This is a genomic window from Pseudomonas fluorescens (assembly GCF_902497625.1).
Taxonomy (GTDB): domain Bacteria; phylum Pseudomonadota; class Gammaproteobacteria; order Pseudomonadales; family Pseudomonadaceae; genus Aquipseudomonas; species Aquipseudomonas fluorescens_BQ.
This window is the reverse complement of record NZ_CABVGX010000041.1, coordinates 1-50,290: the sequence shown is the minus strand read 5'-3', so window position 1 is coordinate 50,290 and position 50,290 is coordinate 1. Positions and strand designations below refer to the sequence as shown.

41 protein-coding genes are annotated in these 50,290 nt (G+C 58.3%); 21 read left to right on the top strand and 20 right to left on the bottom strand.

What is annotated here, in order from left to right:
- Positions 1-8 precede the first annotated feature (8 nt).
- The 3 genes from F8N12_RS21420 to F8N12_RS21410 are packed head-to-tail and all read left to right on the top strand — an operon-like array spanning position 9 to position 1,803.
- Positions 9-317: a septal ring lytic transglycosylase RlpA family protein gene (locus F8N12_RS21420; RefSeq protein WP_224787736.1), complete on the top strand. Its 309-nt coding sequence runs from the start codon at positions 9-11 to the stop codon at positions 315-317.
- A 50-nt stretch (positions 318-367) separates the two neighbouring features.
- Positions 368-1,426 carry a calcium/sodium antiporter gene (locus F8N12_RS21415; protein WP_150582181.1) on the top strand — a complete coding sequence of 353 codons (1,059 nt, stop codon included), beginning with the start codon at positions 368-370 and terminating at the stop codon, positions 1,424-1,426.
- Positions 1,423-1,803, top strand: a complete 381-nt coding sequence (locus F8N12_RS21410; protein WP_150582180.1) for a carboxymuconolactone decarboxylase family protein — start codon at positions 1,423-1,425, stop codon at positions 1,801-1,803. Before F8N12_RS21415 ends, F8N12_RS21410 begins: the two co-directional genes overlap by 4 nt.
- Positions 1,804-1,878: 75 nt before the next feature.
- On the opposite strand, the gene F8N12_RS21405 is transcribed toward F8N12_RS21410, so the two are convergent.
- The 5 genes from F8N12_RS21405 to kdgD form a co-directional block, all read right to left on the bottom strand.
- Positions 1,879-2,820: an AEC family transporter gene (locus tag F8N12_RS21405; protein ID WP_150582179.1), complete on the bottom strand. Its 942-nt coding sequence runs from the start codon at positions 2,818-2,820 to the stop codon at positions 1,879-1,881.
- A 185-nt stretch (positions 2,821-3,005) separates the two neighbouring features.
- Positions 3,006-4,559 (bottom strand): galactarate dehydratase, encoded by a 1,554-nt coding sequence (gene garD, locus F8N12_RS21400; protein WP_150582178.1) that lies wholly within the window; start codon positions 4,557-4,559, stop codon positions 3,006-3,008.
- An 11-nt stretch (positions 4,560-4,570) separates the two neighbouring features.
- Complete coding sequence (locus tag F8N12_RS21395; protein WP_150582177.1) at positions 4,571-5,938, bottom strand: MFS transporter; 1,368 nt, start codon at positions 5,936-5,938, stop codon at positions 4,571-4,573.
- A gap of 183 nt (positions 5,939-6,121) precedes the next feature.
- Entirely contained in the window at positions 6,122-7,567 is a 1,446-nt protein-coding gene (locus F8N12_RS21390) for an aldehyde dehydrogenase family protein (RefSeq protein WP_150582176.1), read from the bottom strand.
- Positions 7,568-7,626: 59 nt separating this feature from the next.
- Positions 7,627-8,538: a 5-dehydro-4-deoxyglucarate dehydratase gene (gene kdgD / locus F8N12_RS21385; RefSeq protein WP_150582175.1), complete on the bottom strand. Its 912-nt coding sequence runs from the start codon at positions 8,536-8,538 to the stop codon at positions 7,627-7,629.
- 299 nt (positions 8,539-8,837) lie between these two features.
- Here kdgD and F8N12_RS21380 point away from each other — a divergent pair, with 299 nt between their 5' ends.
- A complete protein-coding gene (locus tag F8N12_RS21380; protein WP_150582174.1) occupies positions 8,838-9,215 on the top strand; it encodes a hypothetical protein in 378 nt (125 codons plus the stop codon).
- Between the two features lie 61 nt (positions 9,216-9,276).
- On the opposite strand, the gene F8N12_RS21375 is transcribed toward F8N12_RS21380, so the two are convergent.
- The 4 genes from F8N12_RS21375 to F8N12_RS21360 form a co-directional block, all read right to left on the bottom strand.
- Positions 9,277-10,026, bottom strand: a complete 750-nt coding sequence (locus tag F8N12_RS21375) for a FadR/GntR family transcriptional regulator (RefSeq protein WP_028623926.1) — start codon at positions 10,024-10,026, stop codon at positions 9,277-9,279.
- 380 nt (positions 10,027-10,406) lie between these two features.
- Positions 10,407-12,134: an ABC transporter ATP-binding protein/permease gene (locus F8N12_RS21370; protein WP_150582173.1), complete on the bottom strand. Its 1,728-nt coding sequence runs from the start codon at positions 12,132-12,134 to the stop codon at positions 10,407-10,409.
- A 97-nt stretch (positions 12,135-12,231) separates the two neighbouring features.
- Positions 12,232-12,792: a response regulator transcription factor gene (locus F8N12_RS21365; protein WP_150582172.1), complete on the bottom strand. Its 561-nt coding sequence runs from the start codon at positions 12,790-12,792 to the stop codon at positions 12,232-12,234.
- On the bottom strand, positions 12,785-14,047 hold the full coding sequence (locus F8N12_RS21360; RefSeq protein ID WP_150582171.1) for an ATP-binding protein: 1,263 nt from the start codon (positions 14,045-14,047) through the stop codon (positions 12,785-12,787). The genes F8N12_RS21365 and F8N12_RS21360 overlap by 8 nt, the downstream gene beginning before the upstream one ends.
- 358 nt (positions 14,048-14,405) lie before the next feature.
- Here F8N12_RS21360 and F8N12_RS21355 point away from each other — a divergent pair, with 358 nt between their 5' ends.
- The 9 genes from F8N12_RS21355 to F8N12_RS21315 all read left to right on the top strand — a co-directional run bounded on the left by F8N12_RS21355 (position 14,406) and on the right by F8N12_RS21315 (position 26,449).
- Entirely contained in the window at positions 14,406-15,122 is a 717-nt protein-coding gene (locus F8N12_RS21355; protein ID WP_150582170.1) for an SIMPL domain-containing protein, read from the top strand.
- A 543-nt stretch (positions 15,123-15,665) separates the two neighbouring features.
- Entirely contained in the window at positions 15,666-17,291 is a 1,626-nt protein-coding gene (locus F8N12_RS21350; RefSeq protein ID WP_150582169.1) for an ABC transporter substrate-binding protein, read from the top strand.
- Positions 17,292-17,592: 301 nt separating this feature from the next.
- Positions 17,593-19,194 carry an ABC transporter substrate-binding protein gene (locus F8N12_RS21345; RefSeq protein ID WP_150582168.1) on the top strand — a complete coding sequence of 534 codons (1,602 nt, stop codon included), beginning with the start codon at positions 17,593-17,595 and terminating at the stop codon, positions 19,192-19,194.
- Between the two features lie 167 nt (positions 19,195-19,361).
- A complete protein-coding gene (locus tag F8N12_RS21340) occupies positions 19,362-20,795 on the top strand; it encodes an OprD family porin (protein ID WP_150582167.1) in 1,434 nt (477 codons plus the stop codon).
- Between the two features lie 78 nt (positions 20,796-20,873).
- A complete protein-coding gene (locus F8N12_RS21335; protein WP_150582166.1) occupies positions 20,874-22,469 on the top strand; it encodes an ABC transporter substrate-binding protein in 1,596 nt (531 codons plus the stop codon).
- 74 nt (positions 22,470-22,543) lie between these two features.
- On the top strand, positions 22,544-23,554 hold the full coding sequence (locus F8N12_RS21330; RefSeq protein ID WP_150582165.1) for an ABC transporter permease subunit: 1,011 nt from the start codon (positions 22,544-22,546) through the stop codon (positions 23,552-23,554).
- 4 nt (positions 23,555-23,558) lie between these two features.
- Entirely contained in the window at positions 23,559-24,488 is a 930-nt protein-coding gene (locus tag F8N12_RS21325; RefSeq protein ID WP_412072159.1) for an ABC transporter permease subunit, read from the top strand.
- Positions 24,489-24,500: 12 nt separating this feature from the next.
- Complete coding sequence (locus F8N12_RS21320; RefSeq protein WP_150582163.1) at positions 24,501-25,469, top strand: ABC transporter ATP-binding protein; 969 nt, start codon at positions 24,501-24,503, stop codon at positions 25,467-25,469.
- Positions 25,469-26,449 carry a peptide ABC transporter ATP-binding protein gene (locus F8N12_RS21315; protein ID WP_150582162.1) on the top strand — a complete coding sequence of 327 codons (981 nt, stop codon included), beginning with the start codon at positions 25,469-25,471 and terminating at the stop codon, positions 26,447-26,449. Before F8N12_RS21320 ends, F8N12_RS21315 begins: the two co-directional genes overlap by 1 nt.
- Positions 26,450-26,648: 199 nt before the next feature.
- Here the strand turns inward: F8N12_RS21315 and F8N12_RS21310 are convergent, their stop codons facing one another.
- The 3 genes from F8N12_RS21310 to F8N12_RS21300 form a co-directional block, all read right to left on the bottom strand.
- Positions 26,649-26,867 (bottom strand): hypothetical protein, encoded by a 219-nt coding sequence (locus tag F8N12_RS21310; protein ID WP_150582161.1) that lies wholly within the window; start codon positions 26,865-26,867, stop codon positions 26,649-26,651.
- Between the two features lie 156 nt (positions 26,868-27,023).
- Positions 27,024-28,226, bottom strand: coding sequence for an MFS transporter (locus tag F8N12_RS21305; protein WP_150582160.1), 1,203 nt, complete (start codon positions 28,224-28,226; stop codon positions 27,024-27,026).
- 356 nt (positions 28,227-28,582) lie between these two features.
- Positions 28,583-30,166, bottom strand: coding sequence for a peptide chain release factor 3 (locus F8N12_RS21300; RefSeq protein WP_028624144.1), 1,584 nt, complete (start codon positions 30,164-30,166; stop codon positions 28,583-28,585).
- Between the two features lie 422 nt (positions 30,167-30,588).
- On the opposite strand from F8N12_RS21300, the gene F8N12_RS21295 reads away from it, so the two are divergent.
- The 6 genes from F8N12_RS21295 (at position 30,589) to F8N12_RS21270 (ending at position 36,266) form a co-directional block, all read left to right on the top strand.
- Positions 30,589-31,305, top strand: a complete 717-nt coding sequence (locus F8N12_RS21295) for an ABC transporter permease (RefSeq protein ID WP_150582159.1) — start codon at positions 30,589-30,591, stop codon at positions 31,303-31,305.
- A 20-nt stretch (positions 31,306-31,325) separates the two neighbouring features.
- Positions 31,326-32,219, top strand: a complete 894-nt coding sequence (locus F8N12_RS21290; RefSeq protein WP_150582158.1) for a glycine betaine ABC transporter substrate-binding protein — start codon at positions 31,326-31,328, stop codon at positions 32,217-32,219.
- 12 nt (positions 32,220-32,231) lie between these two features.
- A complete protein-coding gene (locus F8N12_RS21285) occupies positions 32,232-32,885 on the top strand; it encodes an ABC transporter permease (protein WP_150582157.1) in 654 nt (217 codons plus the stop codon).
- Entirely contained in the window at positions 32,882-34,039 is a 1,158-nt protein-coding gene (locus tag F8N12_RS21280) for a betaine/proline/choline family ABC transporter ATP-binding protein (RefSeq protein ID WP_150582156.1), read from the top strand. The genes F8N12_RS21285 and F8N12_RS21280 overlap by 4 nt, the downstream gene beginning before the upstream one ends.
- A gap of 270 nt (positions 34,040-34,309) precedes the next feature.
- Positions 34,310-34,684, top strand: a complete 375-nt coding sequence (locus tag F8N12_RS21275; RefSeq protein WP_150582155.1) for a hypothetical protein — start codon at positions 34,310-34,312, stop codon at positions 34,682-34,684.
- Positions 34,685-35,102: 418 nt separating this feature from the next.
- The gene (locus tag F8N12_RS21270) at positions 35,103-36,266 is read left to right on the top strand and encodes a type III PLP-dependent enzyme (protein WP_150582154.1); all 1,164 of its coding nucleotides are present in this window, start codon (positions 35,103-35,105) and stop codon (positions 36,264-36,266) included.
- A gap of 48 nt (positions 36,267-36,314) precedes the next feature.
- Here F8N12_RS21270 and F8N12_RS21265 read toward each other — a convergent pair whose 3' ends face one another.
- From F8N12_RS21265 to F8N12_RS21250, 5 genes are all read right to left on the bottom strand, one after another.
- Complete coding sequence (locus F8N12_RS21265; RefSeq protein ID WP_150582153.1) at positions 36,315-37,208, bottom strand: hypothetical protein; 894 nt, start codon at positions 37,206-37,208, stop codon at positions 36,315-36,317.
- A gap of 111 nt (positions 37,209-37,319) precedes the next feature.
- Complete coding sequence (locus tag F8N12_RS27940) at positions 37,320-38,330, bottom strand: alpha-xenorhabdolysin family binary toxin subunit B (protein ID WP_224787735.1); 1,011 nt, start codon at positions 38,328-38,330, stop codon at positions 37,320-37,322.
- A complete protein-coding gene (locus F8N12_RS27935; protein ID WP_224787734.1) occupies positions 38,327-39,583 on the bottom strand; it encodes an alpha-xenorhabdolysin family binary toxin subunit A in 1,257 nt (418 codons plus the stop codon). The genes F8N12_RS27940 and F8N12_RS27935 overlap by 4 nt, the downstream gene beginning before the upstream one ends.
- Before the next feature lie 198 nt (positions 39,584-39,781).
- Positions 39,782-40,534 (bottom strand): tetratricopeptide repeat protein, encoded by a 753-nt coding sequence (locus F8N12_RS21255; RefSeq protein WP_150582152.1) that lies wholly within the window; start codon positions 40,532-40,534, stop codon positions 39,782-39,784.
- On the bottom strand, positions 40,531-41,211 hold the full coding sequence (locus tag F8N12_RS21250; RefSeq protein WP_150582151.1) for a Fe2+-dependent dioxygenase: 681 nt from the start codon (positions 41,209-41,211) through the stop codon (positions 40,531-40,533). The genes F8N12_RS21255 and F8N12_RS21250 overlap by 4 nt, the downstream gene beginning before the upstream one ends.
- A 207-nt stretch (positions 41,212-41,418) precedes the next feature.
- Between F8N12_RS21250 and F8N12_RS21245 the strand changes: the two genes are divergently transcribed.
- Together F8N12_RS21245 and F8N12_RS21240 are read left to right on the top strand one after the other, a co-directional pair.
- Positions 41,419-43,734: a TonB-dependent receptor gene (locus tag F8N12_RS21245; protein ID WP_150582150.1), complete on the top strand. Its 2,316-nt coding sequence runs from the start codon at positions 41,419-41,421 to the stop codon at positions 43,732-43,734.
- 162 nt (positions 43,735-43,896) lie between these two features.
- On the top strand, positions 43,897-46,425 hold the full coding sequence (locus F8N12_RS21240; protein ID WP_150582149.1) for a PepSY domain-containing protein: 2,529 nt from the start codon (positions 43,897-43,899) through the stop codon (positions 46,423-46,425).
- A 108-nt stretch (positions 46,426-46,533) separates the two neighbouring features.
- On the opposite strand, the gene F8N12_RS21235 is transcribed toward F8N12_RS21240, so the two are convergent.
- From F8N12_RS21235 to ptsP, 3 genes are all read right to left on the bottom strand, one after another.
- Entirely contained in the window at positions 46,534-48,273 is a 1,740-nt protein-coding gene (locus tag F8N12_RS21235; protein ID WP_150582148.1) for a PTS fructose-like transporter subunit IIB, read from the bottom strand.
- A gap of 11 nt (positions 48,274-48,284) precedes the next feature.
- Positions 48,285-49,226, bottom strand: a complete 942-nt coding sequence (gene pfkB, locus F8N12_RS21230; RefSeq protein WP_150582147.1) for a 1-phosphofructokinase — start codon at positions 49,224-49,226, stop codon at positions 48,285-48,287.
- On the bottom strand, positions 49,226-50,290 hold a 1,065-nt coding region (ptsP, locus tag F8N12_RS21225), incomplete at its 5' end, for a phosphoenolpyruvate--protein phosphotransferase (RefSeq protein ID WP_150582146.1). The genes ptsP and pfkB, both read right to left, overlap by 1 nt.

Sequence of the window (50,290 nt, the reverse complement as noted above, 5' to 3'; positions counted from 1 at the left end):
GCACGGACATCATCGACCCCCACGGTTACAACAAGACCGGCACCGCCTCCTATTACGGCGCCAAACACCATGGCAAACGCACGGCCAGTGGCGAGCGTTTCAACAAGAATGCCTTGACCGCCGCCCACCGCCAGTTGCCATTCGGCACCCGGGTGAAGGTCACCAATCTGAATAACGACAGGTCCTGCGTGGTGCGCATCAACGACCGCGGGCCGCATACTCGCGGACGGCTGATCGATGTTTCCCACGAAGCCGCCGAACAACTGGGTATGCTCAGAAGCGGCACCGCACGGGTTCGCGTGCAAGCCCTCGATTAACCCATGGAGCCCCGACTATTTTCGGACTTGCCGATTTACCCCTGATCAGCGTGATCGAGTTGCTCGGCGGCTTGCTGTTACTGATTGCCGGCGCCGAACTGATGGTACGCGGCGCTGTGCGCCTGGCCGCGCGCCTGCACGTGCGGCCGCTGATCATCGGTCTGACGATTGTCGCCTTGGGCAGCAGCGCGCCGCAGATGGCGGTCAGTCTGCAAGCCACACTGGCCCATAACGCGGACATCGCGGTCGGCAGCGTGATCGGCAGCAGCATTTTCAACATCCTCGTCACGCTGGGGCTCTCGGCGTTGATCATCCCGCTGCGGGTGTCGCGAGAATTGGTGCGACTGGATATCCCGCTGATGATCGGCGCCAGCCTGTTGGTGTTCGTGCTGGCCTGGAATGAGGAGCTGACGCGCACCGACGGCATGCTGTTACTGACAGCGCTGGTGTTGTATCTCGGTTTACTCCTGCGCCAGTCGCAGCACTCGTCGCGGCCGCCGTCTCACGATGAAAAGCGGCAAATACCGTGGTTGCGCAGCCTGTTGACGATCGTTGTGGGGCTGGCGATGCTGGTATACGCCGGGCATTTGCTGCTGGGTGCGGCGGTGTCGGTCGCCTCCGATCTGGGTCTTTCGGAGCGGATCATCGGCCTGACAATCGTGGCGGTCAGTACCTCGTTGCCGGTACTGGCCACCTCGTTGATCGCGGCGTTGCGCGGGCAGCGGGATATCGCCGTGGGCAACGTGATCGGCAGCAATCTGTTCAACCTGCTGGGGGTGCTAGGGCTGACTGCACTGGTCGCGCCGTCACCGCTGTCGGTCTCGCCGAACGCGCTGGATTTCGACCTGCCCGTCATGCTCGGTGTCGCGGTATTGTGCCTGCCGGTGTTCTATTCCGGTTATCGGGTCACGCGCGCCGAAGGCTTACTGTTTCTGGGTCTGTATCTGGCGTATGGGCTGCACGTGGTGTCGTTCACCACCGGCATGCCGCTGGCGGGCAAGCTTGAACATTTGATGCTGTTTTTCGTCCTGCCGGCGCTGGTGGCCTTTCTGCTGTTTACATCGCTGCGCGCCTGGCGTCGCCAACACCACAAAAGAGAATCGCCATGACCGACAATAAAAAACCCGGGGTTGAAGTCCGTCGCCAAGTGATGGGCGATGCTTTTGTCGATCGCGCCTTGGGCAATGCCACCGAATTCACACAGCCATTGCAGGATTGGGTAAACGAGCACGCGTGGGGCAGCGTATGGAATCGCGAAGGCCTGGAGCTGAAAACCCGCAGCCTGATCACCCTCGCCGCGCTGACCGCGTTGAAGTGCCCTCAGGAACTGAAAGGCCACGTGCGCGGCGCATTGAATAACGGTTGCACAGTTGAAGAGATTCGCGAAACGCTGCTGCATTGCGCAGTGTATGCAGGCGCGCCCGCGGCGATCGATGCGTTTCGCGCGGCGCAGGAAGTGATCGATAGTTATCAGAAGCCGGAGTAACTCGCCGGCTTATTGGGTAACCGTCAGACCGGCATTCCGACGATGAGGCCCGAAAGAACACTACAAATTCTGACGCTATATCCACCCACCCCATTGCAACAAAAAGATCCCGATATTGGTCGTGATCGCCGCCATCAACGTGGTGATCACGATAATCGCTGCCGCCAGCTCATGATTGCCATTCGCTGCCCGGGCCATGACGAAACTCGCGGCCGCCGTCGGGCTGCCGAAATACAGAAACAAAATGCCCAGCTCCGCCCCGCGAAACCCCCAGAGCCACGCACCCAGCGTCGCCAGCACCGGCAAACCGATCATCTTCACCAGGCTTGAACTGAGCGCCATCGAGCCACTCTTGCGCATCGCCGCCAGTGACAACGTGCCGCCGATGCAGATCAGCGCCAAGGGCAGCGTGGTTTGCGCCAGGTATTGCCCGGACGTCTCCAGCCAACCCGGTAAACCAATCTTGAAATAAGCAAACGGCGCCGCCGCCAGAACGCTGATGATCAGCGGGTTGATCATCACGCTTTTGAAGATGCTCCACGGGTCTGACTTGATCACCGGGCTGTACACCGCCAGGACGATGGTCGAGAGCGTGTTGTAGAACAGGATGACCAACGCCGCGAGGATCGCGCCGAGGGAAATGCCGTAATCGCCATACATGCTCGCCGCGAGGGCCAGGCCGATGACACCGTTGTTGCCGCGAAAGGCGCCTTGGGTGTAAATCCCGCGATCCTCGCGAGGGCACTTCCAGATCGCCCAGCCCCAGGCAATGGCGAATGACACCAGCGTGGCGAGCGAGAAATAGATCAGCAGCGACGGTTGCAATGCTGCGTGCAGGTCGGCATGCAGGATGCCCAGAAACAACAACGCCGGCATGGTGACGTTGAACACCAGGGACGACGCGGTGTGGATGAAGTTGTCGTTGATCCAGTTGATGCGCTTGAGCAGCACACCCAAAAACAGCATGGCAAACACCGGCGCGGTGATGTTCAGGGTTTCGAGGAAAATAGCCAGCATGCCGGGGATCACCTTGGGTGAGCGTCGTTAGGGGGCTAATGATATGCCACTCAGCCCTTCGGCGTCTGTTAGACCGCTTTCGCGAGCAGGCTCGCTCCCACATTTGTCCTGCGTAAAACACACAATCTGCGCACGACGAAAATTCCTGTGGGAGCGAGCCTGCTCGCGAAGCAGGCGACTCAGTGTCAGGTGATCGGCGCCGGATTGAACAACGTAATGTCGTTATACAGCTTATGCTGCTCAGCCCATGTTTGCTTCTTGCCGCTCGCTACCTCCAGATAGTAGTGGAACAACTCCCAGCCCAGATCCTCGATCGACGCCCGCCCGGTGGCAATCCGACCGGCGTCGATGTCGATCAGGTCCGGCCAGCGCTGCGCCAGTTCGGTGCGGGTCGAGACCTTTACCACCGGCGCCATCGCCAAGCCATAAGGCGTACCGCGCCCGGTGGTGAACACATGCAGGTTCATCCCGGCCGCCAGTTGCAAGGTCCCGCAGACAAAATCACTGGCCGGCGTCGCACAGAAAATCAGCCCTTTGCGCTTGAACCGTTCACCAGGGCCAAGCACCCCGTTGATCGCGCTGCTGCCGGATTTGACGATCGAACCCAACGACTTCTCGACAATGTTCGACAACCCGCCCTTCTTGTTACCCGGCGTAGTGTTGGCGCTGCGATCCGCTTCACCCTTGGCCAGGTAACGGTCGTACCAGTCCATTTCGCGCACCAGCTCCTGCGCGACTTCCTCGGTTTCGGCCCGCGACGTCAGCAAGTAGATCGCATCGCGCACTTCGGTCACTTCGGAAAACATCACCGTCGCGCCGGCCCGCAGCAACAGGTCCGAGGCGTAGCCCAGCGCCGGGTTGGCGGTGATGCCGGAAAACGCATCGCTGCCGCCGCATTGCATGCCAAGAATCAGCTCGGACGCCGGCACGGTTTCCCGGCGACGCTGATCGAGTTTCTTCAAACGGGTTTCGGCCAGCTGCATGATCTGTTCGATCATTTCGGTGAAGCCGTGACTGGAATCCTGCAGGCGATACAGCCACGGATCACTGAGGTCTACCGAGCTGTCCCCTTCGTGCATGACCTGCCCGGCCTGCAATTTCTCGCAGCCCAGGCTGATCACCAGCGCTTCGCCACCCAGATTCGGGTTGCGCGCCAGGTTGCGCACGGTGCGGATCGGGATGTACGCATCGGTGGCGGTGATCGCCACGCCACAACCGTAGCTGTGGGTCAGGGCCACCACGTCATCGACATTAGGGTATAGCGGCAGCAATTCATCCTTGATCCGCTTGACGGCATGATCGAGCACGCCGGTGACGCACTGAACGGTCGTAGTGATGCCAAGAATATTGCGCGTACCGACGGTGCCGTCGGCGTTGCGGAAACCCTCGAACGTGAAACCTTCGAGCGGAGCTTGCGCCGCCGGCACTTCGGTGGACAGCGGCAAGCTGTCCAGCGGCGGCGCGGTCGGCATGCGCAGTTGATCTTCCTTGACCCAGCTGCCGCGTGGAATCGGCTGCAACGCATAGCCGATGGTCTGGCCGTAACGAATCACCTGGCCGCCTTCGGGAATATCTTCCAGCGTGACTTTATGGCTCTGCGGCACGAAATCCACGGTCACAAGGCCGTCTGGGAATTCAGTGCCGGCCGGCACGCCCTGGTCGTTGACCACAATCACTACGTTGTCCCGCTCGTGCAGGCGGATGTAGCGCGGCGAGTCAGAATGTTCAATCAACTGCATGACGCCGCTCCTCAGGAATGTGCTTCAGATAATTTGCTCAGTTCGGGGCCGGCGCTTGGCGGCTCTTTGAGCACGACACGTTTGATCGGGCCGACGATCACCAGGTAGCTGAACACCGCGACCAGCGCGTTGCAACCGACGAATACCAGCGCCCATTTGAACGAACCGGTGGAGCTGATGATGTAGCCAATGACAATCGGCGTGGTGATCGACGCGATGTTGCCGAAGGTGTTGAACAGGCCGCCACTGAGGCCGGCGATCTGTTTTGGCGAAGTGTCGGACACCACCGCCCAACCCAGTGCGCCTACGCCTTTGCCGAAGAAGGCCAGTGCCATGAAGCCCACCACCATCCACTCAACGTCCACGTAGTTGCAGGCGACGATGCTACTGGAGACCAGCAAACCGGCAATGATCGGCGCCTTGCGGGCGAAGGTCAGGGAATGGCCTTTGCGCAGCAGGTAGTCGGAAATGACCCCGCCGAGCACACCGCCGATGAAGCCGCAGATCGCCGGCAATGAGGCGATGAAACCGGCCTTGAGGATGGTCATGCCGCGTTCCTGCACGAGGTACACCGGGAACCAGGTCAGGAAGAAATAGGTGATGCCGTTGATGCAGTACTGGCCCAGGTAAACGCCCAGCATCATGCGGTTGGTCAGCAACTGGCGAATGTAGTCCCACTTCGGACCGTCGGCCTTGGCACCTTTGCCTTTGTCCTGGTCCATGTCGACCATGCCGCCGTTGTCGGCGATGTGCTTGAACTCGGCTTCGTTGATCATCGGGTGCTGGCGCGGGCTGTAGATCACTTTCAGCCAGATGCCCGAGAAGATGATGCCGATCACGCCCATGACGATGAACACGTGCTGCCAGCCATAGCTGTAGACGATCCAGCCCATAAGCGGTGCGAACAACACGGTGGCAAAGTATTGCGCCGAGTTGAAAATCGCTGACGCTGTGCCGCGTTCGGCGGTGGGGAACCAGGCGGCGACGATGCGTGCGTTACCGGGGAACGATGGCGCTTCGGCCAGACCCACCAGGAAGCGCAGCATGAACAGCGCAACCACCGCGGTGGACATGCCGAACTCGCCGACATAACCCTGCAGCACGGTGAACAGTGACCAGGTGAAGATGCTGAGCGCGTAGATTTTTTTCGAACCGAAACGGTCAAGCAGCCAGCCGCCGGGAATTTGCCCGGCCACGTAAGCCCAACCGAATGCAGAGAAGATATAGCCGAGAGTGACCGCGTCAATGCCGAGGTCTTTTTGCAGGCTGGAACCGGCGATGGCGATAGTCGCCCGGTCGGCATAATTGATCGTGGTCACCAGAAAAAGCATGAGCAGGATCAAATAGCGGACGTGAGTCGGCTTTTGGGTGGATTGCATGTAAATGTACTCCCACAAATTATTTTTATGCGCGGGTGAAACAGGTCCATCCTCCGTAGGAGCTGTCGAGTGTAACGAGGCTGCGAGCTTTTAAGATCAAGGGATCGCAGCCTCGTTTCACTCGACAGCTCCTACAGGGATTTGCGGTGTTTGGCGATATGCCCGACACCGCGGTGCAGCGGGTTACGAGCCGATGTAGGAGGTTTTTACAACCGTGTAGAACTCTTGCGCGTAGCGACCTTGCTCGCGGGATCCATAAGAGGAACCTTTACGCCCACCGAACGGCACGTGGTAATCCACGCCCGCCGTCGGCAGGTTGACCATCACCATCCCGGCCTGGGAGTGGCGTTTGAAGTGGTTGGCGTACTTCAGCGAGGTGGTGGCGATGCCCGCCGACAGACCGAATTCAGTGTCGTTGGCTATGGCCAGTGCCGCATCGTAATCCGCCACGCGAACCACGTTGGCCACCGGGCCGAAGATCTCTTCACGGCTGATGCGCATCGCCGCTTCACTGTCGGCAAACAGCGTTGGCGCCAGGTAGTAGCCTTCGGTATCGCAGGTCACCAGACCACCGCCACTGACCAGACGTGCACCTTCGGACTGGCCGATGTCGATGTATTTCATGTCCTGATCAAGCTGCGCCTGTGAGACGACCGGGCCGATATCGGTGCCGGCTTTCAGCGCGTGGCCAACCTTGATCGACTTCATGCGCTCGGCCATGGCTTCGACGAATTTGTCGTGAATCCCGGCGGTGACGATAAAGCGGCTGGAAGCGGTGCAACGCTGGCCGGTGGAGTAGAACGCGCTCTGAACCGACAGCTCGACCGCTTGCTTGAGGTCGGCGTCGTCAAGAATGATCTGCGGGTTTTTGCCGCCCATCTCCAGCTGAACCTTGGCCTGACGCGATACACAGCTGACGGCGATCTGGCGACCAACGCCCACGGAACCGGTGAAGCTGATGCCGTCGACTTTCGGGCTCTGCACCAACGCATCGCCAACCACGCGACCGCTGCCCATTACCAGGTTGAACACGCCGGCAGGGAAGCCTGCGCGGGAGATAATTTCCGCCAGCGCCCAGGCGCAACCGGGGACCAGATCGGCGGGCTTGAGCACAACACAGTTGCCGTAGGCCAGGGCCGGGGCAATTTTCCATGCCGGGATCGCGATCGGGAAGTTCCACGGGGTGATCAGGCCAACCACGCCCAATGCTTCGCGGGTCACTTCAACGTTTACACCTGGGCGCACCGACGGCAAATAGTCGCCGGAAAGGCGCAGGGTTTCACCAGCGAAGAATTTGAAAATGTTACCGGCGCGGGTCACTTCACCGATGGCCTCAGGCAGGGTCTTGCCCTCTTCCCGGGCCAGCAAGGTGCCAAGTTCTTCGCGGCGGGCGAGGATTTCCGTACCGACTTTATCCAGTGCATCGTGACGCGCCTGAATACCCGAAGTGGACCAGGCCGGGAACGCAGCGCGGGCGGCGTCGATGGCCGCGTGGACCTGAGTCAGGTCAGCCTTGGCGTAGTCGCCGATGGTGTCGCTCAATTCGGACGGGTTGATGTTGGCGCAATAATCACTGCCCGCAACCCATTCGCCGTTGATGTAGTTATCGAAACGCTTTGTATCAGCCACAACAATCTCCTTACGCAAAAGGCCGCTGATCACTCAGCGGCCTTGTTTAATCGGGTGTGTTACTGCGCACCTTGCTTGTCGATCAGCGCGGCGAGCATTTCATACTCTTCGCCAGTCAGATCGGTCAGCGGTGCGCGCACAGGACCGGCGTCATAGCCGGAGATTTTTGCCCCGGCCTTGACGATGCTCACCGCGTAGCCCGACTTGCGGTTACGGATGTCCAGGTAAGGCAGGAAGAAGTCGTCGATGATCTTGCCGACGGTAGCGTGATCTTCGCGGGCAATGGCGTGGTAAAAATCCATTGCGGTTTTCGGGATGAAGTTGAACACCGCCGAGGAGTACACCGGCACGCCCAGCGCCTTATAGGCAGCGGCGTAGACTTCAGCGGTCGGCAAACCACCGAGGTAGCTGAAGCGATCGCCGAGGCGACGACGGATCGACACCATCAATTCGATATCGCCCAGACCGTCCTTGTAGCCGATCAGGTTCGGGCAGCGTTCGGCCAGGCGCTCCAGCAGCGGCGCGGTCAGGCGGCAGACGTTACGGTTGTAAACCACCACACCGATTTTTACCGATTTGCACACGGCCTCAACGTGAGCGGCAACGCCGTCCTGACTGGCTTCAGTCAGGTAATGCGGGAGCAGCAACAGGCCTTTGGCGCCCAGGCGCTCGGCTTCCTGTGCGTATTCGATGGCCTGGCGGGTCGAGCCACCAACGCCAGCCAGAATCGGCACGCTGGTGGCGCAAGTGTCGACCGCAGTCTTGATGATTTCCGAATATTCGCTGGCCGCCAGGGAGAAGAACTCACCGGTGCCGCCAGCGGCGAACAGAGCCGAGGCGCCGTATGGGGCCAGCCATTCGAGACGCTTGATGTAGCCTGCGCGATGGAAATCGCCCTGAGCATCGAAATCGGTAACCGGGAAAGACAGCAGACCGGAAGAGAGGATGGACTTCAGTTCTTGTGGATTCATTATTCGAACACCCTGAGTAGCTACGTTGTTGTTTGTGTGTGGTAGATAAACCATCAGCCTGCGCCGAAGTTGTAGGTCATCGTACAACTTAAAAAAAAACCGTCAACTGCATTTCATCGCTGGGGGTGAAATTTGCATCGTTCACTATGATTTTTTCGCGTGAATTCCGGGTTCGGCTGCGGCGATGCGCTCCAGAAATGCCTGGTCAAACTCCATTTCGGCAAACCCTGAAATCGCCCCGTAAAGTTGAGGCCCCCGCCACGAATGGATCGTGGAACTTCGCACGGAGTGTATTGAAGATGGATTTCCTGTCACCGACCCTCACCGGATTCACCATTGATGAACTCGACCAGTCGGCCGTTATCAGCTTATCGATGCTGGAGGATGACTTGATCCTCGAGGTGCCGGATCACAAGGACATCGCGCCTAATTGGGATGTGTACCCAATCCTCGGAATGGATCCAGACGACCCTGACTGGACGGGTACCGAGGAGCCTGCGGGGTATTGGAACGACCGAATTGATGACGCGGTGAAACTCACAGGCATCGAGCTGAAAATCCCGAAAGCGGTGCTGGAGGATTACCGCAATATGGAAATCGAATTACGTTACAAATTCGCTGACGCGTCGAGCCTGGAACCGTACTCGGCGCCTGTGCTGCTGCATATCAGAGCTTGATGGAAGCGTTGCACAATGATCGTTCCCACGTTCTGCGTGAGAGCGATCACTGCTACTCCCTTTAGCCCCGCTGCGCCTCGGCCTCTTCATGCGCATGACGCAGACGTTCGCGACTGTTGGTCAGGTGCAAGCGCATTGCCGCGCGGGCGGCATCGGAATCCTGGCGGGCAATCGCGTCGTAGATTTCCTCGTGCTCACGGCTCAGGCGACCCATGTAGTGTTGCTGGTCGTCATGGGCCAGACGCGCGGAGTTGAGGCGCGTACGCGGAATGATGCTGGTCCCGAGGTGAGTCATGATGTCGGTGAAGTAGCGGTTGCCGGTCGACAGGGCAATCTGCAGGTGAAACTGGAAGTCCGAAGCCACCGCGTCGCTCGCATGGGCCGCGCTTTCGTTCAAAGCATCCAGCGCCGCGCGCATCAGAGCCAACTGCTCGGGGCTGCGGCGTTGCGCGGCGAGCCCGGCGGATTCCACTTCAAGGCTGATGCGCAGTTCCAGAATCGCCAGCACGTCACGCAAGGTGACCACCGTGGCCGGGTCGATACGGAAACCACTCGGGCTCGGCGTATCCAGCACAAAGGTACCAATGCCATGGCGGGTTTCCACCTGCCCTGCCGCCTGCAAACGGGAAATCGCTTCGCGCACCACGGTGCGGCTGACGCCGTGGGCATCCATGATCGCCGACTCGGTGGGCAACTTGTCGCCACGCTTGAGTTGGCCGTCGCGAATCTGCTCGGACAGCACCGTCACCAATTCCTGTGCGAGACTGCGGCGCTTGCGAGGGAGGCGTGGCACGTCGATCGGGTTTTCCATGGTGAACGTCTGTCTCGAGAATTCGGCTGAAAGTGCATCATAGCTCAACGCGGTTGTACGATCACCCGCCTCCTGCAGCGCAGATTTATGTGGCGAGGGGGCTTGCCCCCGTCGGGTGGCGGAGGGGCGCCAGATCTCGCACGTTTACAAGACCTTGCCAGTGCTGCGCACTGGAACGGGGGCAAGCCCCCTCGCCACGCACACCCCTTGCCACACACACCCCCTGCCACACCCCTTGCCACACCCCCTTGCCACACACACCCCTTGCCACACCCCCTTGCCACACATGCCGCCACGCCACACATGCCCCTTGCGACACGAGCCCCTTTGCCGCACGAGCCCCTTGCCACAACAGTTCTACCAGACAGAACTGCGGTGATTCAGGCGATTATGGTCTGGTCAATCAAGTGACCGTTTTCAATGCGCACGTGCCGCGGATGGAATCGTTTCAAACTGCTTCGATGGCCGACACTGACAATGCTCAGCCCCGGTATTTCATCGATCAACGCTTGATACAAGCTTGCTTCATCTTCTTCATCCATCGCCGAAGTGGCTTCGTCCATGTACAGCCACTGCGGGGCAAACAGCAGCGCCCGGGCGAAAGCCAGACGTTGTTGCTCACCGGGCGACAACATCCGTTGCCAGTGGTTGGCCTCATCCAGACGCGGCAGCAAGTGCGGCAGGCGACAGGTTTCCAAAACGTGGAGGTAACGCTCGTCCGGGTAAGTATCGCCAGCCTGTGGATAACTCAATGCTTCGCGCAACGTGCCAATGGGCAGATAAGGCTTTTGCGGCAGGAACAGATACCGCGCTGCCGGCAGACGGATGCTGCCATGGCCCGCCGGCCATAAATGCCCCATAGCGCGCAGCAGGGTTGACTTGCCGCTGCCGGAACGACCGCTGAGCATCACTCGCTCGCCCTCCTCTACGGTCATGTCTGCGTGGGTGAGCAGATGACGGCCATCGGCCAGGTCCAGCCCCAGGTTCTGAACCTGCAACGTAGCACCGGCATTCTGCACATCGATCGCCGGTGCACGCTCTTCGTTATCAGTCATCGCCTGGCGGAAACTCAGCAAACGATCACAAGTGGCGCGCCATTCGGCGAGGTCTTGATACGCGCTGATAAACCAGCTGAAATTCTCCTGCACGTTACCGAAAGCCGAGTTGATCTGCATGAGCTCGCCCAGCTCGATTTTACCGGTAAAATAGCGCGGCGCGGCCACCATGAAGGGGAAGATGATCGCGATCTGGCCATAGCCGGACGTAAAGAAAGTCAGACGCTTGGACACGCGCATGATGTCCCAGAAGTTGTGCCAGACCAGGCCGAAACGATGGCTCAGTCGACGGTTTTCGTTGGGTTCGCCGTTGTACAGCGCGATGCTTTCGGCATTCTCGCGAATTCGCACCATGGAGAACCGCAGGTCCGCTTCGAAGCGTTGTTGATTGTTGGTCAGCCCGATGAGGCGACGACCGATCAAGTGCGTCAGCCAACTGCCGACCGCGGCGTAGATCAGCGCACACCAGAACATGTAACCGGGAATGGTGAAGCCGAACACTTCGATGCTGCCAGACACGCCCCACAAAATAATCGAGAACGACACCAGGCTCACGCAATTGCGGATCAATCCCAGGCCCAGACCCAGGGTATTGGCGGTAAACTTGTTGAGGTCTTCGGAAATCCGCTGGTCCGGGTTATCGGTATAACCGCCTTGCTCCAACTGGTAATAATTCTTGTGGCCCAGCCAGCGGGCAAAGTGCTTTTCGGTCAGCCAGGCCCGCCAGCGGATGGTCAGCATCTGGGTCAGGTATAGCCGGTACACCGCCCCTAGAATCGCCACGGTGGCAATGCCGCAAAAATACAGAATCAACTGCCAGAACGCGCTTTCATCCTTGTTCTGCAAAGCATTGTAAAAGTCCTTGTACCAGCTGTTGACCCACACCGAGATGGCCACGCTGAACAACGACAGCGCGATCACCGCGATCAGCAACGTCCATGCCTTGCCCTTCTCTTCGCTGCGCCAGTAAGGCGTGGTCATGGCCCAGACTTTGCGAAAAAAATCCCCGCGCACGCGATCGTTGACCGCAGAATACTCAGCGTTCTGATTCATGGAAAGAGCTCGATAAGGATGGGATCACACACGAACCGATCATAGATGATCGGTTCGGATTGTCGCGAGACGTGAGCGGCATTCGTTCAGCGCAGGTTCAGCGTCGGACCGGGCGCTTCTGCAGTTTGCGCTGCAATGTACGGCGGTGCATGCCGAGGGCACGGGCAGTGGCGGAAATATTGCCCTCGTGCTCGGTCAGAACGCGTTGAATGTGCTCCCACTGCAGGCGGTCCACCGACATCGGGTTTTCCGGCACCAGCGTGTCGAGGTCAGCATGCTCGGAAAGCAATGCGGCCAGCACATCATCGGCATCGGCCGGTTTGCACAGATAATTGCAGGCGCCACGTTTGATCGCTTCGACGGCGGTCGCGATGCTCGAATAACCGGTGAGGATCACCACGCGCATTTCCGGATCAAGTTCGAGCAGTTTCGGCAACAGCACCAGACCCGAATCGCCATCCATTTTCAGGTCGAGGGCGGCGTAATCGGGGATGTCAGCCTGGGCGATGGTCAGGCCTTCTTCGGCGGAACCAGCGGTGCTGACGCGAAAACCACGGCGAGCCATGGCGCGGGCCATCACCCGGGTGAACGTGGCGTCGTCATCTACCAGCAGCAAATGCGGCAGTTCTTCACCTTCGGTCTGGATCTCGTCACTCATGTTCGTCTCCTCGGGCGACACGGGGCAGGCGCAGCTCGGTGAGCGTGCCGCCTTCCTCATGACTGTAGAGTTTCACTGAGCCGCCGGCGCGTGTCACGCTGGCTTTGCTCAAAAACAGGCCCAGGCCGAAACCTTTGCCCTTGGTGGTAAAAAACGGTTTGCCGATCTGTTCGGCAATGGCCAATGGCACGCCGGCGCCGTGATCGCGAATGCTGATGGTCAAGTCTTCGGCATTCCAGTCAAGCGTTACCTGCAACCCGTCGGGGCAGGCGTCGGCGGCGTTGTTCAGCAGATTCAACAGTGCCTGGGTCAGGTCCGGCGGCGGCGCCATGCGCGGCAGGGTCCCCTGACCGAGGCATTGAAAGCGGTAGCTGGCCTCCGGACGCATCAGGTGCCAGCGGTTCAGCGCTTCGTCAAGCCAGTCGGTGACGTCTTGCATTTCCACGGCCAGACGACGATTGGCCTCGGCCGCGCGCACTAATTGTTGCAAGGTTTCCTTGCACAGTTTGACCTGATCCTGCAGCACGCTCAGGTCGTCCTGCAACAACGGGTCGTGGTGGTCCTGACGCATCTCTTTGAGCAGCACACTCATGGTCGCCAGCGGCGTGCCCAACTCATGGGCGGCGCCTGCGGCCTGGGTCGCGACGGCGAGCAATTGCTGGTCGCGCAGCCCCTCTTCGCGACGAATGGCGCGCAGCTCTTCCTGACGTCGCAACTCCTCAGCCATGCGGGCAGCAAAAAAAGTGATAACGGCGGCAGCCAGTGCGAAGCTCAACCACATCCCGTAGACCTGCAGGTTTTCGCGGGCGATCGGAAAAGTCTGCAGCGGGTAGAAGCGCGCCAGCAGCAAGGTGTACATCGTCAGCGCGATGCCCGAGAGGATCACCGAATAACGCCAAGGCAGCGTTACTGCAGCGATCGTCAGCGGCACCAGATAATAAGAGACGAACGGGTTGGTCGATCCACCGGAGAAATACAGCAGCGCGCTGTGGATAAACAGATCACAGGCCAGTTGCACAGCGTATTCAAGCTCGGTGACCGGCCAACTGGTGCGCAGGCGAATCGCGGTGAACGCGCACAGCAACATCGAACAGCCCAGGGTCGCGGCCAGTTGAAACCAGGGCAGCGGCAGCAAATCGAGCCAGTAAGCCAGCCCCACTGAACCGGCCTGAGCGGCCAGCACCAAGGTGCGGATGAAGGTCAGCCGCCAGAGGTTCTGGCGAGTCGCGGAAGTGATTTGAATGGGGGCGAGCATGAGCTCTCCTGATGAGCGCTCCAGGCGGATCGCAGGGAGTATAACCAAGCGCGGGGGTTGGCAGGCAAAAGTGCGGCAAACGGCCACAGCCCTCCGGCAACACAGTCCTCTGTAGCAGCTGCCGAAGGCTGCGTCCGAGCGCGCAGCGGTCGCCATGGCGTCGTGTGTTTTGCAGAACTGAGCAGTGTTCAGGATTACGACCGCTGCGCGCTCGGACGCAGCCTTCGGCAGCTGCTACAGGGGTCATGAGAGTTTGTATGGAAGTTGTAACTGGGCGAACCGGATCAATAAGGCTAGAGTCTGATGGTTTTTGACGCAGGTTCGGACCTTACCCCTGCGCAATGTCCAAGGAGTTTTCATGCACAGTTTCCGCCGCAGCGCCGCCCTTCTTGCACTCAGCGCTGGCACCGTCGCCAGCCTCCCGGCCCTGGCCGTCGATGAGCTTCATTACAACCAGATTTCCCTGCGCGCCGAAGTCAGCCAGGAAGTCGCGCGCGACCTGATGATCGTGACGCTTTACACCGAAGAGCAAAATACCGACCCAGCCAAGCTCGCTGCCGACGTCAGCACCACCATGAACAAAGCCTTGGCCCAGGCCAAGCAAGTCAAAGACATCACCCTGCGACAGGGCAGCCGCAACAGCTACCCGATCTACGACACAAAGGGCCAGAAAATCACCGGCTGGCGCGAGCGCTCCGAACTGCGCCTGGAAAGCTCCGACTTCGCCGCCCTGTCGAAACTGACCGGCGAACTGCTCACCGACCTGAAAATGGGCGGCATGGACTTCGCCATCGCCACGCCAACCCGCAAAGCCAGCGAAGACACACTGCTCAAAGAAGCGGTCAGCGCCTTCAAGGCCCGCGCGCAACTGGCCACCGATGCACTCGGCGGCAAGAGCTACAAAATCGTCAACCTGAACTTGAACAGCAACGGTTATCCACAACCTTATATGCGCGGGCCGATGATGATGAAAGCGGCCAGCATGGATGCCGCCCCGGTCACTCCTGAAGTTGAAGCGGGCACCAGTCAGGTCAGCATGACGGCGGATGGGTCCATTGAAGTGTTGATGCCTTGATTTCATGATCCGCATGACAGGACGGCGATCACCGAGGTGATCGCCGTTTTTTTTGCACGGTTGAGATTGAAGAGGGCGCTGCCGTTGAAGATTTCGGTTACTTGGTGCCGGGCCGCGTAGGCTCTTCCAAGTGACTCGGCGTAAGGGCGAAACCAATATCCGCCATCACCAATAAAACGGATATACCCACCAAAAAACACCCCCCCGGTCGGCTACCAGGCCCCCCAGCCCACCACGCTCAAAAAAGAGTAAAACCCCACCCCCGCCAAGGTATAAATAAGTAACACCCCGCGCCATCACAGTGCATGTGCTAACTCGGTTGCCCCTCCCAGGCGCACAGGTTGCACCGAAAAAAACCCGCGCAAACGGTCAAATGCGCCAAAATTTATAGATATGCGACATTAAGGTACGTGCGTGCCACTGTTTAAGGCCCACAGCCGCTCTGGAACTTGCATTGGGTATGGCCCCTGCATAAGTATCCGCAGGCACGACTCACGAGGTCGTCCTCTAATTCCAAAAATGACAACAAATCATGAGGCCACCATGCTTAAACACGCGGTCATTCCGTTTTTAGTCGGCGCGAGCTTGTTAGCCAGCGCACCTTTCGCCCAAGCGGCGACTAACCTGGTGTTTTGCTCCGAAGGGAGCCCGGCCGGTTTCGATCCTGGTCAGTACACCACCGGAACCGACTTCGACGCCTCTGCAGAAACCATGTTCAACCGCCTCACCCAGTTCGAGCGCGGCGGCACCGCCGTGATTCCTGGTCTGGCGACCAAATGGGATATCTCCGATGACGGCCTGACGTACACCTTCCACCTGCGTGAAGGCGTCAAGTTCCACACCACCCCGTACTTCAAGCCCACTCGCGAATTCAACGCCGACGACGTGCTGTTCACCTTTAATCGCATGATTAACAAGGATGACCCGTTCCGCAAAGCGTACCCGACTGAATTCCCGTATTTCACCGATATGGGGATGGACACCAACATCACCAATATCGAAAAAATCGACGACCACACCGTCAAATTCATCTTGAAAGACGTCGACGCTGCGTTCATCCAGAACATGGCCATGAGCTTCGCTTCGCTGCAATCTGCCGAGTACGCTGCCCAGCTGCTCAAGGATGGCAAGACTGCGGACATCAACCAGAAGCCGGTCGGTACGGGTCCGTTCGTATTCAAGAGCTACCAGAAAGACTCCAACATCCGTTACACCGGCAACAAGGACTACTGGAAGCCTGAAGACGTCAAGATCGACAACCTGATCTTCGCCATCACCACCGACCCGTCGGTGCGCATCCAGAAACTGAAGAAGAACGAGTGCCAGGTGACTCTGTTCCCGCGCCCGGCCGATCTGAAGGGATTGAAAGAAGACAAGACTCTGAAAATGCCTGAGCAGGCAGGTTTCAACCTGGGTTATATCGCCTACAACGTGATGGACAAGGTGAAGGGCAGCAACGAGCCAAACCCGCTGGCGGACCTGCGCGTTCGTCAGGCCCTGGACATGGCCGTGAACAAGCCGCAGATCATTGATTCGGTTTACCAGGGCGCGGGCCAGTTGGCCGTCAACGCCATGCCACCGACCCAGTGGTCCTACGACACCACCATCAAAGATGCCAAGTACGACCCTGAGAAAGCCAAACAGCTGCTCAAGGAAGCCGGCGTCAAGGAAGGCACCGAAATCGTTCTGTGGGCGATGCCGGTACAGCGTCCGTATAACCCGAACGCGAAGCTGATGGCTGAAATGCTACAGTCCGACTGGAAGAAAATCGGCCTGAACGTGAAGATCACCAGCTATGAATGGGGCGAGTACATCAAGCGTTCCAAAGGCGGCGAAAACCAAGCCATGATCATTGGCTGGAGCGGTGACAACGGTGACCCGGACAACTGGCTCAACGTGCTGTTCGGCTGCGACTCGCTGGAAGGCAACAACTTCTCCAAATGGTGCGACAAGAAGTTTGACGACATCGTCAAACAAGCCAAACGCACCTCGGATCAGGGCAAACGCACTGAGCTTTACAAACAGGCGCAACACGTTCTCAAGGACGCTGTGCCAATGACACCTATCGCTCACTCGACGGTGTTCCAACCCATGCGTAACAACGTGCAGGATTTCAAGATCAGCCCGTTTGGCTTGAACTCTTTCTACGGCGTCAGCGTTAGCAAATAAGACAGGGCAACGGCGGCGTTCATGACGTCGCCGTTGCTGTTTCTATCGAGAATGTAGGAATGCGCCTACTCCCAAATCCGCCAGGAAGTCAACCGGATTTAGGGTGCGTCGCCTTTTCCCACAAGTCCTTCGGACCTTTCCCATTTACTGCCAGACCTCTTGGTTCATACCGTCGGGATCTGACCAGTGCATGTGTGGATCTCGATTTTTCGCTGCGTGCCATGGCTTGAAATCAATGGTGCCGACTGTGTCTTCGGACCAAACGTCAGCACATTGTCAAAACACTGAATAAGAGAGCGACATGCGCCATTCCCTGGTTTTTTCCGCATTGCTGGGCACCGGCCTGCTGGCCGTCACTTCTATCAGCCAGGCCGCCAACAACAGCCTGGTGTTCTGCTCTGAAGGCAGCCCTGCAGGTTTCGACACTGCGCAGTACACGACGGCAACCGATAACGATGCCGCCGAGCCGCTGTACAACCGCCTGGCCGAATTTGAAAAGGGTGCAACCAACGTCGTGCCTGGCCTGGCGACAAGCTGGGACATTTCCGAGGACGGCCTCAAATACACTTTCCATCTGCGCGAAGGTGTGAAATTTCACACAACGAAGTACTTCACGCCGACCCGTGACTTCAACGCCGACGACGTGCTGTTCACGTTTAACCGCATGCTCGATCCGCAACAACCTTTCCGTAAGGCTTACCCGACCGAGTTCCCGTATTTCAACGGAATGAGTCTGAACAAGAACATTGCCAAGGTCGAAAAGACCGGGCCGCTGACCGTGGTCATGACACTCAACAGCGTCGACGCTGCGTTCATCCAGAACATCGCCATGAGCTTCGCCGCCATCCTGTCCGCCGAATATGCCGACAAGCTGCTGGCCGAAGGCAAACCGAGCGACATCAACCAGAAGCCGATCGGCACTGGACCGTTCGTGTTCAAGAGCTATCAGAAAGACTCCAACATCCGCTACACCGGCAACCAGCAGTACTGGGATCCGAGCCGGGTCAAGCTCGACAACCTGATTTTCGCGATCAACACCGATGCTTCTGTACGCGTGCAAAAGCTCAAGGCCAACGAGTGCCAGATCACACTGCACCCACGCCCGGCCGATGTCACTGCGTTGAAGAACGACAGCAAACTCAAGCTCATCGAGAAGCCCGGCTTCAATCTCGGCTACATCGCTTACAACGTGCGCCACAAGCCATTCGATCAGCTTGAAGTGCGTCAGGCGCTGGACATGGCCGTGAACAAGCAAGGCATTCTCAACGCGGTATACCAGGGTGCCGGCCAACTGGCCGTCAACGCCATGCCACCGACGCAATGGTCATACGACGAGACGATCAAGGACGCTGCCTACAACCCGGAAAAAGCCAGGCAATTGCTCAAGGCTGCCGGCGTCAAGGAAGGCACCGAGATCACCCTGTGGGCGATGCCGGTGCAACGGCCATACAACCCGAACGCCAAATTGATGGCCGAGATGCTGCAGGCGGACTGGGCGAAAATCGGCCTCAAGGTGAAGATCGTCAGCTACGAATGGGGCGAATACATCAAACGCACCAAGAATGGCGAACACGACGTCAGCCTGATTGGCTGGACCGGTGACAATGGGGACCCGGACAACTGGCTCGGCACGCTCTATAGCTGCGACGCCATTGGCGGCAACAACTACTCCATGTGGTGCGATCCGGCTTACGACAAGTTGATCAAGCAGGCCAAAGTCGTTACCGACCGCGACCAGCGCACCGTGCTTTACAAACAGGCGCAGCAGTACCTCAAGCAGCAAGTACCGATCACACCGGTTGCGCACTCGACGGTCAACCAGCCATTGAGCGCCAAAGTCGAGGGATTCAAAGTGAGTCCTTTCGGACGCAACGTGTTCTCCGGTGTCAGCCTGGAAAAATAACCGTTAGTTAAAACGCCGGGGGCGCATTGCGCCCTCACGCAAGCGTGTTGCCGCAAATTGTCTTTGTGGCATCAAGCAAACGTTTGCGATGCCTGAAGAGTTCCACACCAATAGCCGGATCACCCAAGAAGACCGGCAATAAAAAAAGAAACCAAGGAGCTTCACCCATGAAACTGAGCAGCACCGCGTTATTGGCCCTGGCCATCAGCAGCATTACCGCAACCGCTTACGCAGAAACTCAAAGCCAGGCGTTCACCCCGGTGACCGTCAAGGAAAAAAGCGCGCAAAGCGAAGCCACCGGCTTCGTCGAGGGTCAATCGATCACCGGTACTACGCGCAACTGGTATGCGAACGAGCAGCTCAAGCGTGGCGGCAAATTTGCCTACACCAAAAATGGCTCGCTTGCAGAGACTGATCGCCGCATTAACTGGGTCCAGGGCACCATTCTCAAGTACAACTCGGGCTTCACCGAAGGGACTGTTGGTTTCAGCACTGAAGTAGCGGCGTACAACGCCGTTGCGCTGGAACGTGATCGCGAGAACATGGCTTCCGGTAATGGTGGCGCTCCGAAGACCGGCCCTGCGTCTGGCAACAACCGTACGCTGACCGAAAAAGGCGGCGACGCCGTCGGCCAGTGGAGCAAACTGGGCCTGGCCAACGTCAAGGCGCGTTTCTCCGGCACTACCCTGACCGCTGGCCGCCAGAGCTACAGCAGCCCGCAAGTCGACACTATCGGCAACCGTGCACTGCCTTCGAGTTTCCAGGGTGTGAGTCTCAATGTAGCGGAGCTGGAAAACCTGACGTTTGACGCCGCGACTTTCGACCGCGTCTCCCCGCGTACCGAGCAAAGCCTGCGCAAATTCCGCACCGAGTACGCAAACGGTCGTGCAGAAGCTGATCACATCTACACCGGCGGCATCACCTACACGCCATTCGCCAGCCTGACCACCAGCCTGTGGGCAACCCAGGCCGAAGATATCTGGAACCAGTACTACTTCGGCGCCACTCACGTGCTGGGTGACAGCTCGGTGCTGAGCCTGACCACCGGCTTTAACTACTACAAGACTCAGGAAGAAGGCAAAGCGCTGATCGGCGACATCGACAACGACACCTACTCTCTGTCGTTCGGCCTGACCCACCAGGCCCATAGCCTGACCTTCTCGTATCAGGAAGTGAACGGTAACGAATACTTCGACTACCTCAACGAAACCAACGGCATCTACCTGGCCAACTCCTTGCTGTCCGACTTCAACGGCCCGAACGAGAAATCGTTCCAGATCGCCTACGGTCTGAACATGGCTGAGTACGGCGTGCCGGGCCTGAAGTTCAACATCTACCAGGCGCGCGGCTGGGGCATCGACGGCACTCACTACACCGGTAACAAAGGCGTGGCGGACAAAGGCTACGATGGCATCCAGTCCCAGGATGGCGAGCACCATTATGAATACGGTATCGGCGCCGCATACGCTGTGCAAAGCGGCCCGCTCAAGGCCACGACCGTACGCGCCACCTACACCGCTCACCGTGCCAGCGAGAACCAGTCCGATGGCAGCATCAATGAGTTTCGTCTCGTAACCACCATCCCGTTCAACATTCTGTAAGACCTTTGCCGAGCGGCTGATTCAGAGATGAATCGGCCGTTCGGCTTTTGTCCTTCAACCGATTGCAGAGGGTTCTTGATGAAAATGCTTCCCCTACGTGCCGCCATCGCGGCCGCGCTGCTGAGTGTGGCGGTCGGCGTCTCGGCCAAACCGCTGGTGGTGTGCACCGAAGCCAGCCCGGAAGGCTTCGACATGGTCCAGTACACGACTGCAGTCACAGCCGATGCAGTGGCCGAGACCATCTTCAACCGTCTGGCCGACTTCAAGCCGGGCACTACCGACGTCATTCCAGCGCTGGCTGACTCCTGGGACATCAGTGAAGACGGTCTGACGTACACGTTCCACCTGCGCCAAGGCGTCAAGTTTCACACCACAGAATATTTCAAGCCGACCCGCAACATGAACGCCGACGATGTGGTCTGGAGTTTCCAGCGTCAGCTGGACCCGAATCACCCGTGGCACAAACTGTCGAGCGTCGGCTTCCCGTACTTTGAAAGCATGGGCTTCAAAGAACTGCTGAAAAGTGTCGAGAAGGTAGACGACAACACGGTCAAGTTCACCTTGACCCGCCGCGAAGCGCCGTTCCTGGCAGACATCGCCATGGCGTTCTCGTCGATCTACTCCGCTGAGTATGCCGATCAGTTGCTCAAGGCCGGCAAGACCGGTGACCTGAACAACAAACCGGTCGGCACCGGTCCGTTCATCTTCCAGCGCTACAACAAAGACGCGCAGGTACGCTTCAAGGCCAACCCGGAATATTTCCGTGGCAAGCCACCGGCTGAAGCCCTGATCCTGGCAATCGCCACCGACAACAACGTCCGCCTGCAAAAGCTCAAGGCCAACGAATGTCAGGTCGCGCTGTATCCAAAACCCGATGACATCCCGAGCATCAAGAAAGACGACAAGCTGAAAGTCGATGAATTGAATGCGATGACCGTCGCCTACATCGCGATGAATACCACGCACAAGTACCTGAGCGATGTGCGCGTGCGCAAAGCCATCGACATCGCTTTCGACAAGGAAGCGGCAGTCAACGCCCTGTTTGGCAAAGGCAATGCAACCGTGGCGGTCAATCCGTTCCCGGACACCCTGCTCGGCTACAACCACAGCCTGAAAAACCCGCCACGTGATCTGGACAAGGCCCGCGCCCTGTTGAAAGAAGCCGGCGTTCCTGAAGGCACGGTGTTAACCCTGTTTACCCGTAACGGTGGCGGTCCCACCAACCCGAACCCGATGCTCGGCGCGCAAATGATGCAGGCCGACCTGGCCAAAGTCGGGATCAAAGTCGACATCCGCGTGATGGAATGGGGAGAAATGCTTAAACGTGCGAAGAACGGTGAGCACGATATGGTGTCTGCCGGATGGGCGGGCGATAACGGTGACCCGGATAACTTCCTCACGCCTATGCTCAGTTGCGAAGCGGCGAAGAACGGCGAAAACTACGCGCGCTGGTGCAATGACAAGTTTCAAACCCTGCTGGATCAAGCCCGCGCCAAGGTCGATCCGGCAGAACGTGCAGCCCTGTACGAGCAGGCCCAGGTGATTTTTAACCAGGATCAACCATGGATCAGCATCGCACACACTAGAATGTTCACCGCAATGCGCAACAACGTAGAGGGCTATCACATTAGTCCCCTCACCACTAATAACTTCGCCACCACCCAGGTGAAGTAGATAAGAAAACTCCCGGCGTCTCTGACACCAGGGACGCCAGGCACGCCTAACCGGCTGATGAGGTACACCACACGATGTTTAGTTTTATTGCCCGCCGACTGGGGCTGTTGATCCCCACGTTTTTCGGCATCACCCTGCTGACTTTCGCGTTGATTCGCATGATTCCCGGCGACCCCGTGGAAGTGATGATGGGCGAACGTCGGGTCGATCCCGAGATGCATGCTCAGGCAATGGAACGCCTTGGTCTCAACAAACCGTTGTACGCCCAATACCTGGATTACATTGGCAAACTGGCGCAAGGCGATCTTGGCGAGTCCCTGCGCACGCGTGAAAGCGTCTGGAATGAATTCAGCTCTCTGTTCCCCGCGACCCTGGAACTGTCCCTGGCCGCGCTGCTGTTCGCCGGCATTCTGGGCCTGCTGGCCGGGGTGATCGCGGCACTCAAGCGAGGATCCTTGTTCGACCATGGGGTAATGGGCATCTCCCTCGCGGGATATTCGATGCCGATCTTCTGGTGGGGCCTGATCCTGATCATGTTCTTCTCGGTATCGCTGGGCTGGACTCCGGTGTCCGGGCGGATCGACTTGCTCTACGACATCGAGCCGCGCACCGGCTTCATGCTGATCGACACGCTGCTGGCCGATGAGCCGGGCGCGTTCCTCGATGCGCTGCACCACCTGATCCTGCCGGCCATCGTGCTCGGCACCATCCCGCTGGCGGTGATTGCGCGGATGACCCGTTCCTCCATGCTCGAAGTGCTGCGCGAAGACTACATCCGCACCGCCCGCGCCAAAGGCCTGTCGCCATCGCGCGTGGTCTTCGTGCACGGTCTGCGCAACGCATTGATTCCGGTACTGACCGTGGTCGGCCTGCAAGTCGGTACGCTGCTGGCCGGTGCGGTACTGACCGAGACCATTTTCTCGTGGCCCGGCATCGGTAAATGGCTGATAGAAGCCATTGGCGCGCGGGATTACCCCGTGGTGCAAAACGGCATCCTGCTAATCGCCTGCCTGGTGATTCTGGTCAACTTCGTAGTGGACATCCTCTACGGCTTTGCCAACCCACGCATCCGTCATCAGCGCTGAGATCATGACCATGACCACTCCAGCTTCAACTCAAAATCCAGCGGTAGCAGTCGATCAAAGCCTGCTGTACCCGTCCCCGTACAAAGAATTCTGGCAAGCCTTCTCCAAGAACAAAGGCGCCGTTGCCGGCCTGATGTTCATGACCCTGATCGTGTTCTGCGCGATCTTCGCCCCATGGGTCGCGCCGCATGACCCGAGCGAGCAATACCGCGACTTCCTGCTGACCCCGCCGTCGTGGCTGGAAGGCGGGCAGCTGCAGTTCCTGCTGGGCACCGATGAATTGGGTCGCGACCTGTTGTCGCGCTTGATCGAAGGTTCGCGCCTGTCGCTGCTGATCGGTTTGTCCTCCGTCGTGATGTCGCTGATACCGGGCATCCTCCTGGGGCTGTTCGCCGGATTCTTCCCGCGCCTGCTCGGCCCGACCATCATGCGTTTGATGGACATCATGCTGGCGCTGCCGTCGTTGCTGCTGGCCGTGGCGATTGTCGCCATCCTCGGCCCTGGCCTGATCAACACCGTGATCGCGATCGCCGTGGTGTCCCTGCCGTCGTACGTGCGTCTGACCCGCGCTGCGGTGATGGGCGAACTGAACCGCGACTACGTGACTGCTGCGCGCCTGGCTGGCGCCGGCCTGCCCCGCCTGATGTTCATCACCGTGCTGCCCAACTGCATGGCGCCGTTGATCGTTCAGGCAACCTTGAGTTTCTCCTCGGCGATTCTCGATGCCGCAGCACTGGGCTTCCTTGGCCTTGGCGTACAACCGCCAACCCCTGAGTGGGGCACCATGCTGGCTTCGGCTCGCGACTACATCGAACGCGCCTGGTGGGTGGTAAGTCTGCCAGGTCTGACCATTTTGCTCAGCGTGCTGGCAATCAACTTGATGGGTGACGGCCTGCGCGATGCGCTGGACCCGAAACTCAAGAACGCCGCCTGAGGAGATTCAAAAATGTCACTGTTGGAAATCAAGAATCTCAACGTTCGCTTTGGCGACAAGAATGCCGTGCCGGTGGTCGACGGGCTCGATATCTCCGTGGACAAGGGCGAAGTGCTGGCCATCGTTGGCGAATCGGGTTCGGGTAAATCCGTGACCATGATGGCGCTGATGGGCCTGATCGAACATCCGGGTATCGTCACCGCCGACGCGCTGAATTTCGACGGCAAGAACATGCTCAAATTGAGCAACCGTCAGCGTCGGCAAATCGTCGGCAAGGACCTGGCGATGGTTTTCCAGGACCCGATGACCGCGCTGAACCCGAGCTACACGGTCGGCTTCCAGATCGAAGAGGTGCTGCGTCTGCACCTGAAAATGTCGGGCAAGCAGGCGCGCAAACGCGCCATTGAGTTGCTGGAAAAAGTCGAGATCCCAGGCGCTGCCAGTCGGATGGACGCCTACCCGCATCAACTCTCCGGCGGCATGAGCCAGCGTGTCGCAATCGCCATGGCGATTGCCGGCGAACCGAAACTGCTGATCGCCGACGAACCGACCACGGCCCTCGACGTGACGATCCAGGCTCAGATCATGGACCTGCTGCTGGCATTGCAGAAAGAACAGAACATGGGCCTGGTGCTGATCACTCACGACCTCGCAGTCGTTGCCGAAACCGCTCAGCGCGTGTGCGTGATGTACGCCGGCCAGGCTGTTGAAGTCGGTCAGGTGCCGCAATTGTTCGACATCCCGGCGCACCCTTACAGCGAAGCGCTGCTCAAGGCGATTCCCGAGCACAGCCTGGGCGAATCTCGCCTGGCCACGCTGCCGGGCATCGTTCCCGGTCGTTATGACCGTCCGCAAGGTTGCCTGCTGTCGCCGCGCTGCCCATACGTGCGGGAAAACTGCCGCACCGAACGTCCGGCCCTCGACCCGAAAAGCAACAGCCTCGCCCGCTGCTTCTACCCGCTGAATCAGGAGGTGGCGTAATGGCCGTCGTACTTACCGCCCGCGACCTGACCCGTCACTATGAAGTGTCCCGCGGCCTGTTCAAGGGCCACGCGACCGTGCGCGCCTTGAACGGCGTGTCGTTCGAACTGGAAGCCGGCAAGACCCTCGCTGTCGTCGGTGAATCCGGCTGCGGAAAATCCACCCTTGCTCGTGCCCTGACGTTGATCGAAGAACCGTCCTCGGGCTCTTTGAAAATCGCCGGCCAGGAAGTCGCCGGTGCCGACAAGGCGCAGCGCAAACAGCTGCGCAAAGACGTGCAGATGGTGTTCCAGAGCCCGTACGCGTCGTTGAATCCACGACAGAAAGTCGGTGATCAACTCGCCGAACCGCTGTTGATCAACACCAACATGAGCGCCAGCGAACGTCGCGAGAAAGTCCAGGCGATGATGAAGCAGGTCGGTTTGCGCCCTGAGCATTATCAGCGTTATCCGCACATGTTCTCTGGCGGTCAGCGCCAGCGGATCGCCCTCGCCCGCGCGATGATGCTGCAACCGAAAGTGCTGGTGGCGGACGAACCGACTTCCGCTCTCGACGTGTCGATTCAGGCGCAGGTCTTGAACCTGTTCATGGATCTGCAGCAGGAATTCAACACCGCCTACGTGTTCATTTCGCACAACCTGGCGGTGGTACGTCACGTCGCCGACCATGTGATGGTGATGTACCTCGGCCGCCCCGTGGAAATGGGCCCGAAAGAGGACATCTATACCCGTCCCCTGCACCCGTACACCCAGGCACTGTTGTCGGCAACTCCGACCATCCACCCGGATCCGGACAAGCCGAAAATCAAGATTGTCGGCGAGTTGCCGAATCCGCTGAATCCGCCGTCTGGCTGCGCGTTCCACAAGCGCTGTCCGTATGCGACAGAGCGGTGCAGCACTGAAGAGCCGCTGTTACGTTTGGTCGACAGTCGGCAGGTGGCGTGTCATTACGCGGAGCAGTTCCTGGACGGCGCTGCGTAAGTAAGTCCGGAGGCAGATGCAAAACCTGTAGGAGCTAGCTTGCTGGCGATGGCGATAAATCAGTCAATAATCTGCCGACTGACACACCGTAATCGCTAGCAGGCTAGCTCCCACAGAGATAGGCGTCCGGCTCCAAAAACCTCTTCTACTCTGGCTTTGAAATGAGCCGGGATAGCAGAGGTTTTCTTTTGCCCGCGAATCAAGTCTGGCTGTCGTCATCGTCCATCGAGTCGTCGCCGTCATCGCTTTGATCGTCCGTGTCCGTGGTAGTCCCGGCGATCATCATTTCGCTGTAAGTGCTCTGGCCGTTCAACGCCTGCTTGTCATGATCCGGGCACTCGGCCCAGGCCGATGACGATCCGAGCGCCAACAGCACCAAAACCTTCAGCAACACCACACCTCGTACAAACATATTCATAGCCAATCCCTCCTGCTTGCCAGCAGCGAACCCGTACGCCGTGACGTTGCAAGAAATCTGGTTGTAAACCGATTCGGGTTCTCAGAGTAGGACTGTGATGATGGGCGTGAATTTAATACACCGGCAGAATGGTTTGGAATAATGGGTATAGCCAGATCAGGTAAAGACTGGATGTTTCCTGGCAGTGGCCATGTAGATCAGCGGTGTAGACAGAAGCGCCAAAAGTGCACTTGCCACCCAGACGCTGTGCCCGCCGAAGTGACCGTAAAGTTGACCGCCCAGCGTCGGTGAAAGCAACGCGCTCGCGCTCCAGCACATCGAGAAAAGCCCAAAGTACTGCCCGCTTTTCCGGGATTGTGCGTGCTGCATCACCAGCACGTTCAAGGTCGGCATGAAGAGAATCTCGCCCAGTGTCCAGATAACCGTTGAGAGGCAGAGAAAAACTACCCCCGAGCCTAAGGGCAACATACCGAGACCACAGGCCAGCAGCATACTGCCCGCCAGCAGTTGCCAGCGGGGCCCCCATCGCTCACTCCAATGAGAGATCGGAATTTGCAGTACCACCACCAGCACTGCATTGAGCGCGAATTGCCATCCGATGACTTCAGTACCGAGTCGGTAATAGTCAAGTAAGTAGTTGCCCAGCATGCTGTAGACGGGCTCGAACGCGAGGCCACGCAAAACTGCTGCGCTCACTAACCAGAGGAAAGGCTTGTCTCTGAAAGGTACGTTCGACCCCGCTGCACTTGGACGCATCTCATCCGCCCGCATGACCTCTCGATGCAGTGTCGCCCTGACAAACCAGGCTAACGCCAACAGGGTCATTGCGGCGCTGAGATAAAATACCCAGCGAAAATCAACGTGCGCAAGACTGCCCCCCACGACTCCCGCGACAGCCATGCCGAGATTGCTCGCAACCCGGTTCAATGATTGCGCACGAGCCTGTCGTTCGGTCTCGCAATACTCCATGATCAACCGCTGATGGAGTGTGCGAATCGCCCCATCAAGTACCCCGCTGACAATAAGCAATGCGGCCAGCAAGAACACATCAGTGACCAGTCCCAACAAAACCAGAATCCAGGCAGAGTTAAAAAACAGTGCGGCTGTGAGGCGAGTTGTCGAGAAATAATCACTCAACACTCCTCCAGCCATCGACCCGATCAGTAACCCTGCACCGTACCCGGACAACATCCAGCCCACTGTTTCAATCGGCAACCCCAGCGCCTGGCGTAGATATAGCGCCATGAACAGTTTGACCATGGCGCTCAACCGGCTGATGAATATCAACGCAGCCAACACCCAGGCCATTGAACAGAAATAGCCCTCCGGCCGAATCAAGTGCATGAATTGATTAGCCATGCCAGATTGTGCGTTATTGCTACATTGGTCAGCTTTGATCCGAGCCAATAAATCCGTTTGGTTTGGCAGTTCATTAAGTTCACTACTTTTCGGAATGTCATGTGAAAATTAGTAGCAAGAAAATTTTTTGTCCTCATGGAATATCTGGCGAGCTGAAAAAACAGATATGAACTACATGATCAAGGAAAACAACCTACAGAAGTTTCCTTGGTATTCATCGAATCCGCCGAATACAAAGTTCGACGTAAAAACTGCCGAAGGCTCGGGCGACGTTCGGAAGATCCTTTAATCTTCCCGCTGACAAAAAAAACCCCGCAGTTCTCACTACGGGGTTTTTCGGTGTAACCACTCAACGCTTAGTGATGTTCACGGGTCGCGCGGAATTTCACGTCTGGCCAGCGCTCTTCCATCAGCGCCAGATTTACACGGGTCGGGGCCAGGTAGGTCAGGTGACCGCCGCCGTCGATGGCCAAGTTTTCCACGGCCTTGATCTGGAATTCTTCGAGCTTCTTCTTATCACTGCAATCGATCCAGCGTGCGGAGTACACGGTGATTGGCTCGTAAGAGCACTCGACCTTGTATTCCTCTTTCAAACGGCTGGCGACGACATCGAACTGCAGCACACCGACGGCGCCCAGGATGATGTCGTTGCTGCGCGTCGGGAAGAACACTTGAGTCGCGCCCTCTTCTGCAAGCTGCTGCAGACCTTGACGCAACTGCTTGGATTTCAGCGGATCGCGCAGGCGTACGCGACGGAACAGTTCCGGGGCGAAGTGCGGGATGCCGGTAAAGCCGAGGACTTCGCCTTCGGTGAAGGTGTCGCCAATCTGGATAGTGCCGTGGTTGTGCAGGCCGATGATGTCGCCAGCAAACGCTTCCTCAAGCTGTTCACGCTCGGAGGAGAAGAACGTCAGCGCGTCGCCGATCCGTACGTCTTTGCCGGTGCGCACGTGGCGCATCTTCATGCCTTTTTCGTACTTGCCTGAGCAGATGCGCATGAAGGCGATACGGTCGCGGTGTTTCGGGTCCATGTTCGCCTGGATCTTGAACACGAAGCCGGCGAATTTCTCTTCAACCGGTTCCACGGTGCGCTCGTTGGCAACACGGGCCAACGGTTTCGGCGCCCAGTTGACCACGGCGTCGAGCACGTGATCGACACCGAAGTTGCCCAGCGCAGTACCGAAGAATACCGGGGTCAGTTGACCGTCGAGGAATTCCTGTTGATTGAATTCATGACAGGCGCCCTGCACCAATTCGAGCTGATCGACGAAGCGATCGTACTCGTCACCCAAATGAGCGCGGGCTTCATCGGAGTCGAGCTTCTCGATGATTTTGATGTCGGTGCGTTCGTGACCGTGACCGGCGGTGTAGACGATGATGTAGTCGTCGGCGAGGTGATAGACGCCCTTGAAATCGCGGTAGCAGCCGATCGGCCAGGTGATCGGCGCTGCCTTGATTTTCAGGACCGCTTCGATCTCGTCGAGCAGTTCGATCGGGTCACGGATGTCCCGGTCGAGCTTGTTGATGAAGCTGACGATCGGCGTGTCGCGCAGTCGGCAGACGTCCATCAGCGCGATGGTCCGAGGCTCTACACCCTTACCGCCGTCAAGAACCATCAATGCCGAGTCGACCGCTGTCAGGGTGCGGTAGGTATCTTCGGAGAAGTCTTCGTGGCCCGGGGTGTCGAGCAGGTTGATCATGTGATCGCGATACGGGAACTGCATGACCGACGTGGTAATGGAAATACCCCGTTGTTTTTCCATTTCCATCCAGTCGGAGGTGGCATGGCGGTCGGACTTGCGAGACTTCACGGTGCCGGCAACCGCGATCGCCTTGCCCATCAGCAAGAGCTTCTCGGTGATGGTGGTTTTACCGGCATCAGGGTGGGAAATAATGGCGAAAGTGCGGCGTTTCGCGACTTCGGCGGCCTGTTTGGTCATGGGAAATCGCCTGGCAGGTGATTCAAAAAAGGGCGGCGAGTATAGCTTAAAAAGTGATCTACGGACCACCGTGTAGCAGCTGCCGAAGGCTGCGTTAAGGGCCGAAGGACCTTCGTTCGCCTTAGAACGCAAAGGGTCGCTTCACAACCCCACGCAGCCTTCGGCAGCTGCTACGAGGGTGGCCAAATGGTGTCGAACGTGGGAACCTTTCAAAGCGTGGAGGCGTCCACTCCCCTGTTGCGACTATTCGTCAGGGTAGCAAAAACCTGCAAGTTAGCCTGACGAGGCTGCGCTTATGGCTCGATTTCATGCCGTCTTACCGGTCCTGATAGAGCTGCTTCTCGCGAACGTTTGATCCGGCAGCCAGGAATGGCATGCCAAGCAGGACTGCGTTCGCCGACAAAGAAAAAAGGAGTCCGCCTGTGGCTATTCGCTATGGCAAAGGGCTGATAGGAGGAGCGGTTGTCGTCGCCCTTCTGGCCCTGCTGGTCCACTGGATCGGCATCAACACGATCGAACATTACCGCGACGATTTGTTGTTTTACCTGCAAGCTCATCTGATTCTCGTCCTCGTTTCCATGCTGGCCGCCCTCGTAGTGGGCATCCCCGCCGGCATTTTCCTCAGCCGCCCGAGCATGGTTGGTCGCGCTGAACGCTTCATGCAGATCTTCAACATCGGCAACACCGTGCCACCTCTCGCGGTACTCGCGATCGCTCTGGGCATCCTCGGCATCGGCAGCGGCCCGGCCATTTTTGCTTTGTTCCTCGCATCTTTGTTGCCGATCGTGCGCAACACCTATGAAGGCCTGAAAAACGTTCAGGGTTCGCTCAAGGAAGCTGCTGTCGGTATCGGCATGACACCCGCTCAGGTGCTGTGGCGCGTCGAATTGCCGAATGCGGTGCCGATCATTATCGGTGGCGTGCGCGTGGCCTTGGCGATCAACGTTGGTACTGCTCCGCTGGCCTTCCTGATCGGTGCGAATAGTCTTGGCAGTCTGATCTTCCCGGGCATCGCCTTGAATAATCAGCCGCAGCTGCTGCTCGGCGCGGCCTGCACAGCCCTGCTGGCCTTGCTGCTCGACGGACTGGTGACACTCGCCAGCCGCCTCTGGCTCGAACGCGGCCTGCGCCCGTCTTAAGCCTCGGCAAAGGAATATTTATGAAAAGACTCACCTTATTGATGGGCTGCTTTCTGTTGTTCGCAGGAATCGTCCAAGCCGCTGAAAAACCGGTGATCCGCATCGGTGCCCGGGTATTCACCGAACAAACCCTGCTGGCGGAAATCACTTCGCAATACCTGCGCACTAAAGGCTACGACGTTCAGGTAACCGGCGGACTGGGTAGCAACCTGGCGCGCAGTGCCCACGAAAGTGGCCAGCTCGACATGCTCTGGGAATACACCGGTGTTTCGCTTGTGGCTTATAACCACGTGACGGAAAAACTCGACAGCGAACAGTCCTACGCCCGAGTAAAAGAACTCGACGCGAAAAAAGGGCTGGTCTGGCTAACCCCCTCGAAGTTCAGTAATACCTACGCGCTGGCGTTGCCGAAAACCATCGCGGACGAATACCCGCAGATCAATACCATCTCCCAGCTCAACGAGGTATTGCAGGCGCAGGAGAAGGAAAATCACCTGGTCGCGCTGGATACCGAGTTCGCCAACCGCTCTGACGGTCTTGTTGGCATGGTCGAGTTGTATGGCATGAACCTGACCCGCAAGAACATTCGTCAGATGGATGCCGGGCTGGTCTACACCGCGCTGCGTAATGGCCAGGTATTTGCCGGTCTGGTTTACACGACGGACGGCCGTTTGAATGCTTTCAAGTTGAAGTTGCTGGAAGACGACAAGCATTACTTCCCGGACTACACCGCTGCACCAGTGGTGCGCCAGGCGTTCCTCGACGCCAACCCGAAACTCGCCGAACAAATGAAGCCACTGGCTGAACTGTTCGATGACGAAACCATGCGTTCGCTGAATGCACGGGTCGATGTTGATCACGAAAGCCCTTCATCAGTTGCCGCAGATTTCCTGCGCCAGCATCCCCTCAACTAAGGAGGAAAAGACATGGAATTTCTGAACGCCTTTTCCCACCTCGACTGGACACAGGTCGCACACCTGACCTGGCAGCACATCACTCTGGTAGGTATCGCTGTTACTTTGGCGATTGTCGTCGGCGTACCGCTGGGCATCCTGATGACGCGCTTCCCCACGCTCGCCGGTCCGCTGCAAGCCAGCGCCACCGTACTGCTGACCGTGCCGTCGATTGCCCTGTTCGGCCTGTTGTTGCCGTTCTACTCGAAGTTTGGCCAGGGCCTCGGTCCGATGCCGGCCATCACCGCAGTGTTTCTCTACTCGCTGCTGCCGATCATGCGTAACACCTACCTCGCCCTGACCGGTGTCGAGCCGGGCATTCGCGAAGCCGCGCGCGGCATCGGCATGACGTTCGGCCAGCGCCTGCGCATGGTCGAATTGCCCATTGCAGTGCCGGTGATTCTGGCCGGCGTGCGCACCGCAGTGGTCATGAACATTGGGGTCATGACCATTGCCGCCACCATCGGCGCCGGTGGTCTCGGTGTACTCATTCTCGCTTCCATCAGCCGCAGCGACATGTCGATGCTGATCGTCGGCGCCGTGCTGGTCAGTCTCCTGGCCATCTTCGCCGACCTGCTTCTGCAATGGCTGCAACGCACGCTGACTCCAAAAGGATTACTCAAATGATCGAACTTCAAAACCTCAGCAAGACTTTCCAAAGCAACGGCAAAGATGTCAAAGCCGTGGACTCGGTGAGCCTGACCGTCAATGAAGGCGAGATCTGCGTGTTCCTCGGGCCATCGGGCTGCGGCAAAAGCACCACGTTGAAAATGATCAACCGCCTGATCAAACCGACCTCGGGCAAAATCCTGATCAACGGCGAAGACACTACCGACCTCGACGCGGTGACCCTGCGCCGCAACATCGGTTATGTGATCCAGCAGATCGGTCTGTTCCCGAACATGACCATCGAAGAAAACATCACCATCGTTCCGCGCCTGCTCGGCTGGGACAAGCAGAAATGCCACGACCGCGCCCGCGAGCTGATGAGCATGATCAAGCTTGAGCCAAAGCAGTATCTGACGCGCTACCCGCGTGAATTGTCCGGTGGCCAGCAGCAGCGTATTGGGGTGATTCGCGCGCTGGCGGCGGATGCGCCGTTGCTGTTGATGGATGAGCCGTTCGGCGCGGTCGACCCGATCAACCGCGAGATGATCCAGAACGAATTCTTCGAGATGCAACGTGCGCTGAACAAGACCGTAATCATGGTCAGTCACGACATTGACGAAGCGATCAAGCTCGGCGACAAGATTGCCATTTTCCGCGCGGGCAAGCTGCTGCAGATCGATCATCCGGACACCTTGCTGGCGCACCCGGCGGACGACTTTGTCAGCAACTTTGTCGGTCAGGACAGCACCCTCAAGCGCCTGTTGCTGGTGAAAGCCGAAGACGCCGCGGACAACGCGCCATCGGTAAGCCCGGAAACGCCGGTGGCCGATGCGCTGGAGCTGATGGACGAGCATGACCGTCGCTACGTGGTGGTGACCGACGGTGAGAACAAAGCGCTCGGTTATGTACGACGTCGCGACTTGCACCGTCAGACCGGCACCTGCGCGCAGTACCTGCGTGAGTTCAATGCCACGGCGGCGTACGACGAGCACCTGCGTATCCTGCTGTCGCGCATGTACGAGTTCAACCGTTCGTGGCTGCCGGTGATGGATGCCGAGCGGGTGTTCCTGGGGGAAGTCACTCAGGAATCAATTGCCGAATACCTGAGTTCCGGCAAGTCCCGAGGCGGCAAGACCAGTATTGTTTCGCCGGCTGAGACAGCAATGGTCTGACAAGACTCGCTGCCGCTGGGTAATATTTATCCAGCGGTCGCTTTTTATTGCCTGGAAACAGGATCCTCGTCCCACCAGCAAAAACAAACTTGAACACATCCTGCAGCTGTTACAACCCCTCATAAATACTGGTAGATCTGACAGGTCCTTTTTCTCTCCAAGTCCGTTTAACTGTTTTCGTAGCTGACGACTTATCAACGTCTGGAAGCCACTGAACAGATGAACGCACCTGTATGCGTTCATCCAACTTATTCATTTTTGGAGTTCGTCATGAAAGATGATCTTGCGACATCAAGCGACAATCAATCCGCCCTGCATGCCGGCCCTGCCACCCGGCTGATTATCAGCGGCGCGGGCAACCCGAACAATGTCCGACGTGGAAGCAACTTTGAAAAATTTCCCTCGGGCACGCTGCAAGATGCCAGCGGCCGTGAAGTCATCGACACGGGCAGATATACACTGCTCAGCGTCACTCCTTCATCCGACACCGCTAAAGTTACTGTGACCAACACCCCCGGTCGTTTGAACGGTTCCGTCAAAGTCACTAATGTGCAGAACGATATGACCATCGTTGCCCGACTGACCCCGGATAACCACCCACACCTGGCGGCTAACTACACTGTAATCGTTAAAGTAATCGGCTGATAAAACCGGATCTCTTACGCGATGTAGAGTTTCCTTGATTCCAGATATATTCCCCTTCGACACCTTGTGCTTCTTCGCTCGAAGGGGAACATCAATCCGTCATTACGGTCAGCATAAACAGGTATGCGTGCAGCGCCGCACGACGGAACCGTGCAAAAACGCGACATTTTTTGTTGATCTCCAGCCCCCCACGCCCTAAAGTTCGCGCCGAACGTCCATGCTGGAAACGATCCATCCGGCTCAAGTACTGACGACGAGACAGCAAGGCCAAGGGAAGCTGCACCTCCCGTGGCCTTTTTGCTTTCGGCGACATGCCTTGGGAAGTAGGCGAACCAAAGTGGGGATACGGAGGACGTTCAGGAGGGTGCCACACCCTCGAACCCATTGATCAATCAGTTTGCCAGTAGGAGATCCCAGCATGTCGATCAACGTCGATGACTATTTCGCACGCGATACCTTCCAAAAAATGAAGGCGTTCGCCGACCAGCAGGAAACGCCGTTCGTGGTGATAGACACCGCGATGATCAGCAAGGCTTACGACGATCTGCGCGCCGGTTTCGAATTCGCCAAGGTGTACTACGCGGTCAAAGCCAACCCGGCCGTCGAGATCATCGACCTGCTCAAGGAAAAAGGCTCGAACTTCGACATCGCTTCGATTTACGAGCTCGATAAAGTGATGAATCAGGGTGTTGGCCCTGATCGCATCAGCTACGGCAACACCATCAAGAAATCCAAAGACATTCGTTACTTCTATGAGAAGGGCGTGCGTCTTTACGCCACCGATTCCGAAGCCGACCTGCGCAACATCGCCAAGGCTGCGCCCGGTTCGAAAGTCTATGTGCGCATTCTCACCGAAGGCTCGACCACGGCTGACTGGCCGCTGTCGCGCAAATTCGGTTGCCAGACCGACATGGCCATGGACCTGCTGATTCTCGCTCGTGACCTCGGTCTGGTGCCGTACGGCATCTCATTCCACGTAGGCTCGCAACAGCGCGACATCAGCGTCTGGGATGCGGCTATTGCCAAGGTCAAAGTGATTTTCGAGCGCCTGAAAGAAGAAGACGGCATCGTGCTCAAGTTGATCAACATGGGCGGCGGCTTCCCGGCCAACTACATTACCCGCACCAACAGCCTGGAAACCTACGCTGAGGAAATCATCCGTTTTCTGAAGGAAGACTTCGGCGATGACCTGCCGGAAATCATTCTTGAACCCGGCCGTTCGTTGATTGCCAATGCCGGTATTCTGGTCAGCGAAGTGGTGCTGGTGGCGCGTAAATCCCGTACCGCCGTGGAGCGATGGGTCTACACCGATGTGGGCAAGTTCTCCGGCCTGATTGAAACCATGGATGAAGCCATCAAGTTTCCGATCTGGACCGAGAAGAAAGGCGAAGTGGAAGAAGTTGTCATCGCCGGCCCGACCTGCGACAGCGCCGACATCATGTATGAAAACTACAAGTATGGTTTGCCGTTGAACCTGGCAATTGGTGACCGTTTGTACTGGTTGTCGACCGGTGCTTACACCACCAGTTATAGCGCCGTGGAATTCAATGGCTTTCCGCCGCTGAAATCGTTCTACGTGTAAGTACTTAAACCGTAGGCAAAAAGCCCATGAAACCATGGGCTTTTTTGTTCAGAACATTTTGGCCATTCGAACCAGCTGATCAGACATCGATTTGACATCCGTAAGTACTGCGCCGACCAGCGGTAATGAAACCCCTGCTTGAAACATCGATTGATCGGAGTAGTGGACTCGTAATGTCCGCTTCGCCTGCTCCAGCATTAAAACCCACCGGTAGCAGAAATCGTTCAGGTTACTCGACGCCACTGCGCAACGCCGATGCAGATGATGCAACTGTTCGACATGAGTTCTGGCGAGCGTCCGCCGTTGTTCTTGCGAATAGGGTTTCTGCGCATCGTAGCCCATCCCTGGAAGACCGACTCGCCCAAGCCCGTAATAGACCTCGATCTTGGAGTCAGGGCCTTCAGTACTCAGCGGTAGCGTCAACGAATCGATGAACCGAAAAAAGATGTCATGAAGTGATGTGGCAAGATTTCTTATCTGTTTTTTCAGGTCAGTCACAGCCTCCTGACACTTGCCCAACCGGCTGATGAGTTCAGCCACCACGTCCACCACGTCATGATAGGGAGCCCTCCCCCAACAGCCTGACCGAACCGCCGTAAATCTTTGCACCTGGATCGTGGAAAGCTTCAGTCGTCGATCCTGGGCAACCGAGGCAATGGATCGGAACTCTTTGATGAAAACGTCCGTTTCCCGCAGCAATTTTGCTGAATAGCCGCCTAGCACGCTGACAGTCGTTCCGGCCGCCCGCCAGCTCACAGCATTGCTCCGAGCGGTACGGATCAGCGCTTGTTTGTCGGGGCGCGGCAGCAGGGTGTACCCCTGACGGGCGATTGAATCAGAGAAACGATCGATTTCCGCCAATGCAGGCGGCAGGTCATTCAAAAATTTTACGTATTCCCTTAAAGCGACGAAGTTCTTCTCCGCTAACAGATATCCCAACATTAGCCTCTCCTTGGCATTGTTGTCCGTAACCGGCCGATCGCACGTGAACGGCCGGTGAGCTGTCAAAGACTGCTCAATGCAATCGATCAATGGCACCGATCCATTTGAAACTCAACGCGGTGGCATCGAAAGAGGTTTGAGGAAGGAAATAAATAACCGGGTCTGCTCCTTGAACGCGTTTCTGCGCGAGGCTCCATCGGCAAATTGCGTGGGCGCGGTCGCGGCCAAAAACTGGTCGAAAGCCGAAACGCCGATACGGTATATATCGGCGTAACCTTGACGTTCGCCTTCCATTGCATGAATGGTATTGAGGAAGGCCACTTTGCCTTGCGAAGCAATGATGATCGATTTCTCAACATTGATACTGGCCGTCAGCTCTTCAATCTTTGCCCGCAACTTATCGCTGCCACGCACCAGATCCAGAAAATGTATAGCATTGCCTGCGTCGATGAGGGTTTTCTTCAGTTGCTCTAGAGCCAGCATCACCAGCTTGATTTCCGGTGGGGCCAAGCCCAGCTCGGTCACTTTGCCAATGTTCAGTTCAATGTCCTTGCCGAGCTCTTCGATACCGTTTTTTTGAAGAGTGGCGATGGCTTCGATAATGACTTGGCGCTCTTCACTGACTCCGGCCAACTTCTCCTGCAGCAATTGGATCTCAAGCGTCGCATTACGCTCTTCACACTCGAAATCAGCGATGTAAGTGTGGGTCAGGCTAAGGTCAAACGGATCATTCACATTGGCCAGGCACCGGCCGATTCTGTTGGCGCGGTCGGTAACGACGCTGCGAGCTTGATCAAGCACGTTCGTGAGGTACTCTTCGAGCTCCTTGGTCTCGTCCGGATCAGCCTCTTGCTCGAGTTCCTTTTCAGTTTTCGTGAGCCGGCGAAAACTGTCTACAAGTTCGTACTCGAGTGTTAGGGCGGATTCCCGGAGCTGGCGGGAGCTTTCTCCCATGTCCATCGTCAGACGATTGAAACGGTCGAACAAGTCTGGCAGATAATTGATCTTGACTACCCAGACATTAGCTTCAGTGCGAAGGTCATACATCTGTGTCTGATGAGACGCCAGCGCAGTCCGATTCAAAGGTTGATAGCCGGGAACAGCAAAATTAACAATGTTCATTGTACGCGCCTCACCGAAAAGTTGCGTTCGTATTCCTCGTCCGCTTGTTTGAACACTTGGATCAGACGATCCGAATCCGACCTTATTTGCTCCCATGGATTAACCACTTCTGCAAACTCCAATACGAAAATTCTGAGACTCAAGGCATCTGTTATGCGTCCGACAGCCTCGACCGAATTATTCAAGGACAGGTACAGGGTGCTCCAGACATGCATCAAATTTTGTGTGGCAATATCAGCATCAATCGCCACAATCATCAGACTTTGCATGTCATGTTTTACACGGGCGAGAGCGCCCAGCGTCTGATTCTTGTTAGTAAGCGTCTGAATGTCTCGCTCCTGCTCGGCATACAATTTATCACGAGCCAAGCGGATATTTTCTGCTTCGACGCCCATATAAATAGCCATCGCCAAACCAGCAATATTCATTCCAGCAGCAGATTTAAGCGCTTCCTGGACAGCGGCCTTGTATTCCGTATTTTTTATATCAATTTCTTTTTCTCGCTCCTCCACGATGATTTTGAGCCGCTTGATTCTCTCCGAAAGAGAACTGCTGTTTATCAGTCCGACGCGCAGCTTGATTCCAGGCAGAATATGTTCACGAAGATCATAACCAAATAAATCCAGATCCTTTTTTATCCCGGAAACAGTAGCAAAATTTTTTTTAATACCTTCGAAGATCCGATCCAGGAAATAACCCAGGCTGCTATTCGTGTCAGAATCCAGCTCAATCCCCGGGAACTTATCCCCCAGTTCAATCTGCAGAGCCTTGAGTTGCGCCAGGGTTTTAATGTTGTGCTTGTCCAGCACATTGGCTGATTTCAGCTCCCGGTAGAGTTCCTGCACCGCGCCACCCCAGGTAATCATACTGCCGGCAAAATTCTTCAGATCTTGCCCGGTCATCATGATTTTTTCGCGCAGAGGAGACCAGCGCTTGGCGTGAGAGCGGGTATTCTGAAAGGTGGTCAGAAAATCTGACGGACGCAGCCCGCTACCACCATCCTGGCCCTGGCCGTAACGCAGATAGTCTATGACATTCGGTAATGTGTCAGGAAGTGCCAGAGCGGCCGCTTCATATTTGCGAATATCGATGATTTGCTTTTTAGTCAATAACAGCCCGGTGTCACGTACACTATCGTTGTTATCGCCGGTAGACATTTCATTTAACCGCTTTGGCGCTTCGGCGGCAAAGCGGTTTATTTCTTCCGGGGTGGCATTTTTCAATGCGTCGCCCCACAACTGACTTGTCGACATAATTAATCCATTAATTATTCATTTTAGATAAGGAATCACAACAGCGACCCATAGCTTGAGTCTCGTTCTTTTCTTGAGACCCGGCAGAACTAGAACACGGATTGATTCGCGACAGAAGAGCGATACACTGCAAAAGTATTAAAAGAAACTACCAACGATAAGTTATATGTAGCACCACGCAACTTTTCAAACCATCTATCAGCTACCCAAGAGCTCTGCTTTGCTGGAAAACTCTTCAGCCACCGCTCTTATTTCAGGATGGGAGATTTTCATCAAGGCAATCGAACTTTGTCGCAGAAAGGCGCCATGATCTACCTGCAATGCAGCGCGAAAGAACATCAAAGCCTGATCAAGGTGCGCGTGTTCCAATAAAACGCTGGCATAACTGAATTGACCTCGGAAATCTCCGCCAAGAGCCGACTGCCGGTACCATGCGAAGGCAGTTATCGGGTCAGCAGAACAATGCGTCCCTTGCTCCAAATAGCGCCCCACAAGATTCATCGACTTGGCATGCCCGAGCTCTGCAGCCCGGCGGTAAAAAATCAGCGCCTGAACATGATCCTGCGCCACGCCGCGCCCGGTCGCCAAAAGGTTTGCGTAGTTGTACATCGCCCAATCCAGCCCAGCTTCGGCGGCGACACGATACTGCGCCGCGGCAAGCGAAGCATCGGCGGCACACCCCCAACCATGCTCGTGACAACGGCCGAGCATGTTGCGCGCCATCAGATGCCCGCGCTGCGCGGCGATTTCGAACCAGCGCACTGCCAGCGGTTGATCCTGGGCAATTCCGCGCCCGTCCAGCAGTATCTGTCCGAGCAACGCTTGCGCATCGGTCACGCCTTCGCGGGCAGCAATCAGAATCGCCTGCGCCGCACGCGCGGGACTTTCTTCCAGCATGAACTTCAGCTGGTCACCATCGAGCACTTCTTCGCGGCGCAATTGAAACGTCATACCTCGACCCAGCGGCGCAGCAGGTTGTGATAAGTGCCCGTCAGACGAATCAGTGAAGGATGGTCCGGCACGTCCCGGGTCAGCTGCTGGATCGCTGCGTCCATCTCGAACAGCAGCGCACGCTGGCTGTCTTCGCGCACCAGGCTTTGTGTCCAGAAAAATGAAGCGAAGCGTGTACCACGTGTAACCGCATTGACCTTGTGCAGGCTGGTGCCGGGATACAGAACCATGTCACCGGCGGGCAACTTCACGCGCTGGGTGCCGTAAGTGTCCTGGATTTCCAGTTCGCCGCCGTCATAATCCGCAGGCTCGCTGAAGAACAGCGTCGCCGACAGATCGGTGCGTACGCGCTCGATGCTGCCCTTGGGCTGGCGCACGGCGTTGTCGATATGAAAATCGAAGCTGCCACCGGCGGTGTAACAGTTCAATAATGGCGGGAAAACTTTGTGCGGCAACGCGGCCGACATGAACGAAGGGTTCTGCCACAACCGCTCCAGCATCGCCGCACCAATTTCCTTGGCCAGCGGATGCCCCTCGGGCAGTTGCAGATTGTGCTTGGCCTTCGCCGACTGAAAACCGGCAGTGATTTTGCCGTCGGCCCAATCCGCTTGCTCCAGTGCCTCACGGATACGCTGCACTTCTTCTTTAGCAAACAGGCCGGGAATGTGCAGCAGCATGAGACGACACCTGATGTTGAAAGGATGGCAATGGTATTGATTCTTATTGCCTGTGTAAAACCATTGCGACGAATGAATCATCAGAAACCGTAAGGGTAAATTGTAAAGAATGTAAATTCAGTGCGAATAGTAACGTTTCGCAATTGATACCCATACGCGTCTACCCTATATTCCGCGTCCTCAAATCCTTGGGGAGGGGAATTCCGCATGTCACGCCAACAACCACAATTACCTGTCAGCTCGCCGCGTTTGCTCGCGTCCGCAATTGGCGTGGCTATCACCGCCGGCTCCGCAGGCCATATGGTCTTCGCCGCCGAAAAGACTGACGAAAAAGCGCCGAACACTGCGATTTCCCTGGACGCGACCGCCATCACCGGCGAGACCCAGGACGAGACCAGCTACAACGTCGAAAAAGCCTCCTCACCCAAGTACACCGCGCCACTGGTGGACACGCCGCGTTCGGTCACGGTGATCCCGCAGCAAGTCCTCAAGGACACCGGTGCGATGAACATGCAGGACGCGCTGCGCACTGTGCCGGGCATCACCTTTGGTGCCGGTGAAGGTGGCAACCCGCAGGGCGATCGTCCGTTCATTCGTGGTTTTGATGCCCAGGGCGACACCTACCTGGATGGCGTGCGTGATACCGGTTCGCAGAGCCGCGAGATCTTTGCCGTTGAATCGATCGAAGTCAGCAAGGGTCCGAACTCGGCCATCGGAGGCCGTGGCTCGGCGGGCGGTACCATCAACCTGGTGAGCAAAAAAGCGCACGCTGGCAACTCGTTCGATGGCGGTTTCACCTGGGGATCCGATCAGACCCAGCGCTACACCATGGACGGCAACTATCAGTTCACCGACACCGCCGCTGGCCGTCTGAACCTGATGAGCCACGAAAGCAACGTCGCCGGGCGCGACAGCGTCGATTACGACCGCTGGGGCGTCGCGCCATCGCTGGTCTTCGGCCTGGGCACCGACACGCGCGTGAACCTCGATTACTACCATCTGGAAAGCAACGACACGCCGGACTCGGGCATTCCGTATTCCATTCCTGTCGCAGGTTCCGCAGCGCGCACAAAATCCAACCCGGACAAGCCTTATGCCGGTGGCGATGACAGCAACTTCTATGGCCTGGGCCGCGATTTCCGCAAGGGCCGCACCGACACCGCGACCTTCGCCATCGAGCATGATCTGAGCGATGCGCTGACCGTCAAGAACACCCTGCGCCACGGCAACAGCATGCAGGATTACATCCTCACCCAGCCGGATGACAGCAAGGGCAACGTCAACAACGGCACCGTCTGGCGCCGGGCGAATACCCGCGTCAGCAACACTCAGACCACCACCAACCAGACCGATCTGTTTGGTGATGTGTACATCGCCGGCTTCAAGAACAGCTTCTCCACCGGCATCGAATTGAGCCGTGAACAAAGCGAAAAATCTTCGTACAACGTCAACACCGACACGACGCCGGCAACCGCTGCCGCGACCACCAATTGCCGTCCGGCGATCATCGGTGCGCCGAGCGGTTACAACTGCACCTCGTTGTCGAACCCGAACGCGAACGATCCGTGGAACGGCGCGATCTCGCGCAACTACGCCGGCACCGACACCCAGTCCGACACCTACGCGCTGTACGCTTTCGACACCCTTGAGTTGTCCGAGCAATGGCTGGTGAACATGGGCCTGCGTTACGACCATTTCGACACCGATTACAAAACCTACAACGCCGCCGGCACCACGACCGCCAAGGGCGATGATGTCAGCGAGTTCGTCACCGGTCAGTTCGGCGTGGTCTACAAGCCCACCGAAAACGGCAGCATCTATGCGTCGTACGCCACGTCGGCAACGCCACCGGGCGCGACCTTGGGCGAAGGTCAGGAAGGCAATCCGCTGGGCGGTTCCACCGATCGGGCCGGCAATCTGCTGAGCAGCGACATGGAGCCGGAAACCACTAAAAACTACGAGATCGGTACCAAGTGGGACCTGCTCAATGATCGTCTGTCGCTGACCGCTGCGATCTTCCGCACGGAGAAAGACAACGCTCGCGTGCAGGTCGACACTACCTCGTACGAGAACGCCGGGACCACCCGCGTCGACGGTCTCGAATTATCGGCCACCGGCAAGATCACCGAGCAGTGGCAAGTGTTCGCCGGTTACAGCTACCTCGACGGCAAGCAGGTTGACGGTGGCCCATTGGGTTCGGCGAACGACGGCAACCAGTTGCCGAACACGCCGAAGAACAGCGCCAGCGTGTGGACGACCTATGCCATCACGCCGAAGCTGACCATTGGCGGCGGCGCGTTCTATGTCGACGACGTGTATGGCAGCACAGCGAACACCACCATGGTCGATTCCTATGTGCGTTACGACGCCATGGCCAGCTACAAGGTCAGCAAAAACCTCGACCTGCAGTTGAACGTGCAGAACCTGACTGACGAAACCTACTACGACAAAGCGTTCTCGACCCACTTCGCCAATCAGGCGGCGGGCCGTACAGCGTTGGTAAGCACCAACTTCCACTTCTGATTGCCCGCTGCACCGCAACCCCTGTGGGTGCAACGTGACATCAGAGCCTGGCCCCGTTCATCCACATGAACGGGGCTTTTGTGCGTAAACACCAAGCTTCTCGACAACCCACGGCATAATGCCCGCCGTGATGATCATTTTCGAACGAACAAGGCGAGTGATGTGTTGAAGAAAACCCTGTTCCAGTTGCACTGGTTCTTCGGCATCAGTGCCGGCCTGGTCCTGGCCCTGATGGGCGTCACCGGAGCGACGGTGTCGTTTCAGGATGAAATCCTGCGCGCCCTCAACCCGTCCGTGTTGCAGGTCGAGAAACAGGTTGCCGGCGTCCTGCCGCCCGCCGAACTGGTGGAGAAAATCGAGGGCGCGTCCGGCAAGAAAGTCTCGATGCTCACAGTCGAGACCGACAGTGGCAACGCCGCGCGGGTGTTCTTCACCCCGCCGCCAGGCGAGCGGCGCGGGGAGATGCGTTATTTCGACCCGTACAGCGGCGAGTTCATGGGCACCGCCACCGGTCAGGATTTCTTCGGCCTGATGCTGCGCCTGCACCGCTTCCTCGCCATCGGTGACACCGGTCGGCAAATCACCGGTGCCTGCACGCTGATCCTGATTTTCTTTTGTCTGTCCGGCCTGTACCTGCGCTGGCCTCGCCAGTGGAAAAACTGGCGCGCCTGGCTGACCCTCGACTGGAAGAAAAAAGGCCGCAGCTTCAACTGGGATCTGCACTCGGTCGCCGGCACCTGGTGCCTGGTGTTCTATCTGCTGGCGGCGTTGACCGGGTTGTCGTGGTCCTACGAGTGGTACAACAAAGGCCTGACCCGTTTGCTTTCCGATTCGCCACAGAGCGAGCGCGGGCGTGGTGGTCGCGGCCCGGCGCCGAGTGGTCCGGCGCCGACGGCCGATTACGCGGCGATGTGGAGCAGCATTTACAGCGCTGCCGGCCCGGCCTTGAGCTCCTACAACATCCGCATGCCGCCAGTGGCCGGCCAACCGGCCACGGTGTTCTACCTGCTGAACTCCTCGCCGCATGACCGCGCGCTGAACCAGATCAGCCTTGATCCGGCGACCGGCATCGTCAAACGTCACGATCGCTACAGCGACAAAAGCCTCAAGGCGCAATTGCTGACCAGTATCTACGCGCTGCACGTCGGCAGTTATTTCGGCTTGATCGGGCGGATCGTCCTGACGCTCAGCGCGCTGACCATGCCGCTGTTTTTCATCACCGGCTGGCTGCTCTACCTGGATCGTCGGCGCAAGAAAAAGCAGATCAAGGACGCGCGCAAAGGCTTGGTGCAACCGGGCAGCGATGCACCGGCATGGCTGATCGGTTTTGCCAGCCAGAGCGGGTTTGCCGAACAATTGGCGTGGCAGACCGCCGGGCAATTGCAGGCCGCCGGACTGCCGGTGAAGGTTCAGCCGTTGGCCACGGTCAGCGAGCAGGACCTGCTGGATTCGAGCAACGCGCTGTTCGTGGTCAGCACCTTCGGCGACGGCGAAGCGCCAGACAGCGCCCGTGGGTTCGAACGCAAAGTGCTGAGCCAGGCTGCGAGCCTGGGCAGCCTCAACTACGCCGTGCTGGGACTGGGCGACCGGCAGTATCAGCAATTCTGCGGTTTCGCTCGACGCCTGCACTCCTGGCTCAGCGAACACGGCGGCAAGCATCTGTTCGCCCCGGTGGAAGTCGACTGCGGCGATCCCTACGCCTTGCGTCATTGGCAGCAGCAACTCGGCCTGCTGACCGGTCAGGCGCCTGCAGACATCTGGCAAGCGCCCAGCTACGACAGCTGGACGCTCACCCACCGCGAATTGATGAACTCCGGCAGCAGCGGTGCGCCGGTTTATCTGCTCGGCCTCAGCGCTCCTAACACCAGCAGCTGGCTGGCCGGCGATCTGGTGGAAGTCTTGCCGCGCAACTGCCCATGGGCGATCGAGCATTTCCTGGATGGCCTGGGGATTGATGGCCGCGCGGCCGTGACGCTAGAAGGTCTTTCGCAACCGCTGGAGCAAGCGCTCGCCACACGCCAGCTGCCGGAGAATCGAACTCACCTGGTCGGCCTGCATGCGCAAGCACTGGTCGATGCGCTGGTGCCGTTGGCGATGCGCGAGTACTCGATCGCCTCGACTGCTGCCGACGGTGTGCTGGAGCTGATCGTGCGTCAGGAACTGCACCCCGACGGCAGCCTCGGTGTCGGCTCCGGCTGGCTGACCGAACACGCACCGGTGGGCAGCGCGATCAGCCTGCGAGTGCGGCGTAACAGCGGCTTCCATCTGCCGGTCGAACCGGTGCCGATGATCCTGCTGGGCAACGGCACTGGCCTGGCCGGGCTGCGCAGTTTGCTCAAGGCGCGCATCGCCGATGGACAGCAGCGCCACTGGCTCTTGTTCGGCGAACGTAATCGCGAATTTGATTATCTGTGCCGCAACGAGCTGGAGGAATGGCTGACCTCGGGTGATCTTGAGCGCCTGGACCTGGCGTTTTCGCGGGATCAGGCGCAGAAGATTTACGTGCAGGACCGCCTGCGTGAGTCGGCTGATTTGCTCAAGCAGTGGCTTGCCGACGGCGCGGTAATTTACATCTGCGGCAGCTTGCAGGGGATGGCTTCGGGCGTGGATCACGCGCTGAACGAACTGCTCGGCATCGAAGAAGTTGATCGCCTGATCGAACAGGGTCGCTACCGCCGGGATGTTTACTGACCGGAGAAATCTCTGAGCAAGCTTGCTCGCGATGACGGATCAACAGTCAATAATCAATTGCCTGTAAGACTGCTATCGCGAGCAAGCTTGCGCCGACACATTCGAGTGTCAGGCGTTGACCGGTTCTACCGCCAGCTCGACAACCTCAGGCCTCTTGAGCAGAGCGTACGCCACCGCCGTCACCAGGCTCCCCGCTACAATTGCCAGCAGATAAAGCAGCGCATGGTTGATCGCATTCGGGATCAGCAGCACGAACAGTCCACCGTGCGGCGCCATCAGTTTACAGCCGAAATACATCGACAAGGCCCCGGTCAGCGCGCCGCCGGCAATGCTTGCCGGGATAACCCGCAACGGGTCCTTGGCGGCGAACGGAATCGCGCCTTCGGAGATGAAACACAAGCCCAGCACCAATGCTGCTTTGCCGGCCTCACGCTCAGTCTGGGCAAACTTGCGCCGGGCAATAAACGTGGCGATACCCAGGCCAATCGGCGGCACCATGCCGGCGGCCATGGTCGCGGCCATTGGTGCATAACTTTGCGAAGCCAACAGCCCGACCGAGAACGCATAAGCTGCCTTGTTGATCGGCCCGCCGAGGTCGACACACATCATGCCGCCCAATAGGACGCCGAGCAGAATCGCGTTGGTGGTGCCCATGCTGTCGAGGAACTGCGTCAGCCCGGCGAGCATTCCGGCGACCGGTTTGCCGACCACATAAATCATCACCAGACCGGTGAACAGGCTGGCGAATAACGGGATGATCAGAATCGGTTTCAGCGCTTCCAGGCTCTGCGGCAAACGCGCATATCGGTTGATCGCCTGAGCCGCGTAACCGGCAATGAAACCGGCAATGATCCCGCCGATAAACCCCGCGCCCAAGGTGCTCGCCAACAGTCCACCGATCATGCCCGGCGCGAGGCCCGGACGATCAGCAATCGAATAGGCGATGTAACCCGCCAGCAGCGGCACCATCAGCTTGAACGCGGTGTCGCCGCCGATCTGCATCAACGCGGCGGCGAGCGTGCCCTCCTCCTTGAAGGCGCTGATGCCGAAAACGAAGGACAACGCGATCATCAGACCGCCCGCCACCACCATCGGCAGCATGAACGAAACGCCGGTCAGCAGGTGTTTGTAGACGCCGGTTTTTTCCTGTTTGACCGGACCTGTTCCAGCGTTTGCAGCGCTCTCCTGACGACCTTCGGCCAAGGCTTTGTTCAGCGTCGCTTCGGCTTGCTTGAGGGCGATGCCCGTGCCGCAGCGGTAGATTTTCTTGCCGGCGAAGCGCTCGGTCGCCACTTCGATGTCGCACGCCAGCAGCACCACGTCGGCATCGGCAATCGCGGCAGCACTCAGTGGATTGCGCGCGCCTACCGAGCCCTGGGTCTCGATCTGCAAGTCGTAGCCCAAACGTCTGGCCGCTTGCTGCAGGGCCTCGGCCGCCATGAAGGTGTGGGCAACACCGGTCGGGCACGCCGTGATGGCGACCAGACGCGGTGCGTTCTTGACGATGCTTTCAGGTTCGTCGACTGCTTCGGGCGCGAGGTAGACCTGCGCCTCTTCTGCACCGCGCCGCAGCACTGCTTCGACATCTTGCAGGGCTTGCGCCGGGGCAATCTGAAAGACTCTTTTGCCGACGAACCGTGTCATGTCCACCGCTCCGGTGGCGACCAGCAAAACCCACTCTGCCGCCTCGATGGTGGCCGCCGATATTTCGCGCTCGGGATGCGCCGCATCCACCACTTCAACGCTGGTGCTCCAGCCCTGACGCTGCGCCGCCGCGTCAAGCAAACGGGCGCACAGCACACTGGTGACCATGCCGTTCGGACAGGCCGTAACAATGGCTAACTTCATCACAAACCCTCTTATTGTTCTGTCAGGGGACGCACGCGCACACCCTGTTCGAGCTGCGCCAATTGCGCCGCATCGGCGATTCCGAAACCAATCTGGGTGACTGCCAGCGCGGCAATCGCCGTGGCGGTGCGCAGGGTCTGTTCAGGGGTGTCGGCACTGAGCAAACCGTGGAGCATGCCGGCCAGTAACGAGTCGCCGGCACCGACCGTACTGGCGACCGTGACCTTGGGCGGCGAGGCATGCAGGGCCGAGCCAACGCTGAACCAGTTCACCCCCTCGGCGCCATCGGAAATCACTACGTGCTCGATGCCTCGAGCGTGCAGTCGGCTCGCCGCTTGGGCTTGAGCCGTGACCGACGTCGCCTCGATGCCCAGCGCATCGGCAAGCTCTTCGATGTTCGGTTTGATCAGCCAGGGGCCGGCTTCAAGCGCGGCACGCAAGGCCTCGCCGCTGGTGTCCAGCGCCACCCTCAGGCCGAGCGCTTTCAAGCGCACGATCAGCGCCTGCAACCACTGCGCACTGACGCCCTGTGGCAGGCTGCCGGCAACAACAACGGCGTCATGCCCCGGCGCGATCTGATCGAGACGATCCAGCAACGCCTGTTGCGCCGCCTCGCTGACCCTCGGCCCGGGGCCGTTGATATCGGTAATGCGGCCGTCGCTTTCCGCCAGTTTCAGATTGCTGCGGGTCTCGCCGGGGACGCGGATGAAGGCATCGACAAATCCGCGCTTGGCGAACAACGACTCGAACGCTTGCAGATTGTCCTCGCCGAGAAAACCGCTGACAGTCAGCTGGTGCCCCAGATCAGCCAACACTTGCGCGACGTTGACGCCCTTGCCGGCAGCGTGGGTGTGCATCTCGTTGCTGCGGTTGACCTGACCCGGCTCAAGGCGCGGTAACTGGACGGTGAGGTCAAGCGCCGGGTTGAGGGTCAGCGTTAAAATCCTGGCCATTACAGGGCCTCCACTAATGCGCGCACTTCATTTGCGCTGCCGACGGTCAGGGCCTGTCGGGCAAGGGTTTGAGACTGGGTCAGGCTGAGTTCGCGGATGCGCGCCTTGACTTCGGCAATGCTGCGCCCCGACACGCTCAATTCATCAACACCCAAGCCGACCAGCACCGGCACCGCGAGCGGATCAGCCGCCAGTTCGCCGCAGACGCCGACCCATTTGCCATGGGCATGTGCCGCTCGCACGGTGATGTCGATCAGTTGCAAAACCGCCGGGTGCAAACCGTCCGCCTGGGCTGACAAGGTCGGGTGGCCACGATCGATCGCCAAGGTGTACTGAGTGAGGTCATTGGTGCCGACGCTGAAGAAGTCGACTTCCTTGGCCAGCACCGGCGCGAGCAATGCCGCCGAGGGCACTTCGATCATGATCCCCAGTTGCAAATCTGCGACCGGGATTTCCAGGCGCAAGCGCTCGGTCATGTCGCGCGCCTGGCGCCACTCGTCGACGCTGCCGACCATCGGGAACATGATCCGCAACGGCCGGTTGTCGGCGGCCCGCAGCAAAGCGCGCAATTGCGCCTCCATGATCTTAGGACGTTGCAAGGTGAGGCGAATGCCGCGCACGCCGAGGAACGGGTTTTCCTCCTTCGCAATCGGCCAGTAAGGCAGCGGTTTGTCGCCGCCGACGTCCAGCGTACGCACCACCAGCGGCCGCCCCGCGAGGCCATCGAGGACGCGACGGTATTCGGCTTCCTGAGTGGCCTCGTCCGGCACCTGCGGGTGGGCCATAAAAATCAGTTCGGTGCGCAGCAGGCCAATGCCTTCAGCGCCCTGCTCGACTGCGCTGATCACGCCAGCGCTTTCACCGATGTTGGCGAACACTTCCACCGCGTGACCGTCAGTCGTCAGCGCCGGTTGATGACGTTGTTCGGCGGCAGCTTTGAGGCGTTGCTCACGGCTGTCGCGCTCCTGCGTAGCACGTTTAAGGGTCGTCGCGTCGGCGTCGACGTGCAGGCGACCGCGTTGGCCATCGAGCAACAACGGCGTGCCCGGCGCCAGCAGCAACAC

Coding starts and splice junctions, on each gene's coding strand:
- F8N12_RS21410 (WP_150582180.1), top strand. CDS start 1,423: ATGACCGACAATAAAAAACCCGGGGTTGAAGTCCGTCGCCAAGTGATG.
- F8N12_RS21405 (WP_150582179.1), bottom strand. CDS start 2,820: ATGCTGGCTATTTTCCTCGAAACCCTGAACATCACCGCGCCGGTGTTT.
- garD (WP_150582178.1), bottom strand. CDS start 4,559: ATGCAGTTGATTGAACATTCTGACTCGCCGCGCTACATCCGCCTGCAC.
- F8N12_RS21395 (WP_150582177.1), bottom strand. CDS start 5,938: ATGCAATCCACCCAAAAGCCGACTCACGTCCGCTATTTGATCCTGCTC.
- kdgD (WP_150582175.1), bottom strand. CDS start 8,538: ATGAATCCACAAGAACTGAAGTCCATCCTCTCTTCCGGTCTGCTGTCT.
- F8N12_RS21380 (WP_150582174.1), top strand. CDS start 8,838: ATGGATTTCCTGTCACCGACCCTCACCGGATTCACCATTGATGAACTC.
- F8N12_RS21375 (WP_028623926.1), bottom strand. CDS start 10,026: ATGGAAAACCCGATCGACGTGCCACGCCTCCCTCGCAAGCGCCGCAGT.
- F8N12_RS21370 (WP_150582173.1), bottom strand. CDS start 12,134: ATGAATCAGAACGCTGAGTATTCTGCGGTCAACGATCGCGTGCGCGGG.
- F8N12_RS21365 (WP_150582172.1), bottom strand. CDS start 12,792: ATGAGTGACGAGATCCAGACCGAAGGTGAAGAACTGCCGCATTTGCTG.
- F8N12_RS21360 (WP_150582171.1), bottom strand. CDS start 14,047: ATGCTCGCCCCCATTCAAATCACTTCCGCGACTCGCCAGAACCTCTGG.
- F8N12_RS21355 (WP_150582170.1), top strand. CDS start 14,406: ATGCACAGTTTCCGCCGCAGCGCCGCCCTTCTTGCACTCAGCGCTGGC.
- F8N12_RS21350 (WP_150582169.1), top strand. CDS start 15,666: ATGCTTAAACACGCGGTCATTCCGTTTTTAGTCGGCGCGAGCTTGTTA.
- F8N12_RS21345 (WP_150582168.1), top strand. CDS start 17,593: ATGCGCCATTCCCTGGTTTTTTCCGCATTGCTGGGCACCGGCCTGCTG.
- F8N12_RS21340 (WP_150582167.1), top strand. CDS start 19,362: ATGAAACTGAGCAGCACCGCGTTATTGGCCCTGGCCATCAGCAGCATT.
- F8N12_RS21335 (WP_150582166.1), top strand. CDS start 20,874: ATGAAAATGCTTCCCCTACGTGCCGCCATCGCGGCCGCGCTGCTGAGT.
- F8N12_RS21330 (WP_150582165.1), top strand. CDS start 22,544: ATGTTTAGTTTTATTGCCCGCCGACTGGGGCTGTTGATCCCCACGTTT.
- F8N12_RS21325 (WP_412072159.1), top strand. CDS start 23,559: ATGACCATGACCACTCCAGCTTCAACTCAAAATCCAGCGGTAGCAGTC.
- F8N12_RS21320 (WP_150582163.1), top strand. CDS start 24,501: ATGTCACTGTTGGAAATCAAGAATCTCAACGTTCGCTTTGGCGACAAG.
- F8N12_RS21315 (WP_150582162.1), top strand. CDS start 25,469: ATGGCCGTCGTACTTACCGCCCGCGACCTGACCCGTCACTATGAAGTG.
- F8N12_RS21310 (WP_150582161.1), bottom strand. CDS start 26,867: ATGAATATGTTTGTACGAGGTGTGGTGTTGCTGAAGGTTTTGGTGCTG.
- F8N12_RS21305 (WP_150582160.1), bottom strand. CDS start 28,226: ATGGCTAATCAATTCATGCACTTGATTCGGCCGGAGGGCTATTTCTGT.
- F8N12_RS21300 (WP_028624144.1), bottom strand. CDS start 30,166: ATGACCAAACAGGCCGCCGAAGTCGCGAAACGCCGCACTTTCGCCATT.
- F8N12_RS21290 (WP_150582158.1), top strand. CDS start 31,326: ATGAAAAGACTCACCTTATTGATGGGCTGCTTTCTGTTGTTCGCAGGA.
- F8N12_RS21285 (WP_150582157.1), top strand. CDS start 32,232: ATGGAATTTCTGAACGCCTTTTCCCACCTCGACTGGACACAGGTCGCA.
- F8N12_RS21280 (WP_150582156.1), top strand. CDS start 32,882: ATGATCGAACTTCAAAACCTCAGCAAGACTTTCCAAAGCAACGGCAAA.
- F8N12_RS21275 (WP_150582155.1), top strand. CDS start 34,310: ATGAAAGATGATCTTGCGACATCAAGCGACAATCAATCCGCCCTGCAT.
- F8N12_RS21270 (WP_150582154.1), top strand. CDS start 35,103: ATGTCGATCAACGTCGATGACTATTTCGCACGCGATACCTTCCAAAAA.
- F8N12_RS21265 (WP_150582153.1), bottom strand. CDS start 37,208: ATGTTGGGATATCTGTTAGCGGAGAAGAACTTCGTCGCTTTAAGGGAA.
- F8N12_RS27940 (WP_224787735.1), bottom strand. CDS start 38,330: ATGAACATTGTTAATTTTGCTGTTCCCGGCTATCAACCTTTGAATCGG.
- F8N12_RS27935 (WP_224787734.1), bottom strand. CDS start 39,583: ATGTCGACAAGTCAGTTGTGGGGCGACGCATTGAAAAATGCCACCCCG.
- F8N12_RS21255 (WP_150582152.1), bottom strand. CDS start 40,534: ATGACGTTTCAATTGCGCCGCGAAGAAGTGCTCGATGGTGACCAGCTG.
- F8N12_RS21250 (WP_150582151.1), bottom strand. CDS start 41,211: ATGCTGCTGCACATTCCCGGCCTGTTTGCTAAAGAAGAAGTGCAGCGT.
- F8N12_RS21245 (WP_150582150.1), top strand. CDS start 41,419: ATGTCACGCCAACAACCACAATTACCTGTCAGCTCGCCGCGTTTGCTC.
- F8N12_RS21235 (WP_150582148.1), bottom strand. CDS start 48,273: ATGAAGTTAGCCATTGTTACGGCCTGTCCGAACGGCATGGTCACCAGT.
- pfkB (WP_150582147.1), bottom strand. CDS start 49,226: ATGGCCAGGATTTTAACGCTGACCCTCAACCCGGCGCTTGACCTCACC.